This window comes from Flavobacterium segetis, from assembly GCF_900129575.1.
GTDB classification, from domain to species: domain Bacteria; phylum Bacteroidota; class Bacteroidia; order Flavobacteriales; family Flavobacteriaceae; genus Flavobacterium; species Flavobacterium segetis.
Genome location: NZ_FQWE01000009.1, coordinates 57,672 through 115,342, shown reverse-complemented (window position 1 = coordinate 115,342; position 57,671 = coordinate 57,672). Strand labels below are relative to the sequence as shown.

Below are 57,671 nucleotides of genomic sequence, written 5' to 3'. Positions count from 1 at the left end.
AAAAAGATAGAGTAATGTTTCAAGGAAATGACTCTAGGGAATTTTGGGTAAGAGCAGAAGATCGCAACAAGAATACTGCTAAACTATATGATGATCTAGGTCTGGCCGAATATGAAGCAATTGAAGCTTTTAAACGTTTTGAATATTAAATAGGTTTACGAGCTCATAGATTGAATAGGTTGGTCCTTTAAGTATTGGCTAGTAACTGCATTTAACCTCATCAAATTTTGAATTTTAGTAGGTTAATCATTTATTCAATAATCGCTTTATTTACATGTTTGGTCTTTACTGTAGTTTACCCTCAAAAATTGTAATAAATCTGCACTATTTTTTATGTTTACTAACCACAAATTGATAGAATACATTTCGATAAAAGAGGGGGTAATTTTAATTATCCTATTATAATTTATGTAATTGATTTTAATTGATATAGAGAGTTATAAAATATTTATTTTTCCATAAAAAATCCCCGAAACTATAGTGTTTACGGGGATTTATTTTTTTACAATAGGAGATTTTGTAATACGTAGTATTTCCTGTCCGAATAATTTATTATTGCTAGATCTTTAACTATTCAAAATTGCAAAATATTCTTGAAACCAATCTATAGTATTTTATTTAATTTTTATTGGATTGACAATCCTTCTATCCTTTTATACATTTAACCCGTTGGGTGTAAGTATTCAAAACGTCAGTTCGAGTATTTTTTGTGGAGTAAAACGGAATAAAAAATGTATCGTGAACCGTTTTTAATAAAATTTTTCTTGTTCTCGATACATTTTTCTATTGAAAAATACTCGAACTGACGAAAAATCACCTTCAAAAACTAACTACACTTAACGGGTACATTTATTTTTATTTTACGATCTTTTGTTTTGTTTTCAATGATATGTGATAAAAGAAACGGAGTTACATAGTTTCGATCAGCGATAATGCAATTAATCTTTTTTAAACTAAATTCATTGTTTTGAAAATAGGTTTGTTTATCTGCCAATTCTACTTTTGAAATGTAGATTAACCAAATCAATACTCATAAAAAGCATTGCTACTATTGCTGTCCATACTGATCCCGTTATAATGATCTTTGTGACTGCAAAACTTTATATTTTTTTTGTTTGACGTAGTTTCAAATTCTTAAAATTTTAACCCACTTTTTGTAAATAAAGATGTTTCTGAAATTCTATAAAGAGCGAACTTATATTTGAAACTTCACCCAGTACTGCTTTTGCGTCCTCTAAAGATTGATATTTATTTGTGAGTAAGAACGGCAACTTGTCTTGATCCAGTTCTTCTACACCTGTCTCAATGTATTTACTTAGCACAAAAGCAATAAACTCTTTTTGTTGGTCGTTTAGAATAGCAAAAATAGTGGCTTGTGCCGCAGCTACTCGTTCTTCTCTAGTCATTGGCTTTATGTCGCTATTAAAAACGTATTCTAGTACATCAAACAAGTCACTTTTCTCTGCATCAATAAGTTTTTGAAGTGTGCTCAATTCCTCTTTTCCAAAACCTGCTTCATCCAGTTTTTCTAAAAGTACTTTTCTAGTGGTTGGATTACTCCAAATCGTTCTCAATTCTTCTTCGCTTGTGAAAAGTTTTGGTAACTCACCAAAAAGATTATTCAAGAAATCTTCTGCTGAAATTGGTTTTCCATCTGCACTCCAAAAAGAAGTAGCAATCATGTGCTGAATTTCTCTTTCCTTGCCATCACGCAGTTTAATTTTAATTTTTTTGCGCTTTTCTTTAGGTTCGCCGCCTTCTTCATCCTCTTTAGGTTCTTTATCAGGATAAGGTGGTCGTGGTTCTCTAACAGAAGGTTCTTCTAGCTCCAATGGTTCACCATCCCATTCTGGATCAGCAAAGTGATGATACGCATCGACAAAATCGTAAATAGTAAAAAAGTCTTTTCCATCAAATAGTCGTGTTCCTCGTCCTACAATTTGCTTAAATTCTATCATGGAATTCACAGGACGCATTAGCACAATGTTCCTAATGTTTCTTGCATCTACTCCTGTTGAAAGCTTTTGTGAAGTGGTTAGTACAGTAGGTAATGTCTTTTCGTTGTCTTGAAATTCCCTCAAAAACTGTTCTCCTATTTCTCTATCGTTAGCGGTTACTCTAACGCAGTAATTCGTGTCTTTGTTCTTTTTATTTTGGTTCACTAAATCTCTAACCGCCGCTGCATGATCTTGTGTAGCGCAGAAAATAATTGCTTTTTCACTCTGATTAGCTTCATCCATGTAGATTTGGACTCTTTTTGCTTCTCTAGATTTTATTTCAATGATTTTGTTAAAATCAGGTTCCGTGTATAATTTACCTTCTTCTATTTCGCCTTCTACAATTTGGTCGTCACTTGTGTAGATGTAATCGTCTAAGGTGGTTTTTATTCTTTTTACTTTAAATGGTGTTAAAAAGCCATCGTTTATGCCTTCCTTGAGTGAATAGATGTAAACTGGTTCTCCAAAGTACTTGTAGGTGTCCACATTGTCTTTTCGCTTCGGCGTAGCAGTTAAACCTAATTGTACCGCAGGTGCAAAATAATCTAAAATTCCTCTCCAGTTTCCTTCGTCGTTTGCACCACCACGATGACACTCATCAATAATTATGAAATCAAAATAGTCAGGAGGATAAGCACCAAAATTAGGCGCAGGATTGCCATAAGCATCCGTACCACTCATAAAGGTTTGAAAGATGGTAAAGAAAATGCTTCCATTGGTGGGAACGATGCCTTTCTTTTTTATTTCACTTGGTTTAATACGTACCAGCGCATCTTCTGGAAAGGATGAAAAGGAGTTAAAAGCTTGATCTGCTAGAATGTTTCTATCAGCAAGAAACAATATTCTTGGTCTGCGTTTCCCATCTCGTTTTAAGTTCCAACGTGTTTGAAATAATTTCCAAGCGATTTGAAAAGCAATGGCGGTTTTTCCTGTTCCTGTAGCAAGGGTTAATAAAATCCGTTCTTTATTGTTGGCTAATGCTTCTAAAGTTCTGTTGACTGCAATTTCTTGATAGTATCTCAATTGCCATGAACCACTTTTATCTTCAAAAGGAATAGAAGCAAACTCTTCTCTCCAGTAGTTTTGAACTGCAAAAGTTTTTTCCCAAAGTTCTTCAGGAGAAAGGTAATTCTCTACTAAACCTTCTGCGCCTGTTTTCATACAGATGCTGTAAATTTCAATTCCATTAGTGGAATACGTAGTGTCTAACTTTAGTTTTTCAGCATATTGTTTGGCTTGAGCTACACCTTCGCCTACACCTAGATCATTACTTTTTGCTTCTACTACAGCGAGTTTGATTCCTTTATAAACTAAGACATAATCAGCAATTATTTTCTTGCCTCTTATGCCCCCAGTTTGGATTTTACCAGCAGTAATATTGTATTCACGAAGGATTTTAGAACCTTCAACAACTCCCCAACCACAAGCCTTAAGCTTGGGATCTATTAATTCGGCTCTAGTTTCCGCTTCGTTCATTGTATTAGATTATAAAATTAACTTACTCTTCATCTTCTTCATCTTCTTCATCTTCTTCATCTTCCTCAAAATCTTGTTCTAAAAAATTAGTGATATTTTGATTTTGATAGTATTCTGCCTCTAACAAAACTTCTGTTTTTATTTCTTCTACTATATCTTCCAAAAAATAGTTTTGATCATCTTCATCACCATCAATATTACCTACGTAAAGAATTAGATCAATAACTTCCTTTGGTTGCCTTGTAAGACTTGTGTTGATACAATTCTCTATTGTGCTTTCATAAGCATCGCAATGAAATGAATAATCATCCTGTACTTGCACACAAATTTCCTCCCAAACATTTTGTAAGCCCGAATCTTCTCCTGCCAACAGCATATTCTTGTCATCAAGACTTATTATATTTTCAATGACTTCTTTGACAATCGCTTTACGGTGAATATAACAGAGACCTAAAAGCATTTGAAATTCTGTTTTCTTCATATTATTTAGTTTTCAGCTCCCCAGCAAACGCCTTTTGCAACACACTCTTCTTAAACTCTTCTAAATCGTGTATTTTTTGTTGATAGATCGTTTCTAGTTTAGCAGTTTCAGCATTTAAGGCGTCTAATTTTTTCACGATGGATTGTTGTTCTTGTAGAGAAGGACAAGGAACAGCTAAATTTTTTAAGTCATGAATTGAAAGATTTGGTTGCATTAAAGTATTAACGTGAGCCAAAACATATTTAGCAACTCCATCTGTTGTTAGGAAATTATACAAATATCTTTGGTTAATAATTTTTTCATTTGGAACTAATGCGGCAACACGTTGATTGACTAATGCTCCATCATAACTTTCTGGAACAACAGCAACTTTTAAACCTCCTGAAATAATTGTTCTCGTTAAAGCTATTACAATATTTCCGTCCTTTACTTGAACTTCTTTTAAAGTATCTTTGAATTTTTCAGGCAAATAATTATCTACACTCTCGACAAACTTTTTTACTCCAACATTTGTGATTTTTATTGATTTGATAGTGTTTGTTGATTTGAAATCCTTGCTAGCAAAAGCATAACCATTGATAACTTTTGTTACTTCTTGAATTGTTTTTGTTTCCCAGTTCCCAGTCTCAAACACCCCTTGCAAATAACTCTCAAAAAGCTCCTTTGCGTTTTTATGGTTCTGTTGAGCATTGGCTTTTGCTTGGTCAATGGCAGTAAAGGCTTCGTCTAATTATTGCTACTATGCGTTGTTGTTCTTGGAGTGGAGGTAACGGGACTTCAATATCATCAAGCATATATCTTGTTACTTGATTAATCATTGTGTTTTCCCCTCCACTAATTTGCTTCTTAAATTCGTCTGTTTTAAAAAACCACAACAATAGAGGGTTGAATTCACTTCTGATTATCATCATAAAAGTGCCAAAAGTCATTGGCTCACGTAAATTCAAAATTGGCGCTGTTTTCCCAACAAGTCGTTGACTTCCATTCCGACTACACATTAAAATATCACCTTCTAATACAAATAATTTTTCTTTCACATTCGCGTTCACACGAACTATATCTGAAAAATCCAACTCATCATTTTGCACGTTAGAGGACCGTAATACGATTGTACCCTTATCAGTAACATTCTTTGGCGAATATGTCAAGCCATTAAAATATTCAGCAATTTCCTTTAATTTTTTTATTTCCCAACCTTGTTTCATATCAGTTCAAAAATTGAATTTAAAATATCAGCAGTTTCTTCATCCAACGCTTTCATTGCGGTTAAAATTTCCTTTGGTTTACGCAAGGCAGCTTCTTCTTTTTTATTTGGATTTTTAGCACTTAGGTCAAAAGTGTTTTGGTCAATGTCTTTCACCGCAAGGCTCCAAGAGTTTTCACTTTCGGCAAAGGTTTTTTGTAAGTTTACAAAATCGGCTAAATCTTTTTCATTCAGCGGGTTGGTTTTTCCTAAATTTCTATCTAAGTTGAGTTGGTAGAACCATACGTTTTGCGTTGGCTTTCCTTTTTCAAAAAACAACACTACTGTCTTCACTCCTGCTCCTGTAAAGGTTCCTCCTGGTAAATCTAATACGGTGTGCAGGTTGCAGTTCTCTAACAAGAGCTTACGTAAGGCAATACTAGCGTTATCTGTATTACTCAAGAAAGTGTTCTTGATCACTACACCTGCTTTACCTCCTGCTTTTAATATCTTCACAAAGTGCTGCATGAACAGTGAAGCAGTTTCACTTGTTTTAATAGGGAAGTTTTGTTGTACTTCGGCACGTTCTTTACCTCCAAAAGGAGGATTGGCCAGTACTACGTCATAACGGTCTTTTTCTTGTATGTCGGCTAAATTTTCGGCAAGTGTGTTGGTATGAATGATGTTAGGAGTTTCAACACCATGAAAAATCATGTTCATAATCCCTATGATGTATGCCAAGGATTTTTTCTCTTTCCCGTAAAAGGTTTTTTTCTGGAGTATTTCTGTTTCCTTAGTAGTAAGTGATTTACTGTTTTTAAGATAGTCAAATGCCTCACACAGGAATCCTGCAGAACCCACTGCGCCATCATACACTGTTTCGCCTATTTTTGGGTTCACCACTTTAATGATTGTTGTAATCAAAGGTCGTGGTGTGTAGTATTCTCCACCATTACGACCCGCGTTCCCCATATTTTTAATCTTCCCTTCATAAAGGTGACTCATTTCGTGCTTCTCAGCATGGGTTCTAAAACGTAACTCATCAATGCGGTTAATTACTTCTCGTAAATTATAACCAGATTGAATGCGGTTTTTCAGTTCACTAAAAATCTCGCCTATTTTATATTCAATAGTATCTGCATTTTCGGCCTCTTTTTTGAACTTCTTTAGGTAAGGGAAAAGTTCCACATTTACGAAATCAGCAAGATCATCGCCAGTTAAGGCAGTATGATGGTCTAATTTACCTTCGCTATCTTTCGGGGATGCCCAAACACTCCACTGAAATTCTGGTGCTATAATATTAGTATAAGCCTTGCCTGTAAGTTCTGCAGCTGTAGCTTTGTCTTTCTCTAAATCATCTAAGTACTTCAGGAACAACACCCATGAGGTTTGTTCTACATAATCTAATTCACTCCCACAACCTGCGTCTTTGTGCAGGATATCATCTATATTCTTAAAAGTCTGTTCGAACATTGTATTGTATAAAATTTAATTTTTAAAGATAACAGTTTTTGATTGGTAAGCAAATAATCAAAATGAAATTTGGTGCATATTCTTACTTAGCAATGGTACCACTACATTATTAAAATTGTTTACGGAAAACCACATTTAAAAAAAAAGAATCAAAAACTTAGGCTAGATAATACGATCAATTTATCGCTAACAAACTTTTGGAATTCAATTTATTCTCCTCAGTGGCCAACAGTTTACAATATTTCATTATTAACCTTCGAATTATATAGAAAATTTTATGAATTGTATAAGTGCCAAATAATTAATATTAATTACCTTCACGTGTTGAATTGAATGACGAAATAGATTTACATTACAAATAGCTTTAGAGCTACAATTTTAAATTAAAGTTTTGTAAATATGGAATTATTCACAATTATTACGAATTAGAATTTTGATTTAAAAAAAATCATTTAATAATTATGAGCTTATTTTAGAAGTAAATTAGTTAGTAAGATAAAGTTTTGCTTTGATAAAGAATTTTATTTTAAAACATAATATATTTCAAAGACAAAAAGCAAAGCAAAAAGCAGAAAATAGACTATAAATTATGATATAAATTCAAAGATCTCAATCAAAGCATAAGAATTCAATGGGTGATGTATCTTGCAAATTTGTTCGTCCATTTGATAGATATAATGAGTATTTTTTTACAAAAAGCAGAATTGTTTTTTTAACTGATGTTAAAGATCTAAAATGACAATAATAAATAGTTAGTCAAAAACTGAAGTAACAAAATATTTAACATATATTTACTTGCGACCAAGAAATTATAAATAGGAGAATTAATAAAATTATTATCAGAAAAATAAAAGATATGGGAATTGTAGAAGAGGCAGAATTATTTGAAAATGCCAAAATGAGTAATATGAGTAATAGTGACAGAGTAATAGCTTCAAGAGAAGCAAAACGACTTGTACTGGAACTCAACAAAATTTATGCGGAGACAAAAGACGCTACCATAATGGACTTAATGAAAAGATTAACCGTTAAGAAAAAAAGAATTGATATTCGATTAAAAGGACGACCTAGTTCATAGTTACAGCATTAATTCTTGCTAAATAAAAATAATGAAAAATCATATAGTAAAGATAATTTCAGTTGAAGTAGTAACTCACGATGTAAAACGTTTTACAATTGAGAAACCAGATGGTTTCAAGTTTATAGCTGGACAGGCAACTGATGTTTCTATAAACACCGCAAAACTAAAAGATGAAAAACGACCTTTTACGTTTACCAGTTTAAATGATGATAAAAATCTGGAGTTTACAATTAAAATTTATGATAGTCACAACGGGGTTACAAAAGAACTTGGAAAGTTAAAACAAGATGATGAATTAATTATTCGTGATGTTTGGGGTGCAATTGAATATAAAGGGGAAGGCGTGTTTATTGCTGGAGGTGCTGGTATTACACCTTTTATTGCCATATTGAGAAAGTTGCAAGCTGACAACAAAATTGCTAATAACAAACTAATTTTTACCAATAAAACCGAAGCCGATATAATTCTTGATGAAGAATTGAGAAATATGCTTGGTGATAATTTTATCAACACACTTACTGATGAAAATAAAGAAGGGTATGAAGAAGGAAGAATTGACTATGCTTTTCTCAAAGAAAAAATAGACAATTTTAAACAGCATTTTTACGTATGTGGCCCACCGAAATTCGTAACTGCCATTTCAGAGGCACTAACCAAATTAGGAGCCAAAACCGATGCGGTGGTTTTTGAGAGTTAATGAGTAAAATTCATCAGAAACAACACACCTTTTTGTTTTACTTTCTTTATCTACTATAAACTTTAAAAAAACTTCTTGATAAAATCATCTGTCGGATACGAATCTTCTTTTACCAAATTAGTTTTAAAAAAAGAAAAAGTAATAACTTTCATTAAAAGAAAATATTCCTTCTCAAAAGGTCAATTCTTTTGCTATTTCGATAATAAGTTTTAACATCTCCAAAGAAAATATATATTTAGTAATCTAAATTACGATGGTGCACAAAATTTCAGGTTTTGTCTGCTTCTTTGATCTTTTGGAGATTTCGACTGTAATTTATTTAGTAATTATCAACACATATTATGAAAAAAAATCAACTTGTTGAAATGAATTATTACAGGTTTAGATAAAAAAGTATAAAGCTGTCTTACAAGATTTTTATAAAAAGCAGCTAAATAATTATACTTTGTTGAAAATTATTATTTAAAATTAATAGCACTCACGCTATACCAAAATTAAAAATTAAAATAAATTGATATGAAAGCGCTACAAATAGTAAAATATGGTGAAATCAAAGACAGCTTGTCTATTAATGAGATTGCAAGACCTTCTTTAAAAGCAAATGATATCTTAGTTGAAGTAAAAGCAGCTTCATTAAATCCTATTGATTATAAAATGGTGGAGGGTAAATTGAAAGATATGATTTCTTTAAACTTACCTAGTACAATTGGTTTTGATTTAAGTGGTATCGTGGTTGATAAAGGTTCAGATGTAAACAATTTCACAATCGGTGATGAAGTATATGCAAGAGTACCACAAGAACAAATGGGCACCCTAGCAGAATTTGTTAGCGTTACAAGCGATTTAGTAGCGATAAAACCAAAAAATAGTACTTTTGAAGAAGCGGCAGGACTTCCATTAACAGGACTGACAGCAATTCAAGCTCTGGAAAATATTGGAATTAAAAAAAATGACAGAATTCTTATTCATGCTGGATCCGGAGGTGTAGGATCCTTTGCAATACAGTATGCGAAGGTTAAAGGAGCTATCGTATACACGACTACTAGCAGCAAAAATGTAGACTGGGTCAAAGCATTAGGTGCTGACCGAGTAATCGATTATAAAACTGAAGATTACAAAAAGGTCGCAAATAATTTAGATATTGTTTTTGACACTTTAGGAGGTGATTATACCTTTGATGCTTTTGAAATCATCAAAGATGGTGGAAAAGTGACAACAATTTCTGGCCCACCTGATGAAGATACAGCTAAACATATGGGTATAAAAGATTATAATTTACCTGAAAACTTATCAAAACTAATCGATAAAAAGTCTGCGATTTATAAACTAACATGGATGCAGCCTGATGTTGAGCAACTGAATATGATTAGTAGAATGGTTGAAGATGGAGCTATTAAACCAACAATCGATTTAATTTATCCTTTCGAAGATGGTATTGAAGCTTATTTATATTTAGCAACAGGAAGAGCCAAAGGGAAGGTGATTGTTAAAATGTCAAAAAAAAATTAATATGAAAATAAATTTATTATTGTAAAAGATAAGATAAAATAACAAATAAATTTCAAAATGTATTAGTTGCAATGGTGAGGACGCAAGAACAAAAGAAACAATTTGAAAAAAAAATATTACAGTGATTCTAGCTGATTTAGAACAAGATTTAAATCATACTGTTATAAATGCACACAAAATGACTTTTGCAGCAGTGTCAAAAGGTAAAATTATATTTGAAGGCAATTAAGAAGGAGCAAAAAGACTGATTGATGCTTGTAAAAAAACTCGAGTAAAAAAATATGTCATGCGTATTTCAATGGGAGCTGACAATCCCTATGCAAGTGACGCACTTGAAGACTATTTGAAAGCAAAAAAAAATGCTAATAATTATTTAAAAAGCTGTGGCCTAAACTTTACTATAGTAAGACTTGGCTCATTTAATGACGAAGAAGGAACAGGTAAAATTCAATTAAAAGAAAGAAAAAATAAATAATTAAGGAAGTATTTTAAGAACAGATGTTGCCCAAACCTTAGTTGAGGTTTTAAATGATGTTGTAAAACAAAATCAAGTTTTCAAAATTCTAGCTGGTGAGACGGCTATTGAAAAAGCGCTTAGTCAGTAATAAATAAAATATATGCCATTTTACATCTTACAATAATAAAAATAATATACACAACAAAAATAACAACAAGTGGTTGTGGTAATCCTAATAAAAAAAATAATGTTTTAACTTTATAAGTAAGTTGGTCAAAAGTATAGGTGGGATTAATTGATCGATATGCCACTTCTAAAGCACTTTTTACAATAGATTTTTCAGCTTGTTGTGATAGTAAATTAAACGTACTTATTGAGTGGAAAAAAAGGAGAAAAAAGTGTAAATAAAAAATAAGCATCGAACAAATTTAAAACGGTGGTTTTAGTTTAGCGATAGGAGTAGCAATACATAGTAAAGAAATGAGTTGAGCAACAGCACAAGAATTAGCAAAAATTAGGCATCACATCGCTCTTTATTTGACATACACCTAGCAATATTTAAGTAAAATAATACATAAACGATACTATATATTTAAAAATTTACGTTATTCAACAGTACTCGATCAATGCCACAGAATTTAATGATAAGGTATTTATATGATGAATATATATTTACATTTCATAAATACTTATTCTATAAAAAAGAATATACATCAATCTTTCTTTAAAAGTAGATGTCTGAAATACTTAATTTAAAGCAAAGCGTTCCTTTAATTTTAAAAACGATAAAAATTATTTTTTTACAAATCTGAAACTAAAAAATTCGAGTTTAGAAAGATGTAAATGTAAGCGTTAGCTCCAGTCGAAGAAAATTTTACAGAGTTACTTAAAAATAATTAGACAGCTATTTAGATTTGCTAACAGAATGAATTACAACGCTAAATAGTATAGATAGCAAATTAGATCAATTATTTTCGATTATAAATTTGTAGAAAGCACTTGGTAGTAAATGGAGATAAAATAAATGGAGACAAATAGTAAAGTATAGTTAAAATATTTTTTACAAAGTTTGGGTAACCAGAAAAGTAGAATGTTTATTTAGACGCTTAGCCAGCATGCTTGTGATTTCTAAAAAGTAAATTATACATTTTTATACTAAAAAAATGATATAATGCCATCAAGTGTAACAATATAATTACATGAATAGTGATAGAACACAATAAAGATTACTGTAAATAATGGTATTTAATCTATTTTGAGCTTCCTTTTACTATAGGCCCTAGGACGTATCAAAATCATTGATATCTAGCATTAACTTTTTAAAATGAAAAAGTAACATAATAAATAAACTATGAACACAACAAAAACAATTAATTTAAAAAACAGACCTACAGGAATTCCTGAGCTGACAGATTTTGAGTTTACCTCTTCTGTCATTGCTGATTTACAAGAAGGAGAAGTTTTATTAAGTTCCAAATATATTTCTGTGGATCCTTATTTAAGGGGAAGAATGAGTGATACGAAGTCATATATCAAGCCATTTGAGCTCAATAAACCAATACTATCTGGCGCTGTTGCTGAAGTTTTAGCATCCAAGAACACAAAATATAGCGTAGGCGATCACGTTGCTGGTATGTTGGAATGGAAAGAAACTCAAATAATAAAAACCGATCAACTTTTAATAGTAGATCCAGATAAAGCAGCTCTCTCAGCGTATCTCGGCGTTTTAGGAATGACAGGACTCACTGCATATTTGGGATTAACTGAAATTGGAAAACCTAAAAAAGGTGAAACACTACTAGTATCAGGTGCAGCAGGAGCGGTGGGAAGCGTTGTAGGTCAAATTGGCAAAATACTTGGTTTAAAAGTAGTGGGAATTGCCGGAACGGATGAAAAGGTGGACATGCTAAAATCTCAATTCGGCTTTGATGAAGCCATCAATTATAATACGACAAAGAACATGAACGAAGCAATTGCTAAATCTTGTCCTGAAGGGGTGGATATTTATTTTGATAATGTGGGAGGAGAAATCTCTGAAGCTGTACTTTTTAATATCAACAAGTTCTCAAGAACAGTAAACTGCGGTGCTATTTCTGTTTACAATAGCACAGAACTTACAAGAAGTATTAGTGTACAACCATTCTTAATCAAAACAAGTTCTTCTATGCAAGGTTTCGTAATTTCCAATTATGCAGACAAACACCCCGAGGCAATTATGCAATTAACAGAGTGGTTACAGCAAGGCAAACTCCACTATATAGAAACTATTATAGAGGGTTTTGATAAAATACCTACTGCTTTTATAGATTTATTTAGAGGAAAAAACAAAGGAAAAATGATCGTCAAAATATAATCTAGAATAAGGTTTTCCCGTTTGATTATAAAAAGTGCAATATAAAAGTGCAGCTGATTATTTTTTTTATCGATTAAAAAAACTCAAAATTTTAAAAAAGTATGAGATTAATGAGATAAAATATTTATGATAAGTAGCTTACATCATATTTGATACTTCTTGAGCTTATAAGCACTGCAAACCACAAGTAAAACCAATAAGTGAATATTTATAGAATAATAAGGACCACGACTTGAGCTAATTCACTCATTTTAGTACTGATTTCATCTTGCAGCACTCAAATTCATTATTAAATTGTAATGCGATAAATCTTTTAAACAATTATTGATGCATAAAGATATCCAAGTAGAACTAGTCGTGTTTTTAGACTACACTAAGAAAATTGCTCGAAATGGTCGCCACATTCTAAATAATGTAGTCAAACATTATGGCGATACGATTAATATGAAATTTCAATATTTTTCTAACGATGTAAACAACGCTGAGTTCAAGCTAACCACAAGGGCAGTTTTGACTGCCAAATCATTTGGTAAACTTAATGAAATGGATTTATTGCTATTAGATCATCAAGGAGAATATACGCCAGACATTGTTGATAGTATGGCTAAAAATCTAGGTATTGATTTTCAAAAATTTAAAGAAAAATATAATTCGTTAGAAATAACTAAAGAATTAAAAAATAATATCATTCTTGCTGAAAAGGATGAAGTAAAGTTAGTGCCAGCTGTTACTGTAAACGGTGTTTTATATGATGGTGCTTGGGATGAAAATGCGCTTATAGAATATATTGAACGCATTAAAAATAGACCTGTTGCGCAAGCCATGGAGAGTTTTGTAAAATGGGGAGCATCGGCTGCGTTGGTACTGTTAGTTGCTGCTATAGTCGCCCTGATTTTTGCAAATATAGGTTTTAGTGAAGAATACGAATTTTTGCGCGATTTTAAATTAGGCTTTTCTGCCGGTGAATACAACTTTCTTTTGCCTTTAGAAACCTGGATTAACGATGGATTGATGGCAATTTTCTTTTTGTTAATAGGATTAGAGATAAAAAGAGAAATAATTTTTGGAGAATTATCGAATATAAAAAAGGCCACTATGCCTGTTATAGGAGCACTTGGCGGTATGATAATTCCAGCGTTATTGTATGCATTAATCAACTACAATGAGGAGAGTGCTCACGGCTGGGGAGTTCCAATGGCTACTGATATCGCCTTCACATTAGGATTTATGTCGATGCTAGGAAGCAAGGTACCCATGGCGTTAAAGACTTTTATCTCTGCATTAGCTATTTCTGATGACTTAGGTGCTATTATTGTCATCGCATTATTTTATGGAGACGGCTTTCATATTAATGCATTTACTGTGGCACTAGTTATTGTAATAATAATGGGAATTCTTAACTATTACAAAGTGTATTCTAACGCAATTTACATCGTTTTAGGCGTTTTTCTTTGGTTTTTTATTTATCAAAGCGGACTGCATGCAACCCTTGCTGGGGTTATAACTGCAATAGCAATTCCATCTAGAAGAAAAGGAAATTTAATAGGTATTGCAGCTCAGGCCAGCGTGATATTTAAACAAGAAATAGTTAATGTTAAAGAATTAGACAATCGTCAAGAAAATATTAGGCGTAGTTCCATACAATCGATAAATAAAGCTATTAACAGATTAACTGGTCCTGGAGAAGATTTAGAGCATTCATTAGAAAAAGGAGTTAATTATCTAATACTACCTTTATTTGCTTTCTTTAACACTGGAATAGTATTAGTTGGAGTACAATACAATATAATTACCCCTGTTAATTTCGGCATAATAGTGGGATTATGTATTGGAAAACCTCTGGGTATAGTGGGATTTTGTTGGATGGCATCCAAATTTAATCTGGCTTCTTTATCCAAAGAAATTACTTGGCTTCAACTAATTGGGGCAGCATGCTTAGCTGGCGTCGGTTTTACCATGTCAATTGTTGTTGCAAGCGCAGCTTTTGATGGTTCGATTTTGAATGGTGCAAAATTAAGCGTACTAATAGCCTCTGCGCTATCTGCTATATTTGGTCTGTTAATATTGAAAAGAGCTATTAATATTCCGATATCTAAGTAGTCATTACATATAATTAGAATAAAAGGAGTTTTGAACAAGCAATAGCTAAATAATGGTTTATTTTATTTACACTAAGAGATTAAAACTTTTTTTTTAAAATCATTATCAGAGAATTTAAAAAAGCGAATTTCCTAAATCTTATTAGAATTGATTAAAGTATTAGTTTGAATACTGAATTGAAAATTATAATATATTCAATAAAATTTAAACAGAGCACCGTTAACTCTTATTTCAAGCGGCAGTGATGAGTATAAAAATCAATGAGAAATTTATTATAAAACTTATAAATTATATATGAAAATTTATGAATTGTGTAAGTTCTAAACAAATTATAATATATAAATTCGCAAATTATTCTAAATAAAGCTTAAAGTTTTATTAAAGAATTGTTTATTTTCATTTAAATCTTTCAATAAAATTCATAAGACGATGATATTAAATAATTTGGGTTACTAATTATAATACCACTTTAAAAATTGCTTAATTTAAATTAATTACCTATCTATAATTAAAATTTACCTTTATGATTCAAAAAATACTCGCGATTACTCTTTTAACTTTTTTACTAAACTCTCAATTAATTTACGGACAAAACAAACAAATCTCTGGAACAGTTACTTTGTCCTATAATAATAAGATCGCAGAAGGCGTAACAATAAATGTAGAAGGAAGCACAATAAATACTTTAACAGATGCGTCAGGAAAATACACTTTAAATATACCACAATCTGCTACAACCTTAATTTTTTCATTCATTGGAACAAAAACAGTTAGACAAAATATTAATGGTCGGTCGATTATTAATATCTCACTAGTTGACGACATTAATGAACTTGATAATGTGGTAATAACTGCTTTAGGAGTTAAAGGAGAAAGGGATAAGTTTGCCTCATCAGTAACTTCACTAAAGGGGAACACTATTGCAAAATCAGGAGAAACAGGAGTATTGAATGGTTTAAGCGGAAAGGTTTCTGGGGTTATAGTTTCAAGAAATGGCGGTGATCCTGGAGCAGGATCATATATTCAAATTAGAGGACAAAACACAATTAGTGGAAATGCACAACCTCTTTTTATTATTGATGGAATACCTGTAAGTAACTCTAGTGATAATATAGGAGCTGCAAAAAGCAATGGAATTATTCAACAATCCCGAATTAATGATATAAATCCTGATGATATTGAGAGAGTTGAAGTTTTGAAAGGTGCATCTGCTGCTGCGGTTTGGGGATCTAGAGCTGCAAATGGAGTAATAGTTATCACAACTAAAAAAGGTAAAAATACAGGCGGGAAAATAGATATTTCTTTTAAATCTACGGTTTCGTTTGACCAGGTAAATAAATCTCATAAACTACAAACACGTTATGGGCAAGGTTCAGACGGTATTTATAATCAAAGTAATCGTGCTAGTTTTGGAGATATTATTTCTGATCGATTAGGCGGTGAAGATCAATATATAACAAATCCAACTGCTGCAGGATACCAAGGTTACGTAACTCTTGCTGATGGATCTTTAAGATATACAATTGCCGCAGGAAATTCAGCAAATCCTCATGGCGGGAAGAGAGATACTTCAACCTTCGATCATACAAAGGATGCTTTTCAAACAGGCTATTTTGTTGACAATTCTTTTAACATTAGTGGTGGGAATGAAAAATCAACTTTTGCTTTAAGTTTTGGAAATCTAAATCAAGATGGAGTGGTAAGAAGTGCAAGTGATTACGAGCGAAAAACAGTTCGACTTAATGTCACCAATAAACTTACTAATTGGTTTACAGCTACCGCTAATATTGGTTACACTAAAATAAATTCTAACAGAGTGCAAGAAGGTGATAATGCAGATGGAATTTTACTAAGTAGTTTGAGAACACCTGCTGATTTCAACAATAATTTTTACAATGGTACTTATACTGATCCAAGCGGTCAATTATTTCCTAATGCTCATGTTTCGTACCGAAATCCGCTAGGAAAAGATTTGAATACAATTTACGCTAATCCTAACTGGAATATCACAAACAATTACAATTCGAGTGAAGTTGACAGGATCGTCGGTAGTCTACAGCTAGATCTAACTCCTGTCGATTGGTTAACTACAACGGCTAGAGTTGGCATTGATAATTATAACGACAATAGGTTAGAACGTTTTGCACGAAATTCAGCTAATTTTCCAAGAGGTTTACTTTCCAAAAATTGGGTTACGGAAAAACAATTTAACACTGATCTATTTGTAATTGCAAAAAAAACGATCAGTGCTGATTTTAATGGTTCCTTATTATTAGGTTTTAATTATAACAGTAGACGACGAGAAAGTTTAACAGGTAGTATTACCAATTTTATTATTCCAACAGCACCTGATATTTTAACTAATGCGATTAGCACTAATTTATCTGCCAGTAATTTCAATTCATTAAATGTTACTTACGGATTTTATGCACAAGCTGATTTTGAAGCCTATGATATGTTGTTTTTAACTTTAACCGGTAGAAATGAAGCTGCGTCGACATTTGGTAATAAAACTAAAAATAATTTCTTCTTTCCATCTGCAGCCTTGGCATGGCAATTTAGCAAATTAGAACTTTTTAATGACCAGTCTCTTTTTAATTTTGGAAAACTAAGATTGACTTGGGGACAAGTTGGTATTCAACCACAACCTTATCAGAATTTTAATAATTTTAATGCTGCGAATTATATCGATGGCTTCTCTAGTGGATTGTCAGGTATTAGTGCAATTTACAACGGTGGATATGTTCAAAGTACAATAGCTGGAAATGATTCATTAAGACCAGAAATAAAGACGGAAACAGAGGTTGGTGTTGATTTTCGATTTTTTAAGAACCGTGTGAGTTTTGCAGCAACTGCCTATTTTAACAAGACTAAAGATGTGATTCTACCCATTAGTTTACCTGCTTCTACAGGTTTTACAACATATAATAGCAACGCTGCCGAATTAGAAAATAAGGGAATTGAATTAGAAATGGACTTAGATGTCATAAAGATTAATGATTTTAAATGGAATATTTCAGCTAATTTTTCTACAAACAAAAATAAAGTAATCTCTCTAGCAGGTGCAAATTCTTATTCGTTGCCAGACAGTTTTATAGCAAATGCCTCATTAGTTGTTGGACAACCTTTTGGCGTATTCTTATCTACTGATTTCTTAAAAAACGATAGCGGTTCCTATGTTCTAGACACTAATGGTTTTCCTCAAGCGGGTACAGGTGTAGAAGTAATAGGAAATCCCAATCCAGAATGGCGAGCAGGAATTGGAAGCACATTTTCATATAAAGACTTCGCACTGTTTATGCTGTTTGACACGGTTCAAGGAAATGATATTTTTAACGGAACTAGAGGTTCATTATATGCTTTTGGAACGCACGCTGATGTTGGAAATACTGCTACAGCACCTACTGGTGGAATTAAAGATGTTAGTGGAAAAACAATTGCTGCAGGAACTACTTTCCAAGGTGAAATTACAGATTTTGGCGCTGGACCCGTAGCATTAAATCAAGCTTGGTATCAAGGGAGGGGCTCTGCTTCGAATACAGCATCTTACAAACAATTTATTGAAGATGGAAGTGCTTCTAGACTTAGAGAAGTTACTTTATCTTATTCTTTAAAAAATGTCAAATTTTTTAAAAGCAATCAATTATCCAAAATTAATTTTTCGCTTACAGGAAGGAATTTAATCCTTTGGACTAAATACAGTGGCACTGATCCTGAATCAAATGTAACTGGTGCAGGACTTGCAAGAGGTCAAGATTGGTTTACAAATCCTAGTACCAAATCTTTATTATTTACCGTTCTTGTCAAATATTAATTTTAGAAAATTAAAAATGAAAAACTTTCGTATATTTTTCCCTATTGTTACTCTTTTTATGCTTTATACATTTAATAGTTGCTCTGATTCATTTGATGATAAAGACATTAAAAGTAATCCTAATGCAGTAACAGATGTTGATGTTAAAACATTATTATCAGGAACAATCCTTGGGGTAGCTTTTGTTCACGAAGACACCGATGTAAGAATTGCCTCGATGTGGGCTGGTGAATTGACTGGTTTATCTAGAGCACATTTAGGTTTTGGTCAGTATATTGTTTCTTCCCAAACTTTTAATTGGAACAATCTGTATCCCATAGGAAACCAAGCGCGACTGATCCAAATTAAAGCAGATGTTCTTGGAGATAAATGGACAAAAGGTGTTGGGCAAGTATTAGAAGCGTTAGTTATAACCAAAGCGACATCCTTATACGGAGACGTACCTTACAGCCAAGCTTTCGACCGAGATAAATTCCCCACTCCTATTTTTGATAAGCAAATCGACGTTTATAATGCATTGCAAATTACTCTGGATAAGGCGATCGTAAATTTATCGGAACCTTCTGGATTAGCGTTTGGAGCAAATGATTTCATTTATCAAGGAAATGTAAATAAATGGAAAGCTTTAGCCAATACCTTAAAAGCTAGGTTGTATTTGCACACAAAGAACTATCCGCAGGCAATAGCGAGTGCCAATTTTGGAATTCAAAATTCAGCTGCTGATGGATTAATTCCGCATGGAACTAGCCAAGGTCAAAACACGAATCAGAACTATGATTTTTTTAGAGTTAGCCGCGCGGGAGATACTGGTTTTGAAAATAGCTTTTTAAAGACATTAATGCAGAGCCGAATCAATTCATTTAATTCCAAAACAAATGAAACCGCATTATACAATCATTACATCAAGGTAGGTATTACAGCGCCTAATAATTTAGATCCAAACACAGCCGATGGAGCTTTTACAGCTGACGCACCTCATCCAATAATTACATTTTATGAAAATCAATTAATCGCTGCTGAATCACAAGCTAGACTTGGAAATCTTGATGATGCGTTGACTGCCTTAAATAAGGTTAGAGCTACTTTAGCAACAGGATATTTAAATGGAAAAACTTTTTCAACGATAAATAGAAAATATGATGCTTACGTTTTAGAAGATTTTAATTTTTCTGGTTTAGCAAATCCTACTAATTTACCAACAGAACAGAAAGCATTACTATATGAAATTATTAGCCAACGTTATATAATTTTCTTAATGCAATATGAAGCTTTTAACGATTACCGCCGATTAGCCTCCGCCTTGCCTGTAGTTCAATTACCTATAAACTTAGCAACTGGAACAGTAAAACCACAACGTTTTATATATCCACAGCAGGAAATTAATACTAATCCAAATGTACCGAAACCTATTCCAACTCAATTTTCTGAAGTTTCAATTTTTCCAAAGCTCTAATTACCATTTAAAATTCATTTTTGATACATTTTATGCCTAAAATAGATAATTTACCTACACTCTCGGAGAGTGCGTTCTTAAGATATTTCAATTTTTCAGCTTTATATTTTGCCGAGGGTCTTGCACAAGGAATGCTATTTGTAGGCATACCCGCTTGGATGGCAATGCAAGGTAAATCTCCTAGCGAAATAGGAAGCTTTGCAGTGGCTTGCTCTTTACCTTGGACATTCAAATTTATTATTGCACCCTTAATGGATAGATACACCTATCTACCAATGGGAAGAAAAAGACCTTGGGTTTTACTCAGTCATTTGGGTCTAATGTTAAGTATAATTGGATTTGCCTTTGTACCCGATCCTTTGAATAATCTAAATACATTTATGATTGCCGCTTTTTTAGTATCAACATTTGGGGCCATGCAAGATGCTGCGGGAGACGCAATGGCTGTTGATGTCGTACCTCCTGAGCAACAAGCAAGAGCCAATGGCTATATGCAAGGTTCAAGGATGGTAGGAAGTTCATTATCATTGGTACTATGCAGTTGGATTTTGAATGAATATAGTTTTGAAGCATCAATGTTAACTTTGTTTGCATTAGTGGCAGTTATTACAATTGTTCCAATAGTACTGAGAGAACAAAAAGGAGAAAAAATATTTCCGTTTACAGCTGGTAAAGCCTCTGAAATTTCAAAAGATTTACAAATATCAGATTGGAAAGTAATTCTTACAGCATTGTACAAAGTATTTAGATTGCGAAATTCATTGTTAGTGGTTATTCTATTATTTATAACTCAAGGAGCTTACAACTTTTTTGAACATTTACTTCCCATTTTTGCGGTAAAAATTACTGGGTGGACTAATTTACACTACTCGCAAACATTTGCCACAGCTGATTTAATTGGTGGAATTATGGGAATGTTAGCAGGTGGTTATTTGATAGAAAAATTTGGAAAGAAACTTATGATCAATATTTATTTTTTTCTGATTATAATGCTTGTGGTAGCATTACATTATGGAACTAAATACTGGCAGGATAGCGAGATGCTTAATGGTTTTATTATTGTGTACAGGCTGATTAACGCCTTTGCAAAAATTGGTGTATTTGCGATAGCAATGCAATGCTGTTCTAAAAACATATCTGCAAGTCAATTTACAATATTTATGACTATGGGTGCTGTAGGATCTATTGCCGGAGCATTTTTAATTGGTCCAATAAAAGACAATTTTGATTGGAATAACACTTTCATATTCTTTGGCGCATTTATCGCTTTAGCTTGGGCTGTGCTCCAATTTATAAATATTTCACAACAAGTAGAAAAAATATCAGAGATTGAACAAGAAATTTAAATATGATAGAAAAGTAAACTGTGACATTTAAAAAAATTATAGATGATGATATTTGCTATTTATTAAAAGTTTTTTATTCTAAATTTAATAAAAATCCGTTGCCAGTAATTATTGTAGATAAGCACCAGTAACGGATTAGATTTAGTATTATAACAAAATCTAAAAATGTAAATAAGCGATGCGCAATATATACTACAGAAAATACAGCAAAATAATTTTATAAAAAACGCTAATTTAAGTCAGTATTTAAAAAAAATTTGAACTCTATTATAAAACCATTTCTTCTAATAATCTTTGAGCCGTTTTTTCTAAGTCGTCACACATTCCAGGGTGAGGTCTTGAAGTTTGAATTGTTGAACTTCGGAGCGCTGTTAACCACCTGAAACGCGACGAAATATCGAACTGCGCAATTGGGCCTGCTGACTTTTCTCCATGAGCCACTTTTTCAAAAGCCAGCAAATTTGATTGCAATTGTTCACAATCGAGATCGGCTGCAAAAAGCTGGATTTTAGCTTCGTTAATAAAACAAATAACTTTTATAAACTTCGCTTGTTTGCAAAAAATGATAATACCTACATTGAGGAATTCTTCGCGTTCTACCTTAGGTACAACACGGATTACCGCATACTCATATAAGTGTTTTCCTTGCATTTTGAGCTTCATTTATAAAAATTTCAGAATAATTTAGTCTTGTGGATAAAAATTGTAGATAGACATTTCTAATAACTTCGGGAGTGTCTTCACTATCTTCCCAAATAAGCCATTGTTCCGGAATTAAATTAACAATTGATTGCAATACTTCCAGCGACAAAATAGCTTTGAACTCCGCGTCAACCTCTTCTAAAAGCGAAGCTTGAGGCAACAAAACATGATCTTTTATTAACGCAAAAGGACTTTGAGCGTGTTTTTCCCAATTGTTCCATGAATGATGAAAATATAAACAAGCTCCATGATCTATAAGCCATAATTCCTTATGCCACATTAACATATTTGTATTTCTAAAAGTTCGATCTACGTTAGTTATGTACGCATCTAACCAAACAATTTGTGAAGCTAATTTTGCATCTACAACAGTTACCACGGGATCATAATTAATAGCTCCAGATAAATAATGTAAAGCTAAATTAAGCCCTTGACTGCCTTGCAGCAAATCTTGAATTTCCTCATCCGCTTCAGTGCGTCCAAAAGCTTCGTCGAGATTTGCAAAAACAAGTTCGGGCATTTTCAACTTTATGACTCGCGCAATTTCTCCACCAATTAATTCAGCTATCAACGCTTTAACACCGTGACCGGCTCCTTTAAATTTTAAAACATATTTAAAATCATCGTCGGCTTCTGCCAAAGCTGGAAGTGAACCACCTTCGCGCAATGGAATGATATATCGAGTAACATTTACAGTTCTTAGATGGGGTTTGTTTTCCATATTGTAAATTTAAATAAGCCTTTTTAGCCCTTACAAAATTACAAATAACTACAACTACTTTGCATGATGTTGTGTTATTTGCTGTTTCTTTCTAATGTCAAGTATGCTTTTCCTATGTTTTTGATAATATCAGATGCAATAAAAGACTGATAACCCGTCTTTGGCAACGCAATATCAGCGGTCAGCCCATGAAGATAAACTCCAATAATTGCCGCATCAATGGCATTATAAGATTGCGCTAATAAACTCGATATCATTCCCGTTAAAACATCGCCACTTCCTGCTGTTGCAAGTGCTGGATTTCCGGTACTATTTTTATACACCGTATCACTATCTACAATGTATGTTGGCGCACCTTTCATTACGATAATCAAATGATATTGTTTAGAAAAGACACGTGTCTTTTCAAATTTTTCTTCCTCAGTTTTCCATTTACCTATTAATCTTTCCAGTTCTTTTAGGTGCGGCGTTAAAATTGTTTTAGGTTGTAATAACTCAAGCCATGATTTATTAATTGATAAAATGTTTAACGCATCTGCATCAATAACAAGTGGTTTATTATTAGATTTTAGAAATTGATGAAAAGCATTTTGCGTAAAAATCTCCTGCCCTAACCCTGGTCCTATTCCAATGGCATTTGGCTCGATATCAAAATTGATTTCAGTAATATATTTATCTTCAGCATCGCATAAAACCATCACTTCAGGAATGGTGGCTTGTAGAATTTCATAACCGCATTTTGGTATGAAAGTAGTTACTAGTCCACAACCTGTTCTTAAAGCAGCTTTAGATGACAAACATACAGATCCTATTTTTCCATAACTTCCGCCAATGAATAATGCATGTCCTTGAATACCTTTGTGCGTATGCTCATCAATCGTTTTATAGCGCTTTACTATTTCTTTTTGATCAATTATTGTTGACTCCATAACTATGATAGTTTTTTTTAAAAATACATTTTTTAAATGAATTCTATTTCTTGTTTAAAGTAAAAGATAAATAAGATTACCTAAAATGGACATTTTAAATTAAAAAATTTTCAATAATTATTTATAAAATAGAGCGGTAATTCGTTTACAAAAAAAAATGTAGCATTAAAATCCAAATTCAAATTACACGAATATATTTAAACTTGCTCAGGCTCTGTGTAAAAAATGATCTTAAACGGTCTCACCTTTAGACTAACGATAAAATTAAAAAATTTATGTTGTTTAAGAAATAACTTTGTAAACCTATCAAATAGATGATAAATTTATTAATTCTAAATACGTTTCCGTCTTTTTTTGTTATTAGTTGAAAAAACAATACTTTAGTATCGCTAATAACTATCCATTTAAAAATTGATTAATGAAAAAATTTCTATGTCTTTTACTGCTAACTGTAGCGGTGACAACTGTCCAAGCTCAAGAGGATAAAAATTCCAAAACTGATACAAAGGAAACTGATTCTGCTTCTAACCTATTATTTAATCCTGATCAAAGTATAATTACTGAACATACCACTACGATTAAAGGTCAAAAAATTGCTTATAAAGCAACAACTGGGACAATGCCTGTTTGGGACGAAGATGGAAAAGCTATTGCGGGGTTATTTTACACGTATTACGAGCGATCCAATATTAAAGATCGAGCGGCAAGACCTCTAGTAATTTCATTTAATGGTGGACCAGGATCAGCTTCGGTTTGGATGCAAATTGCATATACAGGACCTAGTTTAATAAACATAGATGATGAAGGATATCCTTTGCAACCATATAGCATCAAAGAAAATCCTTATTCTATATTAGATGTTGCAGATGTTGTTTTTGTAAATCCTGTTAATACAGCGTACTCAAGAGCAACAAGCAAAGATGTGCCTAAAACAAAGTTTTTTGGAACAAATGCCGATATAAAATATTTAGCAGATTGGATTGGCAGTTTTGTAACTCGAACCAATCGCTGGGCATCTCCAAAATATTTAATTGGTGAAAGCTATGGTACAACGCGAGTATCTGGTCTTGCTTTACAATTACAAAACAATCAGTGGATGTATTTAAATGGCGTAATTTTAGTTTCGCCCACTGATTTAGGAATAACTCGTGGAGTTGCTGCTGAAGCAGCCTTAAAACTTCCGTATTTTGCGGCTACTGCTTGGTATCATAAAATGTTGAGTCCCGATTTACAAAATAAAGACTTAACCGAAATGCTTCCCGAAGTAGAAAATTTCACAATGAATGAATTGCTGCCATCATTGAGCAAAGGCAGTTCACTTGACGAACAAAAAAGAAAAGAAATTGCTGCAAAAATTGCACGATACTCTGGTATTTCTGAAAAAGTGGTGTTGCAAAATAATCTAGATATTCCTTTAAATTATTTCTGGAAGGAATTATTGCGTGATCAAGGTTTTACAGTCGGACGCTTGGATTCGCGTTACAAAGGAATTGATAAAAAGGATGCTGGGGATCGACCTGATTTTAATGCTGAATTGACCTCATGGCTGCATTCGTTTACACCTGCGATTAACTTGTACATGCGCAATAATCTAAATTATAAAACTGATTTTAAATACAATATGTTTGGTCCTGTAAATCCATGGGATAGATCAAATGATTCTACCGGTGAAAATTTACGTCAAGCAATGGCTCAAAATCCATTTTTGAATGTTATGGTGCAATCCGGTTATTATGATGGTGCTTGTGATTATTTTAATTCAAAATATAACATGTGGCAAATGGATCCAAGCGGTAAATTAAAAGATAGAATGAGTTGGAAAGGCTATAGAAGCGGACACATGATGTATTTGAGAAAGCAAGATTTAGAAACCGCAAATGAAGACATTAGAGAGTTTATAAAAAATTCACTACCAAAAGAAGGAGTTTCAGCTAAGTATTAAATTAGAGTGAGAAGAATTACAGAAAAATTATAATCTCAAAAATTTTAAAATAATTATCATAAAAGGCAGATCAAATTTATTTTGATTTGCCTTTTTTTATGCAAAAAGATCAATACTTCCTTCGCTGCATACAAAGAAAAATAAATATTAATTTTAGGGTACTATAAAGGAAAATAAATATTAATAAAAAAATTAATATACTCAATAGCAAATAGTTACGTAAAATATATTAGCTTTGATTTTCAGTAAATTTTATAAATCATAAAATGAATTCTATAATTAATTAATAAGCTTTCATCTTAAATTTGATAAAGAGGGTTTAATTCTAAAAGTGCTAGACAATCAACAGTAAGAAAGCATTTCACTATTACGTAAAAATCGTATGATTTACACGAGATGTTTAGCAATTACAAGAGAAGTAGTTGCGAAATATACGCGTGTGAAATTGAATATTTAAGATCTTATTTTACACCTGAAATTCAAAATATAATTAAGTTACTAACATAAAAATTAAAAATAATTAATATGAAGACTGTAGCAACTAAATCAAAAATTGTTTTCTTGTCCACATATCCGCCTACGCAGTGCGGCATTGCTACTTTTACGCAGGATACTATTAATGCAATTAATAAAATATATGGTAAAAGCATTACTTGTGAAATTTGTGAAATCACTTTTAATGAGTTGGGGAACCTTGACTCTGCTTATCACCTTCAATCAAAGGATAAAGATGCTTATAAAAAAGTTGCCGCATTAATTAATGAAGACGATGATGTAAAACTTGTTCATATCCAACACGAATTTGGTTTATATGGTGGTCATTATGGAGATTATCTCATAAATTTTTTAAATGAAATAAAAAAACCGATCGCTTTTACATTTCACAGCGTGATTCCCAATCCTGATCAAGAGATGAAAGCCTTAGTTCAATTGCTTTGTACATTTTCAAAAGCAATTTTTGTAATGACTAAAAAATCAAAAAAGATATTATTACAAGATTATAACATAGATGAAAGCAATATTGCTTTTGTACCGCACGGAACTCACCTTGTTGATTATGAAACCTCAGAGAATGCAAAAACAAAACTGGATTTACAAGACCGTTTAATATTATCGACTTTTGGACTTTTAGGCCAGGGAAAAAGTGTAGAAACTGGATTAAAAGCACTTCCTAAAATTGTGGAAAAATTTCCTAATGTTTTGTATTTAATACTAGGAAAAACTCACCCAAATACTATTATTGATGATGTAGATGTGTATCGAAATTCCTTAATAGAAATTGTTGAGGAATTAAATTTGCAAAATAATGTTCGATTTGTGAATGAGTACATAGAAGTAAATCAATTATTAGACTATTTAAAAGCTACAGACGTTTACTTATTCACTTCAAAAGATCCTAATCAAGCCGTTAGCGGAACATTTTCTTACGCAATGAGTTGCTCTTGTCCTATTGTAGCCAGTAAGATCCCGCATACTTTAGAAAGTTTAACTTCAGATATTGGAATATTAGCCGATATCCAAAATGTAGATCAATTTGCAACAGCAACATTAAAATTACTTTCTAATCCTGAGCTGAGAACCTCAATGGCACTGAATGCTTACGCAAAAACTACTAAGACCTCTTGGGAAAACACAGCGATAAAGCATATTAATGCATATCAAAAAATTGCTGTAGATTTAGATCTTATTAGTATGAATTATCCTGAAATAAAAATGGATCATCAAAAAGCCATGACCACTAATATCGGAATGATTCAATTTTCAAAAATATCTGAGCCTGATTTAGATTCTGGCTACACTCTAGATGACAATGCGAGGGCTTTAATTTCAATTTGCAAACATTATCAACTTACCGAAGATGCATCAGATATCGAGTATATGAAAACCTACTTAAATTTCATGATTCGATGCCAATTACCTGATGGTAATTTTATCAATTATGTCGATCAATTTAACGTTGTTGAACCACGTAATAATGATGAAAATCTTGAAGACTCTAATGGTAGAGCGATTTGGGCTCTTGGATATTTATTAACTTTAAATCAATATGCACTTCCCTATTCACTAATATATAAAGCTAATTTATGTATTAATAAGTCGATAGATACTTTAAAAAATTTGAGTTCGCCCAGAGCAATTTGTTTCTCGATAAAAGGTCTTTGCTATTTACACAGCTATATGCCAACAATAACGTTGAAAGATATTATCGATGAACTTTCAGAAAAAGTTAAACGTCTATACAAAGTAACAAGTACACCAAACTGGAATTGGTTTGAAAATAAATTAACATATGCTAACAGTGTATTACCAGAAGCTTTACTTGCTTCCTATCTTGTAACTGGAAAAGAAAGCACAAAAACTATTGCGATAGCATCTATGGATTTCTTAATTTCGAAAATGTTTGTAGATGATACATTCAAAATCATTAGCAATAAAGGTTGGCATCAAAAAGGTGCTATTCCGCATCAATATGGCGAACAACCTATAGAAGCTTGTTATATGATGAATGCACTAGATTTATTTTACAAATCTTTTGGCGATACCTTTTATAAAAGTTATTTGCAGTTAGCTTTTGATTGGTACTTAGGAAAAAATCATCTGAACCATATTATGTACAATCCTATTACAGGCGGTTGTTATGATGGTTTAGAAAAAGAAAACGTTAATTTAAATCAAGGCGCAGAATCTACAGTTTGTTATTTATCAGCTCGACTATTAGCAGAAACTTATGTTGAAAAGAAGAAAAACAATTACGTTTCAAGATTAAAAAGTTTTCAAAGTAGTAAAAAGATAGCTTCTTTTGTTCCTATAACGATTTAAAGATATATTAAAAATAGCGATAAACTTGCTTGCTAAAAACACATAGCGTACCTGCTATTGGATTTATTACATATTAAAAAAGTGTGAAAAGATAATTGAAATTTTCTTTTCACACTTTTATTTTACGATTAAACTCCAGAAGAAACTATTTTATAAGGTATAAATTAATTTACAGTTACTTCCACTAAATAAGTGCAAAAAACCGCACTATTTTATAATAATGCGATTTTACTTTTAAAATATAACTTCACTAATCGAATAAGTCATTTAACCAATGTTTTTTCCTTTGATCCTTATAGTAACCTTGTTGTGGCTGATTGCCAAATAAAGGTTGTTGAGGTGTTGGAACATTAGCTTGAGGCTCATTAGCAGATCTTTCGATTATTTTATCTAACTCTCCACGATCTAACCAAATTCCGCGACATTGCGGACAATAATCAATTTCTATTCCTTGTCTGTCTGACATAACAAGGGGAACTTTACAAGTAGGACAATTCATAATATTTAATTTAGTTAATTAATGTATCTTTTTTAGGAAACAATACTGAAGTTAATATGGATAGAACAAGAATGCTAGCGATTACTATTAGTGAGTAATGAATAGGAATTTTATAAAAATCTACAATTGTCATTTTTACACCTACAAAAACTAAAATTGCCGATAAACCGTATTTCAAATAATAGAAATATTTAGTTATTCCAGCTAATGCAAAATACAAAGCTCTTAAACCTAATATCGCAAAAACATTAGAGGTAAAAATGATGAATGTATCATTTGTAATGGCTAGAATTGCAGGTATAGAATCAACTGCAAAAATCAAATCGGTAAATTCTACCATTAAAAGAACTACAAACAGAGGCGTTGCAAATGTGCGGCCGTTTAATTTAATAAAAAACTTACCATCCTGATCTTGATCGGTAACAGGAAAAAATTTCTTAAATAATCGGACTAAAGGGTTCTTATCAGGATCAATTTTCTCATCTTTATGAAAGAGCATTTTTATACCTGTAAAAACTAGCAAGGCACCAAAAATATAAATAATCCAATGAAACTTATTTATTAACGCGACACCGGCAAAAATAAAAATAGCACGCATCACCAAGGCTCCTAAAATTCCCCAAAATAACACCTTATGCTGATATTTCGATTCAACGTTGAAATAGGTAAATAGCATTATAAAAACAAATAAATTATCAATACTAAGCGATTTTTCTATCACATAACCGGTTAAAAACTCCACCGCTTTTTCTTTGCCCATAAATACGTAAATACCGTAATTAAAACATAAAGCTAGTGCAATCCAAACAGCGCTCCATATAAGAGCCTCTTTAATTTTAATTTCATGCGATTTACGGTGAAAAACACCCAAATCTAATGCTAACATCAACAATACAAAGCCAATGAAACCGGCCCAAACATAACCATCTACTACCATAATTTCTAAATTACATATTTAATTAAAACAAAACCACCTATTAAAACTACTGTTGCTACTAAAGCTAAAAGATTAAAATATTTTTCGATAAACAATTTAATACTCGCCCCATACTTCCATATTAACCACGCAATTATAAAAAATCGAGCTCCTCGACTAACAATCGATGCAAGTGCAAACATTGCTAAATTAATATTAAAAGCACCAGCAGTTATTGTAAATACTTTATAAGGAATAGGTGTAAAACCAGCTGTGAAAATCACCCAAAAATCCCATTCTACAAATAAATTCTTTATGCCGTCATACAATGCAACAGAAAATCCCGGAATGGTATCAAAAAAGAAATTAGCGAAGGCAGAAAATTCACCGCTGGAATTTAGCCATGCATAATTACCAATTCCGTAACATATAAATGCCCCCGAAACTGAACCTAGAGTACATATTAATGCGTATTTGAAAGCCTTTGATGATGCTCCTAAAGCTAAAGCTATTAATAAAATATCAGGAGGTATAGGAAAAAATATAGACTCGGTAAAAGCCAGAATAAAAAGAACGCTTGCACCATATTTTGTTTGTGCCCAACTTAAAACCCAATCATATAAATTTCGAATCCAATTCATTCTTTTAAAAAATTTGAAAAATAATTAATGCATAAAGTACAAATCGTACATATCTAAATAACGCCCATAATAAATAGTGTTTAAAATTATATTTAATCAGTCCACATGCTAAACTGACAATAGAATGTGGCAGTGGTAACATAGCACCGATAAACACAAATAAGCCGCCCCACTTTTTTAAATTATTAATATGGATCGCTATTTTATTTTCTATATGGTTTTTTACAGCAGGGATTAAAAACAATCTATTACCTATGAAATACGCAATTATACCACCCAAATAAGACATACTTGCTAAAATAAATAGAAATAACCAAGGCGTTGCTGATTTTGAAGCCCATGCAATAAATATTTCTGGCGGAACTAAACCCAAAATGGTCTCTGATAAAAGAAAAAATAAAATTATTACTTTAGGTGAATAAGTGGCAACAAGACTTTTTAAAAGAGTATTAAAATCTAGAAAAAAGTACTCCAAAAACAGCAAAATTGTACCAAAAACAAGAATTGCAATTCCTCCTTTCACAGCAGTATTTTTCAGAAAGGAGTAAAACTGAGTTATTTTGTAATATCTATTGAGCAACAGTAACCTTTTCATCTTTTGTTTTTTATTAGCAATTCATTATTTTGCGCCATTCCAAAGATTATTTAAAAATTTTATTACTTCATCAGCAATTCCAGCAACTCCATTTTGCGATATATAATTAAAAATGGTATCAATTAATGGTATCACAATCGCAAGTAATCCAACTATTATGGCTATGACAATAATAAGAATGAACAGTAAAACGACCTTGAGTTTCCTATTGTTCCTTAAGCTTGCCAGCAACGCTAATGGATCAAAACGGGGCCGGCTACCTTGATATTGATCTTTCTGATAAACATCATTTTGATAATAGCGTTGCATTGCTTGTTTCTTTTGATATTTATTCTTTTTCTTATAAAAATCCGATAAATCCATCATAAGTATTTTAGATAATTGACATATTTTTTTAAATCACAAATTAGTGACATTGATATAATGATTCATTGCTGAACCATATAAAAAATAGTAACATTAGCTAAGTTTTGGCGGTTGCCAAACGGATAGAAAGGGTTGTTGTGCAGGAAGGCAAACGTGGAAGTGGCTGACGTTTGTAATTATTTTTACTAATGAATGAAATTGAAATAAATAACCAATTTTTTCATCTTCATTAAAATCTAATTCTGCACTTGGAATATCAGAAACTCTATCGTTATCTGAATTTATTTCCATTTTAGATGAAACATCAATAGAGTCAAAATAAGAGTCATAAAACAAGACCATACCCATTAAGAGTACAATACCGCCGACTATATTTTTAATACTAAGTTTCATGCTGCAAACATACTTAAAAAGATTTTTAATAGTATTACTATTGAAAATATTTTTGCATTAATTTAACATCGTGAATTTTACGGAATAGGAACGTATGCAAGTATGAACGATCGTGTCGTATTATTTCTTAACATAACAATCAGAATTACAATTATTTAGATTATTTGTAAATTAAAAAAATAGCGCTCCTCAATAATAATAGTATCAAAAATAGACTAACTATATCCTAAGACACAACTAATCTATTACTGTTAGTAAAATAAATTGACAATACTATTTCACTATAATTAGAAATCATTTTATTTATCCTCTCGTTCCACCATGCCCTCCGGCAACAACTAATAAAACTTTTAATGATAGATAAATTAGTTTAAAAAACTGAATCACGGGATTCATCATTACAAAGCGCTGGTATTTTGTTATTTGATTTGTCATTATGTAAGTTTTAAAGTTTGCAGTTTAAATTGTTCCATTGTTATTCCGGAATAAGCCACCAGAAAGGTTTCATTTTTGCTTTGTAAATAAATGCGTAATGCAGCAATAATTTTAACCAATGTCCGGCTAAACCAATCTCTCCAAAAGTTTTTCCCAGTTGACGACCTTGTGAATCAGGATATTTTTCGTAATCTGGAACAATAGGATAAGTGGTTATACTTATTCCACTCCCTGTGGTTAAACCAAAGCCCGCCGATGCAATACATGCAGCACCCATATTTCCCATGGATCCTTTATGATTTAGTGAAACTCCATTTAATTTTATAGAGTCAATAATGTTATCAGCAACAATTTTTGCAGTAATTCCTGACGGCATTCCTGTTCGCGGTGGAGCAGGCGTAATGTCAGTTCCATTTTTACTTTTTCGTGGCTTAGAGATAGCATGCGGAGGTGCAAAAGCAATTCCTGGCGCAAAAATATTGGGATAAGAGGGATTTTGATACGTTTCAGGCCAGTCTTTAACGGACCAATTTTCATAAGGTTTAACTGTATAATCAGCATCTACGAGCATGAAACCTTTAAATAATTTTTCAGTAATTTCATTTTGGTTCTTATCAAATGCTTTAAATTCATGTCCTGCAAATGAAGGAATCAACATCGCAAAATCATAATTTTCAAATTTATATTCGCCCTCTAAGTTTTCATAATGTGCAATTCCATCCTCAATTTTAGTAACTGCAGCGCCTAAAATCCACTTTATTCCTCTATCTCTGAAAACCATTTCCACCATCTCAAATGACGGCATGGTTTTATTTTCATAGCTTAGCAGCATTCCATCCATCCCAAAATCACCCAACTTATATTCATTAGAAATCCAAGTTATTTCAGCCATTTCTCGAACTTTATGTCTTCTGAGTTCTTGTTCTACATTTAAAATGTATTCAAATGCAGCGCCCTGACAGGTAGCCTTAGCATGACCTGTTCCAATTAAAATTTTAGCTTTTTTACCATTTTTCATTTCGTTGATTAGCACCTCTAATCCTTGCCAAGCATGTTCTGCATGGCTGTAAGTACAGACAGAGTAAGCCTTATTTGTACCTGGTTCTAAACCTTCGGTAAGATCAAAAGCTAACTTTGGACCGGTACTATTGATTAAATAATCATAGTTTACTTTTTCTTTTTTATACTTTACTTCACCATCCACATATTCAACCAATACATAAGGTTTAGATTCTGTTGCATCACCTTCAGGATGGAAGGAGACTACTTTAGCCTGTTTAAAACCAATATCTTTTTTCTTATACAAAGGAGTCAACGGAAATAATAACTCCTTGGATTTCATTCTACCCACTCCTACCCAAATATTGGAAGGAATCCATTGATAATTGCTATTAGGTGAGACCACTAGTACTTCGTGTTCTTTGCCCAATTTTCTTCTCAAGTGTGAGGCAGCAACATGTCCTGATATTCCAGCTCCTAAAATGACAATTTTTGACATAATATTGATTTTTATAATTTAAAAGTACTTTGTCTCAACGATATGAAAAGTGATAATTGTCACATAACATATTAATTTTCAATTACTTTCTAGCACTTAAGATTAATATTAATTTGTAAGTACACCTTTTTCACAGTATAGATTAGCATTTCTTATTGCTATGATTAATGCTTTAAAAGAAAAGTGCTCCTTGTAACTAGAAGTTCTTTAGATTGAAATAATTAAAGAAAATGTGTCACTGTAAACTACTTTCTTTAGCGGATTTAAAGGTAGAAAAACATAAAAAAGTAACTTTTTAAAAACCTTAATAATACTGCGTGTTTTTAAGAAATGAAATATTCATTTTATTACCTTTACCAACTTAAAATACCAATTATGTCTGTCGCAAAAAAAGATTACAAAAGAGTAACTACAAAGTCGCTGATCGAAATGAAAGCTAATGGCGAAAAAATCGCAATGCTTACCGCCTATGATTATACTATGGCTAAAATTGTTGATTCAGCCGGAATAGATGTGATTCTTGTAGGTGATTCAGCTTCTAATGTAATGGCTGGGCATGAAACTACGTTACCTATCACTTTAGACCAAATGATTTATCATGCATCATCAGTTGTTAGAGCAATTGAAAGAGCGCTTGTTGTTGTAGATTTACCATTTGGAAGTTATCAATCTGATCCAAAAGAAGCCTTACGTTCCTCTATCAGAATTATGAAAGAAAGTGGCGGACATGCAGTAAAACTAGAGGGTGGAAAAGAAATAAAAGATTCTATAAAGAAAATATTAAATGCAGGAATTCCAGTGATGGGACATTTAGGTTTGACTCCACAAAGCATTTATAAATTTGGAACTTATACCGTTCGTGCCAAAGAGGATGAGGAAGCTGATAAATTAATGGACGATGCTAAATTGCTTGAAAGTTTAGGATGTTTTGCATTAGTATTAGAAAAAATTCCAGCTCATCTAGCAGAGAAAGTGGCTAAAAGTATTTCAATCCCTGTTATAGGAATTGGTGCTGGTGGCGGAGTTGATGGACAAGTGCTTGTAATTCACGATATGCTGGGAATGAATAATGAATTTAGTCCTCGTTTTCTTAGACGTTACATGGATCTATATGATGGAATGAAAACGGCAATTGGTCAGTATGTTACTGATGTGAAATCAGCTGATTTTCCTAATGCGCATGAGCAGTATTAATAATCAAATCCCAGCTAAAGGAATTATAATGAAAATAGTTTCAACAAAATCTAATCTGCAAATTCTGCATGAAGACAACCATCTTATCATAGTAAATAAGCGCGTTGGTGATATTGTACAAGGTGATAAAACGGGTGATAAACCATTGTCTGATGTGGTTAAGGAATACATTAAGGATAAGTATAACAAGCCCGGAGAAGTTTTTCTTGGTGTAGTACATCGATTAGATCGTCCTACAACAGGAATTGTAGTTTTTGCACGCACCAGTAAAGCGTTGACAAGAATGAATGAACTTTTTAGTAATAGAGAAACTCAAAAAACGTATTGGTGTATTGTTAAAAATAAACCTTTGAAACCAGAAGATAAGTTAATACACTATTTAAAAAGAAACGAAAAAAATAATAGTTCTAAAGCGCATTTAAAAGAAGTTCCAGATAGTAAACTAGCGAGTTTAGATTATAAAATAATTAAAGAACTCAATAATTATTTTGCATTAGAAATCAATTTGCACACGGGCAGACACCACCAAATTAGAGCACAACTTTCGGCAATTGGATCACCCATAAAAGGAGATTTAAAATATGGATTTGATCGTAGCAATCCTGATGGCGGAATTCATCTTCATGCACGAAAATTAGTATTTATACATCCAGTAACGAAAGAAAATTTAAGTGTAAATGCCTCCACTCCAGATGATGCGATTTGGAATGCTGTTTAGTATCTAGTACTCTTTTTTAGTTTATAAATAAGGTAAATAGAAAGACTTGAAATAGTGAAATTTCCCGTTTTGTTGTTTTGTATCTAAATGAAAGTTTTTTTTAAAATAATAATATGTATTTTTAGAATTAAAATTATCCAATGAATCATAAAACTAATATTAAATACCGCAAAGAATCTCTAATAAAATTATTGCACGCAATTACAAAACACGAGGATGCAATCATTAAAGCTTTATACGATGATTTTAGAAAACCTGCTTTTGAAGCCGTTTTAACAGAAACTAATTATGTAATTAGCGATCTAAAAGAAACAATAAAAAATATAAATTCTTGGGCTAAGCCAAAAAAAGTATGGCCATCTATTATTAATTTTCCCTCCTCAGATTATATTTATAGCGAACCTTATGGAAATGTATTAATACTTTCTCCATGGAATTATCCATTTCAATTGGCTTTGTGTCCCCTTGTTGCCGCAGTTGCAGCTGGGAATAAAGTTACTTTAAAACCTTCTGAACTCACACCAAATACTTCTAAAATAATCGCCAAAATAATCAGTGAAGTTTTCCCTGCAAAAGAGGTTGTAGTTGTGACTGGAGATGCAACAATTGCCGCCGAATTATTAAAAAAACGATGGGATTATATATTTTTCACTGGAAGTGTTCCCGTAGGCAAAATAGTTGCAAGAGCAGCAGCTGAAAATCTAACTCCCGTTACGCTTGAACTTGGTGGGAAAAGTCCCTGCATAGTTGACGAAACTGCCAATTTAGAACTTAGTGCTAAACGAATTATTTGGGGGAAAATAATTAATGCAGGACAAACCTGTGTGGCTCCTGATTATATTTTAGTAAGCCACAAAGTGAAAGATTCTTTTGTTAAATTATTAATTCAAGAGATTAAAAATGCTTTAGGAACAAATCCGGCTGACTCGCCTGATTATGCCAGAATAATTAATTTAAAAAATTGGCAAAGGCAATTAAGTTTATTAGAAAATCAGCATATAATTTATGGAGGTCAATCAAATATAGACACTTTATTTTTAGCGCCTACTCTACTAGATGAACCAAAAATGGATTCCAAAGTTATGCAAGAAGAAATTTTTGGACCAATATTACCTATTATTTCATACGAAACCATAAATGAAGTCGAAAAAATTATTAGCAGTTTTGATAAGCCTTTATCGCTCTATTTATTCTCAGAAAACAAAACCTTTGTTGATGATGTACTGCTGAAATATTCTTTTGGTGGAGGTTGTATAAACGACACAGTAGTACATTTAGTAAATAATAGACTACCTTTTGGTGGCGTTGGTACGTCAGGAATGGGCGCTTATCATGGCAAACTAAGCTTTGACATATTTTCTCATAAGAAATCAGTTGTAAAAAGAGGAACTTGGTTAGATTTACCTTTACGTTATGCACCATACAAAGACAAATTAAAAACCATACGAAAAGTGCTAAACTGGCTGTAGAATCGTCAGCAAAAGTGCTACTCTTTAAATGATTTTTCTAAAAAGTTACTATTTTAGTCGAAATTATTACATTTGCGAAGAACAGCGAGTATAAGAAAATTATAAAACTTATTTCAACAAAATTATAAAATTTAATAACCAATCAAAACTTAAACCAAATGAATAGCACAGAAGACAGAATAGAGGTAATAAAAAAAGAAGGATACAACTTAGATTTTTCAATTGTTTTTGAGCACGCATTTGAAAATTATAAAAAAATTGCGTTGTATGGCGGATTAATTATTTTTGTTTTTTTCTTTCTTTTATCCATAGTTGTTTTTGGACTTTTAGTAGCTTTTTTGGGCGGTACGGCACTTTTAGAGTTGTTTAAACCTGAAAATTTACAAGTTGAAACTTTTGGTTTTACCACACTAATAGTCATATCCGCCATAACTATTTTGCTAGGATCGTTATTAAGTCCACTTACAGCAGGTTTAATAAAAATGGCCTATTGTGCTGAAAATGATGAAGAGTTCCATGTTGCTACAATGTTTGAATATTACAAGTTGCCCATTTTTAAAGAACTTTTTATTGCAACATTTTTACTATCTTTAGTTAGTTCAGTATTATCATTACTATTAAATTATATTGAAATCCCTGCATTTAATTACCTAGTTAACATAGTGATTTCATTGTTTACAATTTTGACTATTCCACTTATTATTTTTGGAAAATTAAATGGCGTTGATGCGCTTAAAGCTAGTATTACAATTGTATCAAAACAACCCTTAATTATATTAGGATTATTTGTAGTAAGCTACTTAGGAACTTTAGTGGGATTTATTGGTTGTTGCGTAGGTATCTTTTTTACGCTTCCATTTATGTATTCTTTATATTACGCACTATACAGCAGTATTATTGGATTTCCAGACAAGAGCGAAGTTGCAAACAAACAATTATAAATATTTTTAAACAACTAAATTATATCCTTTTTGACAATTTAGTAAAAATAATTCCCTAAGTTTATTCTTAAAATCAAATTGCTCCGTTTGATTTTCTTAAACCTAAGACCACTAATTTATGGCATTACATTTTTTTCAAGTAAATAGTACTGCCATGGAGCAATTTATTACTCTAAATTCACATTCAGCAGTGAGTGACATACTTTATAGCATATTAGTTCCAGTACTACTTTTCTTTTTAGTTTACAAAATCTTCGAAATTAAGAAAGGTTTAAAAAGTAATTTGTTAGATAAAAGTTCCGGTCCATTTACAAAGAAGAAGGAATATCAAATTTATGCGCTTTTATTAGGAATTACTTTACCAGTTTTGGAGCTTGTGCTTGAACATTTTAAAATAAGACCAAAAAGTCTACTTCTTATCAACTGTACCATAGGATTTTCACTGTTGATAGTATATTATTTAAGTACTAAGCTCAGAATAGTTTTTAAGAATATAAACTATATTTTTATTATTGGTTTCTTAATTTTTTACGCATCAATTTGTAGGAATTTAATTAATTCACCGAACGATCTCATTCCCGTCACTGCATTTGTAGTTTCATTTTATTTTTCTTATTCTCTATTTAAATCAGCTGTATTATATTGGTCTTTTGTGGCATTTATATTTTCCTTTATATGTATAACTTATCTTTTTGATCTGATACCATTAAGAACAATTTTACTGCTTTTAATTAATTGCATAATCATTACAATAATCAATTATGTAAATTATGTTATGTGGCTTAATAACAGAAACGAAACTAGATTCAATAATAAAATTATAAATGAGGGAAATTCTCTAATATTAGCTACAAACAAAAAAGACGAAATTGTATTTTGCAGCGAAAACGTAGAAATAATATTAGGTTACAACGTAAATGAGATAATGGATGTAGGCTACTGGAAACTTACTGACAGCGGAAACTTTTACAGCGATTTAAACAAAAGTAATTTTAGTGAGGAAAAAATTTGCGTTCATAAAGTAAAATGTAAGAACGGTGAATTTAAATACATACAATGGGATAACAAACGATTTTCCGAAAATTTATTAGTAGTTAATGGTCAAGATATTACAAATGAAATTCAAATTCGAAATCAATATAAAGATTTAATAGAAAATGCAGTTGATCTCATTTTTGAAGTTGATATTGAAGGTAATTTTACGTTTGTAAATGATTTTACCGCGAAGTCTTTTGGTTATAAAAACAGCGAAATAATAAATAAAAATTACGCAGCATTTATAAAATTAGATTTTGCAGCAAGTATTATTGAATACTATCAAAATCCAATCGAAAATGAAGACTTTTTTCCAGTTAAAGAATTTCCGTTAATAAAGAAGAACGGAGAGGAATTATGGGTCTCCCAAAAGGTGATCATTCGTCGCAATACTTTAGGAACTATTATTGGATATTCAGGTATTGCAAGAGACGTAACTAAATTCAAAGAAATTGAACGAGAAAATATAATTCAACAGAAAAAAAGAGAGAGTTATAATGAGGTCCTAAAACATATATCTTCTACTGATTATAGCGATTATGGAAATCTTGATATTAGTTTGATGCAAATAATTGAATCAGCTGCTAAAATAACACAATGCAGTAGAGTTAGTTATTGGAGTTATAGCCAAAATAAGATCACTTGCGAAATTCTTTATAATTTAGAAATTAATACCTACAGTCAAGGTCTTGCATTAGAAAGAAATAAATACCCTATTTATTTTGAATCATTACTAAATAACACACTAATTTGCGCAACAGATGTGTTTAGTAAACACGAATTTTCTGAATTTACAAAAGACTATTTTTTGCAGCATGATATAAAATCGCAGCTAGATATACCTATTTTTAACAATGGAACTTTATCAGGAGTGTTAAGTTTTGAAAACGTTACTAGTCAGAAATTTTGGGACAACGATGACATAATTTTTGCAAGATCAATTGCTGATTCGATTGCAATAACGGTCATTTCTCAAAGTCGTTACAAAGTAGAAAAAAATCTAAAGTATAAAAGTGAACTATTGACTGCAATGGCCATTTGTACAGAAAAATTTTTAAATAGCAAAGATATTGATGCCATTTTTTCAGATGTTCTTATCATCATGGGTAAAGCAACGAAATCGCATAGAGCATATTATTATAAAAATGATGCAGCGACAAAAACAATTTGTCAAAAATACAGGTGGATTATACACAACGATGTTTTAACAGAAATTAATCCTAAACTTCAAAAAATCCCTTATGAATATTTTGAAGAGTTGCTCAATCCACTTCTAGAAAATAAAATTTTAGAGTCAACTATTAGTGAAATTGAAAGTTCAACTCTGAAGAAAAAATTAGAGAATTTAGAAGTAGTTTCTCTTATACTTTTTCCAATTTTTATCAATAAAAAATTTGATGGCTTTTTAGGATTTGATGATACACAAAATGTAAAAAAATGGTCAGAAGATGAAGTAACTATTTTACAAACTCTTGCACGTAATGTTTCTTCTTCAATTGAAAGAATTACAAATGAAAATGCAATTCACGAGAGTGAAGAAAAGTTTAGATTACTGGCTAATAACATTCCAGGAACCGTTTATTTATCAAATTATGATGAAAATAACACTAAAATTTACATCAATGATAATATTGAAAAATTAACAGGTTATCCAAAAGTTAGTTTCTTTAATAATGAAATATCATTTATTAATTTAATTCATCCTCAAGATAAAATAAAAACTATAGCTGCTCAAAAAAGAGCAATTGACCAGAAAATTCCAATTCACTTAACCTATCGAATTATTAATAAAAGCAATGAAATTGTTTGGGTCGAGGAATTTGGAGATACCATTTATAAAGATGGAAATATAGCTTTTATAGAGGGTATATTTATTGATATTACCGAACGTAAAAAAGCAGAAACCTTTATTAAAGAAAAAGAATTAGCAGAAGCTGCTAATAAATCGAAGTCGGAATTTTTAGCCAATATGAGTCATGAAATTCGAACGCCATTAAATGGAATAATTGGGTTTACTGATTTATTGATGAACACCGATCTTGGTCCAATACAAGAAAAGTATATGACAACAATTAATCAATCAGCACATTCGCTTCTTGATATAATTAATGACATATTAGATTTTTCAAAAATAGAGGCAGGTAAACTAGATCTCTACATAGAAAAAAATGATATTAATATTCTTTTAAAACAAGTTATAGATTTAATATTATTTGAATCAAACCAGAAAAAACTAAATTTAGAACTTTTTATTGGAGAAAATATTCCAAAATATTTTTGGTTGGATAGTGTTCGATTAAAACAAATATTGATAAATCTGTTATCAAATGCAGTAAAGTTTACTGAAAAAGGTACAATTACAGTTGATCTATCTTTAATAGAATCCAGAAATGAAACCAGAAAAGTAATTCGATTTGCAGTTATTGATACAGGAATTGGAATTCTTGAAGAAAATAAAAAGAAAATATTTAAAGCATTTTCTCAGGAGGATAGCTCTACAACCAGAAAGTTTGGTGGTACAGGATTAGGACTCACTATTTCAAATCAATTGCTAGGATTGATGAGCAGTCATTTACAATTAGAAAGCGCAATTGAAATAGGAAGCACATTTTACTTTGATTTAGAATTGGAGACAAGTAACGAACAAGGTGAAGAACTAGAAAAAAATCAATTAAGTAGTGAAAAGAACAATAAAGAAAATAATAGAAGTATTGATGTAGGAAAAAATGTAAAGGTGTTACTTGTTGAAGACAATCGTGTAAATATGCTACTACTCAAAACTATTATTAAAAATTTATCTTTGAAAACTACTGTTTTTGAAGCCGTAAATGGAGAGCAAGCGGTAATTCAATTTGAATCTGTAATTCCAGATATTATTTTTATGGATATTCAAATGCCAATAATGAATGGTTATGAAGCTACAGAAATTATTAGAAAATTGAAGTTAGGGAAAGAAGTCCCAATCATAGCTATTACTGCTGGAACTGAAAAAGAGGAACGAAATAAATGTATAGCCTCAGGAATGGATGATTATATTCCTAAACCCATTTTGAAAGGAATTATTGAAAAAACTTTTTTAAAATGGATACCTGAAAATTGACAATTAAAAACTGAAGTATTTTAACATAAAAAATATGAAATATGAAATGGAGTGGCAGACGTAGTAGTGAAAATTTTGAAGATAAGAGAGGAATGTCCTCAGGTGGAAAGACCATTATAGGAGGTGGAATTATAGGAATAGTGATTTTATTACTTAATGTTTTTGGTGGTGAAAACGGTCAAATGATAGGCAATATATTACAGCAAACGCAAGGTTCTCAAAATGAACCTACTGAACAACGAGAATTAAGCGCCACAGAAAAAAAAGAAGGTAAAATTATCGAAGCAATATTAGTTGATACTGAAGATGTATGGAAAAAAATATTTCAAGAAAATAATTTGCAGTATGAAAGACCAAATCTGGTTTTATTTACGGATTCCTATGAAACGGGATGTGGAACTGCTACCTCAGCTTCTGGTCCTTTTTATTGTCCTGCTGATCAAAAAGTGTATATGGATTTAGCTTTTTTTGAAGAGCTAGAAACTAAGTTTGGCGCGCAAGGTGGTGATTTTACGAAGGCGTATGTAATAGCGCATGAGATTGGGCATCACGTGCAAACTTTATTAGGAACAGCAATTAACATGCGAAAGCTTCAACAGGGAAAAAGTCAGGCTGAAGCTAATAAGTTATCTGTGGCTTTAGAACTTCAAGCTGATTTTTACGCAGGAGTTTGGACGCATTATAACCAAAAAATGAATAATTTTTTAGAAGAAGGTGACATTGATCAAGCGCTAAGTGCGGCTCACGCCGTAGGAGATGATGCAATACAATCTAAAATACAAGGACGCATTGTTCCAGAATCTTTTACTCATGGGACTTCGGCTCAACGTAAAGCTTGGTTTATGAAAGGTTATAAAACAGGTGACATAAATCAAGGTGATACTTTTGCTGAAATTAGATAAGTCAAACTTTCATGAAATTAGTTTAAATCGGGTATTTCTACCCGGTTTTTTTGTTATAAATCAAAGCTATTTTCTTTTGTAATTTTAATTTGCGATCAAAACTAGATTTTTAAAATTTCAATTAATAATCTTAATTTAATTTGTGTTAGATATCAATAAATTTAATATTACCCGTTGGGTTTAAACATTCAAAACGTCAGTTCGCGTGTTTTTTGTGGCATAAAACGGAGCAAAAATGTATCGAGAACCACTTTTAATGAAATTTTTCTTGTTCTCGATACATTTTTCTATCGAAAAATACTCGAAAAGACGAAAAATCACCGTCAAAAACTAATTACACCTAACGGGTGTAATATTGTAAAGACCTTTAAAAAAATTATTTAGAGCTGCTCTTAATTTAAATAATTAAGATGAAAAATAAATAGAATACCACGATATAAATTTACAGTCGGGTTTTAACATTCTTAGTTTTAAAATTACTTTCAACAAACTAAATTTAACAATTACAAACGCTTCGAAAAAAATAGAAGTATCTTTGCAGCAAATTAAGGAAGTAAAAGAAATAGTTATCTTACTTCATAAACACTATTTATGTCATTTAGCTCATTAGGATTATCTGATGCTTTATTGAAAGCCATTAGCAAAAAAGGATACACTACTCCGTCTCCAATACAACAAAAAGCAATTCCACCTATTTTAGAAGGAAAAGACGTTTTAGCATCCGCACAAACAGGAACTGGAAAAACTGCAGGTTTTACATTACCAATTTTACAAATACTATCTCAAGGACAACAATTGCGACAACGTCCCATTCGTGCATTAATATTAACACCGACGAGAGAATTAGCAGCCCAAATTTTTGAAAACATCAAAGAATACAGTACATTTTTAGATATTCGAAGCACGGTGATTTTTGGAGGAGTAAATCAAAATCCACAAGCAGCTCAACTTAAAAATGGGATTGATATTTTAGTTGCAACTCCTGGCCGACTCATTGATTTACAAAATCAAGGCCTAGTGTCTCTTGCAAAAGTAGAAATTTTAGTTTTAGACGAAGCTGATAGAATGCTTGACATGGGATTTTTAAGAGATATCGAACGCATCTTAAAAGTACTACCCATAAAAAGACAAAACTTGTTGTTTTCAGCAACATTTTCCCAAGATATTAAGAAATTAGCAATGGGAATACTCCACAATCCCGTGCAAGTAGAGGCAACACCCGAAAATATTACCGTAGAAGCAATTGCTCAAAAAATATACCCTGTTGCCAAAGAGAAAAAAACGGATCTAATCATTAAGCTTGTCACTGAGGGAAACTGGAAGCAGATTCTTGTTTTTACCCGAACTAAGCAAGGCGCTAATAAATTGTGTGAAAGCATGAATAATGCTGGAATTATAGCCGCAGCTATTCATGGAAACAAAGGTCAAGGTGCACGTACAAAAGCGTTAGCAGGTTTTAAAAACGGAAGTGTTACAGCATTAGTTGCTACAGATATTGCAGCGCGAGGATTAGATATTCCATTATTACCGCACGTTGTTAATTTTGAATTACCAAATATTCCAGAAGATTATGTGCACCGTATAGGAAGAACTGGAAGAGCTGGAGCAAGTGGAGAAGCTATTTCTTTATTCAGTCCAGACGAAACGATATTTTTAAGAGATATTGAAAAATTAATTGGCTTAAAATTAGAAAAAGAACAAATTGCAGGATTCGAACCAGATCCTAATGCATCGAAAGAGCCTATCAAGCAAGGACAAGGAAGACAACAAAGGAATTCAGCTCCAAGAACTCCGAAGTCTTCAAATACTCCAAAAACTGAGAATACCACGAGAAGTAATAATAGTTTTGGACCAAGACGTCCAAGTCAAAATAATGAAAGACGATTTACTAAATAATATATGTGAAAGCGCTTTTACAACATTTCAGCCCACGGTGTAATCCGTGGGCTTTTTTTGTTATTGTTTAGTATTCTTTTTGATATAATGCGCGGTGAAGTTTTTCATTTTATAAAGGTATAACTTAGTTTTTACCTAACATATAATAATGAGTTGATTAAAATAATACAACTACTTTTAATTTAATGACTTTTTACGGCATAATAATGACATATCGCTCGTAATACTCACAAACTTTTCAGCACAAAAGCATGCTAGAGGCAATCTAAATAAATTAATGTTATCCCAACCAACCATCTCGATCTAAACTTCGATACTGAATTGCTTCTGCAATATGAGAAGAAATAACAGTTGGAGCACCATCAAGATCAGCTATAGTTCTTGCTACTTTCAAAATCCTATCGTAAGCACGAGCTGAAAGATTTAAACGCTCCATTGCCGTTTTTAATAACTGTTTTGACACATCATCGAGTGCACAATATTCTCTTATATGCTTTGTATTCATTTGAGCATTATAATGAATATTTTCCATTTGCTCAAAGCGCAGTGTTTGTAGTTCTCGTGCAGATGTTACTCTCTTTCTAATTTCAACACTACTTTCTGCTTTTTGGTCATCTGATAATTTATCAAAAGGAACTGGTGTTACTTCTATATGTATATCAATTCGATCTAATAGAGGTCCAGAAATTTTACTTAAATATCTTTGCATTTCATGAGGTGAAGATGTTTGCGGCGAATCAGGATCATTAAAAAAACCACTCGGACTCGGATTCATACTCGCCACTAACATAAATGAGGATGGATAGGTAACCGTAAACTTAGCTCTAGAAATGGTTACTTCTCTATCCTCCAAGGGTTGCCGCATCACTTCTAAAACATCTCTCTTAAATTCTGGTAGTTCGTCCAGAAATAAAACACCATTATGAGCCATAGAAATTTCTCCTGGCTGCGGATAGCTACCGCCACCAACTAATGCTACATTTGAAATCGTGTGATGTGGACTCCGAAATGGACGCTGGTTCATCAAACCAACTTCTTTAAGTTTACCGGCCACACTATGAATCTTTGTAGTTTCTAATGCTTCGCGCAAAGTCATGGGTGGTAAAATACTTGGTAAACGTTTGGCAAGCATTGTTTTTCCAGCTCCAGGCGGACCAATCAAAATAATATTGTGACCACCAGCAGCGGCAATCTCCATACAACGTTTTATACTCTCTTGTCCTTTTACATCAGAGAAATCAAACTCTGGAAAATCTAAAGTTTTGTAAAATTCTGCTCGTGTATCAATTGTTGTTGGTTCGAGCGTACCTTTACCTTCAAGAAAATCAATAACTTCCTGAACATTTTCAATTCCGTAAACATCTAATCCTGCAACAATAGCCGCTTCTTTTACATTTTGCTTTGGCAAAAAGAAACCTTTAAAACCCTCTTCTTTAGCTTTTATCGCAATTGGCAACGCACCACGAATAGGTTGTAAACTTCCATCGAGAGATAGTTCCCCCATTATTACATATTTATCAATATCATCCGCCTTAATTTGTCCAGAAGCGACAAGAATACCTATCGTTAAAGTTAAATCATAAGCTGAACCTTCTTTGCGTAAATCAGCTGGTGCCATATTGATTGTAATTTTTTTACCAGGCATTAGATACCCATTATTTTTTAAAGCAGCAGCGATTCTGTAACTACTTTCTTTAATAGCATTATCTGGTAAGCCAACTAAATGATAACCAATACCTTTGTCAATATTTACCTCTACAGTAATTGTTGTGGCTTCCACGCCAAATACGGCACTTCCAAAAACTTTAATTAGCATGTTTAGTTATTTTGATTCTAAAATTAGATAAACATTTTTAATTATTAGTACTAATCATTCAATAATTAAAATAATAGTGTAAATCAACTTTTTAGAAATTATAAAGAACAACTAATTAGGAAAATACACGAGGAATTAGTGCAAATAATTAAATAATCGATACTAGTAGCTAAAATTTAAAACTAAATCTAAAATAAAATTGGTAAAACATTATCATTTTAATATATTTAGCCACTAATTACAAACCTATATTATGAAAAAAACAGTTCTGCTAATCGTTCTCAGTTTTTTATTAACAAAAACGTACGCGCAGGAATACTTTCCTAACAATGAAAGCATTCCCAACAAAACCATGAATTTTACCGCTTTTACAAATGCGAGAATTTATGTAACACCCACTCAGGTCATTGAAAAAGGGACTTTACTAATTCAAAACGGTAAAGTAATTGCCGCTGGAACTACTGTTGAAATTCCTAAAAATTGTACAACAATAAATCTGGACGGAAAATCAATTTATCCCTCGTTTATTGATCTATATACTAGTTTTGGTGTTGAAAAACCGAAAAGAAATATGGAGAGAAATCCAATGTATGACACAAAACGAACTGGTTACTACTGGAATGAAAGTATCCGTTCAGAGGTGAATGCATTTGAAAATTTCGCTTACGATCAAGCAAAAGCTGAGGAATTATTAAAAGCTGGGTTTGGTGTGGTTGGTACCCACGTTCAAGACGGAATAGCCCGGGGATCGGGTACTTTAATAGCATTAAACAACTTTGATGCTAGCAAGCAATTGCTATCTGACAGGGTGTCCAATCATTTTGGTTTTACAAAAAGTGCTACTACAAACCAGGCGTATCCTAGCTCGCTAATGGGAATGATGGCATTATTACGCCAGATGTATTTTGACTTAGACTGGTATAAAAAAGGAAATTCGGCTACTAAAGATTTATCGTTAGAAGCATTAACTAATAATGAAAAACTAGTTCAAATATTTGCAACCGAAGACAAATTGAATAGTTTAAGAGCGGCAAAAATTGCTAAGGAATTTGGTTTAAATTATGTACTAAAAGGGAGTGGAAATGAATTTGAAAGATTAGACGAAATAAAAAAAACAAATTCTAGATTTATTATTCCAATCAATTTCCCAGTAGCTTATGATGTCTCTGATCCCAACCAGGCGGATCAGATGGAATTGAAAGATTTGCGCTTTTGGAACCAAGCTCCTACTAACTTAAAAGTCTTATCGGATAACGGAATTATATTCGCTTTGACTACTGACAAGTTAAAGAAAATAGAAGATTTTAGAACTAATCTATTGAAAGCGATTAAATATGGTTTTGATAAAACGAAAGCTTTAGAGGCATTAACAACAATTCCCGCAGCTATTTTAGGAAAAAGTGACCAAATGGGTACACTTAAAATTGGAAGTTTGGCAAATTTTGTCGTAACATCAGGAGAAATTTTCGACGAGAAAACAACGTTATATGAAAACTGGGTTCAAGGAAATAAATATGTTGTAAATGACATTACTTCAAAGGATGTTCGGGGAACTTATGATTTGACTATCAATAATGAAAAATTTATTTGGAAAATTGATGGAGAAGTTGCAGCACCTAAATCCGATATATCAACAAAAGATTCAAAAAAAGTAAAATCTAAACTTACTATTTCTGACAATTGGCTTTCGACAGTAATAAAATCGAACGATACTACGAAAACGACCTTTACTAGACTTATTGGTTATATTGACAACACAGAAAACCTATTAGGAAAAGCAATTTTACCAGACGGAACTGAGACAAAATGGTCTGCTGTAAAAACTAGTCCTTTTGTAAAAACAGTTGAAGCTATAAAAACTGAGGATCAATTTAAAATAATGCCTACGACATTTCCAAATGTTGCTTACGGCAATACTAAAAAATTAGAGGCGCAAACAATGCTTTTTAAAAATGCAACTGTTTGGACAAATGAAAAAGAAGGAATTTTACAAGAAACTGATGTCCTTATTAAAAATGGAAAAATAGCAGCGATAGGAAAAAATATCTCTGATGCTTCTGCAACTATCGTTGACGCAAAAGGAAAACATTTAACTAGTGGAATTATTGACGAACATTCACATATCGCAATTTCTAATGGAGTTAATGAAGGTGGCCATAACTCAAGTGCAGAAGTTACTATCCAAGATGTAGTCAATTCTGAAGACATTAATATTTACAGAGATCTTGCTGGTGGCGTAACTATTTCTCAACTGTTACATGGATCTGCAAACCCTATTGGTGGTCGCTCCGCAATTGTAAAATGGAAATGGGGTGCTTCACCAGAAGAAATGCTTTATAAAGATCAGCCAGGTTTCATTAAGTTTGCTCTTGGAGAAAATGTAAAACAAGCCAACTGGGGAATTACAAATCCAACACGTTTTCCTCAAACTAGGATGGGTGTAGAACAAGTGTTTATAGATTATTTTCAACGTGCGAAGGAATATGATCTTGCCTGGAAAAAATATAATACTAGCGGAAAGAAAGGAAAAGCGCCACGAGTAGATCTAGATTTGCAAACAATTGCAGAAATTTTGAATAGCGAAAGATTTATTTCTTGCCACTCTTATGTGCAATCTGAAATTTTGATGCTGATGAATGTAGCTGATAAATTTAATTTTAAAGTAAATACTTTCACTCATATCCTGGAAGGTTATAAAGTAGCTGACAAAATGAAAGCACATGGAGTGGGAGCTTCTACTTTCTCTGACTGGTGGGCGTATAAGTTTGAGGTAAATGATGCAATACCGTTTAATGGACCAATTATGCATAACGCAGGACTTGTTGTAGCTTACAACTCTGATGATGCAGAAATGTCAAGAAGATTAAATCAAGAAGCAGCTAAAGCAGTGAAATATGGAGATGTGTCTGAAGAAGAGGCGTGGAAGTTTGTCACTTTAAACCCAGCTAAATTATTGCGTATCGATAATAAAGTAGGTAGTATTAAAGTGGGTAAAGATGGGGATGTCGTACTGTGGAACAACAATCCTTTGTCCATCTACGCAAAAGCAGAGAAAACAGTAATTGAAGGTGTTGTATATTATGACAGTAAAAAAGATGAAGAAAATAGAGTTACTATTGCTAAAGAACGAAATGATTTAATTAGCCAATTATTGCAAGAAAAGAACAAAGGAATGATCACGCAAGAACCTAAAAAAACAGAAAAGGTAGAATACCATTGTGATACTATGGAAGAATAAAATAAATTGTAAAATCATTATTGTGGCGCATACAGGATCTATCCAGATTTTAAAACCATAGTATGTCAAAACAATAAATTTAAATTTCAAGATAATGAATTCTAAAAAGCGAAGCAACTTTAAAATAAAAACAACAATGAACAAGAAAATATATCTTTTACTATTGATATTCTGTATATCGATACATATAAAAGCACAGCAAACACCTGCTGCAAAACAAAGTCAGTCAGTCCTTATACTCAATGCAACTGCACATTTAGGAAATGGAAAAATCATAGAAAACAGCGCTATTGGATTTGTAAATGGCAAAATCAGCTTAGTTGCTGACGCTACCCTTATTAGGTTAGCTAAAGATGCATACGATATCACAATTGATGCAAGTGGAAAACACGTTTATCCCGGTTTTATTGCGCCAAATTCTACACTTGGTTTAGTTGAAATTGACGCTATAAAATCATCCGATGATGAGGGAGAAATTGGGGTTATGAAGCCACATATTAGAAGTATTATTGCTTACACCGCAGATTCAAAGGTGATTGAAACCGTAAGACCAAACGGTATTTTAATGGCTCAAATAACGCCTCGTGAAGGAAGAATTGCGGGTACATCCTCTATTGTTCAGCTCGATGCGTGGAATTGGGAAGATGCAGTAATCAAAGAAAATGATGGAATTCACGTTAATTTTCCATCAACTTTTAAAAGGAGCGGTTCTTGGTTTGAGCCAGGAGGAATTGAAGCTAATAAGGACTATAAAAAACAAGTTTCTGAATTAAATGCTTTTCTCTCTGATGCAAAAGCGTATTTAGGAACTGCTTCAAAAGATAGAAATTTAGTATTAGAAGCTACAAAAGGTCTGTTTGATGGAACACAAACCCTATTTATTAATGCTAATGAAGAAAAGCAAATCATGGATGCAGTACAATTTGCTAAAGATAATGGGATAAAAAAAATGGTAATTGTAGGTGGTTATGAAGCGTACAAAACCGCAGAATTACTTCAAAAAAACAACATAAGTGTTTTATTACGAAGAGTACATGAAATGCCGTTAAAAGAAGATGATGATATTGATTTACCATTTAAATCAGCAAAATTATTATCAGACAAAGGCGTTTTAGTAGGTTTAGAAAACAGTGGTAGTATGGAAAGAATGAATACTAGAAATTTACCATTTTTAGCAGGAACCTGTGTCGCTTATGGAATGCAAAAAGAGGAGGCGTTAAAATTAATTACTTCTAATACTGCAAAAATACTAGGGATCGATGCGCAGTGTGGCACATTAGAACAAGGTAAGGATGCGACACTATTTATTTCAGAAGGTGATGCTCTAGACATGAGAACAAACAAATTGACAAATGCCTTTATTCAAGGCAGATCAATAAGTTTAGAAACACACCAAACAAAACTGAACGACAGATATAAATCAAAATACAATCAAAAATAGAAATCATGGGACTATTTAATGCCATTTTAGGCAATGCTTCCGAAGTTAATATTCAAAATGTAGCGACCGAATTTGAACCACTTTTAATAGATGGAGAAACAATCGAAAAAGCCTATAAACTCATTCGAGATATGTTTATTTTTACTAATAAAAGATTAATTTTAGCTGAAAAGCAATTAGTGGGAACTAAAGTAGAATATATGTCTATTCCGTATTATAGTATTAAAAAATTCTCAAAAGAAAGTGCTGGAATTTTAGACATGGATGCCGAACTAAAGATCTGGCTGAACAATGACAATGCTCCAATTGTAAAACAATTTGGCAAAGGCGGAAACAATATTAATGAAGTATATAAAATATTAAGTCAGCACACTTTGAAATAATAAGTTTACAAAATATAATCTAATCGATGCACCAATTGAACTATTCAGTTGGTGCATTTTTTTTAAAATAGTATGTAGATTTTCGACTTAAAGCTGTTCTAAATTCAATTGTTTGAAATAATAATTACTCAATTTATTTGAATTTTATATTTCACAGTTTTAACAATTCATAAAATTTTAATTTTATTTTAGATACACCCATAAAAATATAGGGTCAAATAACAATAATTTGCAAAAATAACTTAGTAAACTTATATTTTTATAGGGTGTATATATGATTTTTATATTTTTATAGAAAATTTAAATCTAAAATACGATGCGGAAAGTTATTCTAACTATACTATTAATTATCATTTTAGTACTAACCCTTTTTTCGAATTATTTACTTGTTGATAATTCTGCACCAGCAAAAACTTTATATTTTGATACCGGTGATACTGCGTGGATGATAGTTGCAACAGCACTTGTACTGATCATGACACCTGGCTTAGGTTTCTTTTATGGAGGAATGGTGGGAAAGAAAAACATCATCAGCACCATGTTACAGAGCTATATGGCGATGATAATCGTCACAGTGTTATGGATTATTATTGCTTTCGGACTTTGCTTTGGTCCATCAATAGGAGGCATAATAGGAAATCCTATTCCGAATTTATTTTTTAGAGGTGTTGGCACCACTGCGGCTTGGCCTCTCGCTCCCACAATTCCTTTTATGTTATTTGCTTTATTTCAAGCAAAATTTGCAATTATTACACCAGCATTGATAACTGGAGCTTTTGCAGAGAGAATTCGGTTTTGGGCCTACTTACTATTTATGGTTTTATTCATATTACTTGTTTATGCACCACTAGCACACATGACTTGGCATCCAGATGGTATTTTCTTCAAAATGGGAGTATTGGATTTCGCTGGAGGAACTGTTGTTCACATGAGTGCGGGCTGGGCTGCATTAGCCGGAGCTATTTTTTTAGGCAAAAGAAAGGCAGAAAAACCGAATCCAGCTCGAATCACTTATGTTTTACTAGGCACTGGTTTATTGTGGTTTGGGTGGTTTGGCTTTAACTCAGGATCTGCTTTAGGCGCTAATGAAATCGCGGTGCAAGCACTTGGCACTACTACTATTGCCGCTGCCGCTGCCGGAATGGCTTGGGTGTTTATTGATAAAATTTTAGGACATAAATTATCAGCTATGGGAGCTTGTATTGGCGTTGTAGTGGGATTAGTTTCGATAACACCTTCTGCTGGTTTTGTGAGCATCCCACACGCAATGTTTATTGGTGTTTTTGCCAGTATTGTGAGTAATAGGATGGTTCGATGTTTTCATAAAAGCAAAATTGACGATGCTTTAGATGTTTTTGCCTGTCACGGCGTAGGCGGAATGGTTGGTATGTTACTGACTGGAGTATTTGCCTCAAACACCATTAATCCGGCTGTTGGAGAAAACCAAGGACTAATATTTGGAGATGCAACTTTATTTTTAACTCAATTAAGTGCTTTGATAATTGTTTCAATATTTGCATTTTCTGCTTCTTATTTTCTTTATTATATCGTTAACAAAATAACTCCACTTCGCGTAAGTGAAGAGAAAGAAATTTTAGGTCTAGATCTTTCTCAACATGGTGAGTTTTTATAAATAACCTTTAAAATACAAAAGGGTTCTAAAATCAATTAGAACCCTTTTTTTTAACTTTTCAGTGAAGCTATAACACTTATTTTAAAACAGTAAACTGAATTTTGGAATCATTGTAAATTCTATGTGTCTGCTTTTTGAAATCTTCTGGTTTTGCATAAAATATATTTTCTACAAATGTCTGCGGATTCAAATCAATTAAAGGGAACCATGTGCTTTGAACTTGTATCTGAATTTTGTGTCCTTTTTTGAAGGTATGGAACACATCCTGAAGCTTTATATTCACTTCAGTTTTTTCATTAGCTAAAAAAGGCTCGGGCTTTGAAAAACTATTTCTAAAACGACCTCTCATTACTTCGCTTCTCACCATCATATGATAATTACTCATTTTTAAATAAGGTGCTACTTCTTTAGTTTCCGGCTCATCATTTGGGAAAACATCAATAACTTTTACAATCCAATCAGCATCTGTTCCAGTTGTAGAAACTTGCAGTTTAGCCAAAATTTCTCCAGCAAGAGTTGTATTATTATCTAAAACTTCAGTTTCAAATACGATTACATCTGGACGTCTTGCAGCAAAACGCTGATCGTCAGTCATGTATTTTCTTGGCGTCATTCCTTGTTGTTTTATATCTTCTGAATAAGGAACGGGTTTTTTAGGATCGCTAACAAATTCTTCAAAAGCAATATTTCTTTTAGCCATTTTAGTTAAGTGATTTCCTTGTAAAAAGAAATCCTGCTTTTCAGTATTATTTGGTGGCCAAGCATCGTACGTTTTCCACTCCTTAGATCCCGAATCAAAAACGTAAGCTTCTGGCAACTTATTTTCGCCTTTGCCGTTATTCTTTAAAAAATGACGAAAGAAATTAGCTTCGATATTTTTTTGATAGAAACTAGAAATACTATCTCCAAAATTTATGTTGCCAATTACTTGTTTCGCTGAATTTCGAGCCCAGTCGCCGTGACTCCAAGGTCCCATAACAAGTGTGTTATAATTTTTACTAGTTTTTTCAATTGTTGAATACGTATTTAAAGGCCCATACAAGTCTTCGGCATCAAACCACCCTCCTACTGTCATTACAGCGGGTTTAATGTCTTTTAAATGTTGAAGAATACCACGTTTTTGCCAAAAATCATCATAACTAGAATGATCTTTTAGCTGTTGCCAAAACTCATTGTCTTTTCCATAAAATTTATCTAAATTAGATAAAGGACCTGCATCTAAGAAAAACTGATAGTCGTCATTTGTACCTATTTCTGGAAATTTAAACCAAGAATCTGTAGTACGTTTCGTTTTTTGAGGTCCGAATAATGGAGTCACTTTCCAATAACTTAATAAATAAGCGCCATTATGATGAAAATCGTCAAAAAAGAAATCAGCAATACAAGCTTGTGGAGAGACAGCCTTCAAAGCTGGGTGATTACTTAATAATGAATAAGTGGCATAAAAACCAGGATAGGAAATACCCCAAGTTCCAACGTTTCCATTATTATTAACAACATTTTTGACAAGCCAATCGATAGTGTCATAAGTATCAGAGGCTTCATCCACAATGGTTTTTCCTTTTTTATTTGGAATAAAACTACGCATGTTATCATACAATCCGTCGCTCATATACCTACCTCTAACGTCTTGATAAACTACAATATAGCCTTCCTTCATCATAGTTTCACTTGGTGAAATACTGCGCTTTAATTTACCGTCTCCATAAGGTCCGGAATTATAAGGTGTCCTTTGCATTATAATAGGATATGTTTTCGAAACATCCTTAGGACTGTATATTGCAGTGAAAAGTTCAGCGCCATCACGCATCTTGATATGAACTTCTTTTTTTGTGTAATTATCAGCCACATAATTTGTTGCCTGATCTTGTGCAAAAAGAATCACACTAACAAATAAAAGATAGATACTTAGTAGTTTTTTCATGAATTTTTTAAATTAAAAATAATTTTAAAGATAAAAAAACTCCGTTAATATCATCTTCACATTTAAGATTTTTTTTAAAAGAATCCAAATTCTGATTTATACCGTTTTTTATTTGTGAGCAAAGGTATTTTTTTGACTACGTTACACTATGCTCTTTAAACAATTAGGTTTAATATAAAGTACTTTGAGTTTTACCACGTTTGTTTTTAAATATTTAAAAAAAGGATAAAAACTACTCTTTTTATTTAAATTCTTGTGATTTATAAAATTCTTGAGCAAAAGTTACTTTAAAAAAAATAATATAGAGATACCACACACAATCAGATGATTTTCATTAACTTAAAAAATATATAGCACTAAATTTGTATTATTTTTAAGTTAATAATACCAGTAAATAAGTCTGAATTAATTCTAAAAATCACTTTTTGTGTTATTTTTGTGTATTTATGATCTATCTTTGTAAGATACCATATTATGTTTGAGGGTTAACTTATGCTTTTATTTTCAAGCATTTAATCCAAAATTTAGAGTTTGTAATTTATATTGTTTTTTAAATGCAACTCCCTTTTTTTGCAGTTTTCTGCATCTTTTGCCTCTGGAAAAATTCCATTTACAGGCTAATAAATAATCGAAAATTGATAAAATGCACATAATAGATTATGTAATCTTTGTTGTATATATGCTGGCTATGCTTGGAGTTGGTGTATATTTTTTTAATAAAAATAAAACTGCCGAAGATTTTTATGTTAGCGGTAGAAATATGAGCAGTTGGCATATTGGATTATCAGTTGTAGCTACTGATGTTGGTGGAGGATTTTCAATTGGACTAGGCGGACTTGGTTTTACAATGGGAATTTCTGGTTCTTGGATGTTGTTTACAGGCTTACTTGGTGCTTGGCTTAGTGCTGTTTTTCTGATTCCAAAGGTGAGCGCGTTAGGACATAAATACAAGTTTTTTACTTTTCCTCAGATCTTTGGTCACTTTTATAATGCTAAAGTTGCTTTACTTGCTGGAATAATTTCTGCTATTGGATATGTTGGATTTACTAGTTCTCAAGTTTTGGCTGGAGCCAAATTAGCGTCAGCGACAATCGATGGACTTGACATACAGACTGCGCTAATTGTTATGGGACTTATAGCGGTTGTTTACACCTCAATTGGCGGACTAAAAGCAGTCATTTATACCGATACTATCCAATGGTTAGTACTTATTTGCGGATTAGTTTTTATAGGAATTCCCATTGCTTACAACGCTGTAGGAGGTTATGAGGCAATCAAAGAAACATTAGCACCTGAATATTTGTCATTGACTAATGTGAGTTGGTATCAGCTATTAAACTGGTCAGTTACAATCATACCTATTTGGTTTGTTGGAATGACATTATACCAGAGAATTTATGCCAGTAAAGGTGAAAAAGAAGCTAAAAAAGCATGGTTAATTGCTGGTGTTTTCGAATGGCCTATAATGGCATTTATGGGTGTAATCTTGGGAATGCTTGCAAAAGTTGCGGCAACTAAAGGAATGTTTGTAGGAATAACTGATGCGGCATCAATGGATAGCGAGATGGGATTACCTATTTTATTAGCCACTATTTTACCTGTAGGATTAATGGGTTTAATGCTCTCCTCTTACTTTTCAGCAATTCTATCAACAGCTGATAGTTGTTTAATGGCTGCGTCTGGAAATATTGTAACTGATATTATAGCCAAATTTTCCAAAAAAGAGCTTACCCATAAAAAGGAACTCCAACTTTCACAAATAGTTACACTATTAGTTGGTTTTTTTGCAATCCTCTTAGCTTCGCAAATGCAAAACGTACTAGAATTAATGCTTTACTCTTATGCATTCATGGTTTCAGGATTATTTGTTCCAGTCATAGGAGCTTTATTTTGGGAAAAAAGTCATCCTATTGCTGCATTTTGGAGTATGCTTTGTGGCGGCGCAACCACTATAATTCTAATAATTGCTGATAAAAAGCTACCTTTAGGTATTAAACTACCCGAGAATCTGGATGCAAACATTTATGGAATTAGTGTTTCGCTGATTTTATTTGTCACAATATCTCTTTACTATTATAACAAAAAAGAAAAACAAAATGGAATT

General features: G+C 32.2%; 43 protein-coding genes (3 of these 43 running past the window's edge). 25 read left to right on the top strand and 18 right to left on the bottom strand.

All coding sequences use genetic code 11. From position 1 onward, the window contains the following. Positions 1-149, top strand: the final stretch of a protein-coding gene (nagB, locus tag BUA99_RS12755; protein ID WP_072993001.1) for a glucosamine-6-phosphate deaminase. Its footprint begins 1,789 nt before the window's first position; the window shows 149 of its 1,938 coding nt (coding positions 1,790-1,938); the start codon falls outside the window, past its left edge; the stop codon is at positions 147-149. A gap of 993 nt (positions 150-1,142) precedes the next feature. Here the strand turns inward: nagB and hsdR are convergent. The 5 genes from hsdR to BUA99_RS12730 form a co-directional block, all read right to left on the bottom strand. Further along, positions 1,143-3,473 (bottom strand): EcoAI/FtnUII family type I restriction enzme subunit R, encoded by a 2,331-nt coding sequence (gene hsdR, locus BUA99_RS12750; RefSeq protein ID WP_072992998.1) that lies wholly within the window; start codon positions 3,471-3,473, stop codon positions 1,143-1,145. Positions 3,474-3,495: 22 nt separating this feature from the next. Next, positions 3,496-3,954 (bottom strand): hypothetical protein, encoded by a 459-nt coding sequence (locus BUA99_RS12745; protein WP_072992995.1) that lies wholly within the window; start codon positions 3,952-3,954, stop codon positions 3,496-3,498. A 1-nt stretch (position 3,955) separates the two neighbouring features. Then, positions 3,956-4,588, bottom strand: coding sequence for a restriction endonuclease subunit S (locus tag BUA99_RS12740; RefSeq protein WP_072992993.1), 633 nt, complete (start codon positions 4,586-4,588; stop codon positions 3,956-3,958). A 70-nt stretch (positions 4,589-4,658) separates the two neighbouring features. Further along, positions 4,659-5,159 (bottom strand): restriction endonuclease subunit S, encoded by a 501-nt coding sequence (locus tag BUA99_RS12735; RefSeq protein ID WP_072992991.1) that lies wholly within the window; start codon positions 5,157-5,159, stop codon positions 4,659-4,661. Next, positions 5,156-6,610, bottom strand: coding sequence for a class I SAM-dependent DNA methyltransferase (locus tag BUA99_RS12730; RefSeq protein ID WP_072992988.1), 1,455 nt, complete (start codon positions 6,608-6,610; stop codon positions 5,156-5,158). Before BUA99_RS12730 ends, BUA99_RS12735 begins: the two co-directional genes overlap by 4 nt. A gap of 856 nt (positions 6,611-7,466) precedes the next feature. On the opposite strand from BUA99_RS12730, the gene BUA99_RS12725 reads away from it, so the two are divergent. The 9 genes from BUA99_RS12725 to BUA99_RS12680 all read left to right on the top strand — a co-directional run bounded on the left by BUA99_RS12725 (position 7,467) and on the right by BUA99_RS12680 (position 21,420). Beyond that, on the top strand, positions 7,467-7,688 hold the full coding sequence (locus BUA99_RS12725; RefSeq protein ID WP_072992985.1) for a hypothetical protein: 222 nt from the start codon (positions 7,467-7,469) through the stop codon (positions 7,686-7,688). Positions 7,689-7,719: 31 nt separating this feature from the next. Further along, positions 7,720-8,388, top strand: coding sequence for an FAD-binding oxidoreductase (locus BUA99_RS12720; protein WP_072992982.1), 669 nt, complete (start codon positions 7,720-7,722; stop codon positions 8,386-8,388). A gap of 516 nt (positions 8,389-8,904) precedes the next feature. Beyond that, complete coding sequence (locus tag BUA99_RS12715; RefSeq protein WP_072992979.1) at positions 8,905-9,897, top strand: NADP-dependent oxidoreductase; 993 nt, start codon at positions 8,905-8,907, stop codon at positions 9,895-9,897. 286 nt (positions 9,898-10,183) lie between these two features. Then, positions 10,184-10,372 carry an NAD(P)H-binding protein gene (locus BUA99_RS12710; RefSeq protein ID WP_072992976.1) on the top strand — a complete coding sequence of 63 codons (189 nt, stop codon included), beginning with the start codon at positions 10,184-10,186 and terminating at the stop codon, positions 10,370-10,372. A 1,333-nt stretch (positions 10,373-11,705) separates the two neighbouring features. Next, on the top strand, positions 11,706-12,707 hold the full coding sequence (locus tag BUA99_RS12700) for an NADP-dependent oxidoreductase (protein WP_072992970.1): 1,002 nt from the start codon (positions 11,706-11,708) through the stop codon (positions 12,705-12,707). 327 nt (positions 12,708-13,034) lie between these two features. Then, the gene (nhaA, locus tag BUA99_RS12695; RefSeq protein WP_084673550.1) at positions 13,035-14,807 is read left to right on the top strand and encodes a Na+/H+ antiporter NhaA; all 1,773 of its coding nucleotides are present in this window, start codon (positions 13,035-13,037) and stop codon (positions 14,805-14,807) included. A gap of 523 nt (positions 14,808-15,330) precedes the next feature. Beyond that, positions 15,331-18,621 (top strand): SusC/RagA family TonB-linked outer membrane protein, encoded by a 3,291-nt coding sequence (locus tag BUA99_RS12690; protein ID WP_072992967.1) that lies wholly within the window; start codon positions 15,331-15,333, stop codon positions 18,619-18,621. A gap of 16 nt (positions 18,622-18,637) precedes the next feature. After that, entirely contained in the window at positions 18,638-20,074 is a 1,437-nt protein-coding gene (locus BUA99_RS12685) for a SusD/RagB family nutrient-binding outer membrane lipoprotein (RefSeq protein WP_072993050.1), read from the top strand. 20 nt (positions 20,075-20,094) lie between these two features. Then, on the top strand, positions 20,095-21,420 hold the full coding sequence (locus BUA99_RS12680) for an MFS transporter (RefSeq protein WP_143151768.1): 1,326 nt from the start codon (positions 20,095-20,097) through the stop codon (positions 21,418-21,420). A gap of 267 nt (positions 21,421-21,687) precedes the next feature. On the opposite strand, the gene BUA99_RS12675 is transcribed toward BUA99_RS12680, so the two are convergent. From BUA99_RS12675 to BUA99_RS12665, 3 genes are all read right to left on the bottom strand, one after another. Further along, a complete protein-coding gene (locus BUA99_RS12675) occupies positions 21,688-22,071 on the bottom strand; it encodes a DUF3037 domain-containing protein (protein WP_072992962.1) in 384 nt (127 codons plus the stop codon). Beyond that, positions 22,049-22,843: a HipA family kinase gene (locus BUA99_RS12670; RefSeq protein WP_072992959.1), complete on the bottom strand. Its 795-nt coding sequence runs from the start codon at positions 22,841-22,843 to the stop codon at positions 22,049-22,051. Before BUA99_RS12670 ends, BUA99_RS12675 begins: the two co-directional genes overlap by 23 nt. 74 nt (positions 22,844-22,917) lie before the next feature. After that, a complete protein-coding gene (locus BUA99_RS12665) occupies positions 22,918-23,772 on the bottom strand; it encodes an NAD(P)H-hydrate dehydratase (RefSeq protein ID WP_072992956.1) in 855 nt (284 codons plus the stop codon). 418 nt (positions 23,773-24,190) lie between these two features. Between BUA99_RS12665 and BUA99_RS12660 the strand changes: the two genes are divergently transcribed. Together BUA99_RS12660 and BUA99_RS12655 are read left to right on the top strand one after the other, a co-directional pair. Further along, on the top strand, positions 24,191-25,714 hold the full coding sequence (locus BUA99_RS12660) for a S10 family peptidase (RefSeq protein ID WP_072992953.1): 1,524 nt from the start codon (positions 24,191-24,193) through the stop codon (positions 25,712-25,714). 525 nt (positions 25,715-26,239) lie between these two features. Further along, positions 26,240-28,534 (top strand): glycosyltransferase, encoded by a 2,295-nt coding sequence (locus BUA99_RS12655; protein ID WP_072992951.1) that lies wholly within the window; start codon positions 26,240-26,242, stop codon positions 28,532-28,534. 250 nt (positions 28,535-28,784) lie between these two features. On the opposite strand, the gene BUA99_RS12650 is transcribed toward BUA99_RS12655, so the two are convergent. The 8 genes from BUA99_RS12650 to BUA99_RS12620 all read right to left on the bottom strand — a co-directional run bounded on the left by BUA99_RS12650 (position 28,785) and on the right by BUA99_RS12620 (position 33,877). Further along, on the bottom strand, positions 28,785-29,033 hold the full coding sequence (locus tag BUA99_RS12650) for a TFIIB-type zinc ribbon-containing protein (RefSeq protein WP_072992948.1): 249 nt from the start codon (positions 29,031-29,033) through the stop codon (positions 28,785-28,787). 10 nt (positions 29,034-29,043) lie between these two features. After that, entirely contained in the window at positions 29,044-29,970 is a 927-nt protein-coding gene (locus tag BUA99_RS12645; RefSeq protein ID WP_072992946.1) for a TerC family protein, read from the bottom strand. 5 nt (positions 29,971-29,975) lie between these two features. Beyond that, on the bottom strand, positions 29,976-30,590 hold the full coding sequence (locus tag BUA99_RS12640; RefSeq protein WP_072992943.1) for a YqaA family protein: 615 nt from the start codon (positions 30,588-30,590) through the stop codon (positions 29,976-29,978). 4 nt (positions 30,591-30,594) lie between these two features. Continuing rightward, positions 30,595-31,185: a YqaA family protein gene (locus BUA99_RS12635; protein ID WP_084673549.1), complete on the bottom strand. Its 591-nt coding sequence runs from the start codon at positions 31,183-31,185 to the stop codon at positions 30,595-30,597. Between the two features lie 24 nt (positions 31,186-31,209). Then, positions 31,210-31,551: a hypothetical protein gene (locus BUA99_RS12630; RefSeq protein ID WP_072992936.1), complete on the bottom strand. Its 342-nt coding sequence runs from the start codon at positions 31,549-31,551 to the stop codon at positions 31,210-31,212. 93 nt (positions 31,552-31,644) lie between these two features. Next, positions 31,645-31,944 carry a hypothetical protein gene (locus BUA99_RS12625; protein ID WP_072992933.1) on the bottom strand — a complete coding sequence of 100 codons (300 nt, stop codon included), beginning with the start codon at positions 31,942-31,944 and terminating at the stop codon, positions 31,645-31,647. A gap of 303 nt (positions 31,945-32,247) precedes the next feature. Next, the gene (locus BUA99_RS15485) at positions 32,248-32,379 is read right to left on the bottom strand and encodes a hypothetical protein (protein ID WP_262487709.1); all 132 of its coding nucleotides are present in this window, start codon (positions 32,377-32,379) and stop codon (positions 32,248-32,250) included. 40 nt (positions 32,380-32,419) lie between these two features. After that, a complete protein-coding gene (locus BUA99_RS12620) occupies positions 32,420-33,877 on the bottom strand; it encodes an NAD(P)/FAD-dependent oxidoreductase (protein ID WP_072992930.1) in 1,458 nt (485 codons plus the stop codon). 375 nt (positions 33,878-34,252) lie between these two features. Here BUA99_RS12620 and panB point away from each other — a divergent pair, with 375 nt between their 5' ends. The 7 genes from panB to BUA99_RS12585 all read left to right on the top strand — a co-directional run bounded on the left by panB (position 34,253) and on the right by BUA99_RS12585 (position 45,132). Continuing rightward, entirely contained in the window at positions 34,253-35,071 is an 819-nt protein-coding gene (gene panB, locus BUA99_RS12615) for a 3-methyl-2-oxobutanoate hydroxymethyltransferase (RefSeq protein WP_072992927.1), read from the top strand. 28 nt (positions 35,072-35,099) lie between these two features. Beyond that, positions 35,100-35,789 carry an RluA family pseudouridine synthase gene (locus tag BUA99_RS12610; protein ID WP_072993048.1) on the top strand — a complete coding sequence of 230 codons (690 nt, stop codon included), beginning with the start codon at positions 35,100-35,102 and terminating at the stop codon, positions 35,787-35,789. 140 nt (positions 35,790-35,929) lie between these two features. Next, positions 35,930-37,258, top strand: a complete 1,329-nt coding sequence (locus BUA99_RS12605) for an aldehyde dehydrogenase (RefSeq protein WP_072992924.1) — start codon at positions 35,930-35,932, stop codon at positions 37,256-37,258. 158 nt (positions 37,259-37,416) lie between these two features. Continuing rightward, on the top strand, positions 37,417-38,199 hold the full coding sequence (locus tag BUA99_RS12600; RefSeq protein WP_072992920.1) for a hypothetical protein: 783 nt from the start codon (positions 37,417-37,419) through the stop codon (positions 38,197-38,199). A gap of 118 nt (positions 38,200-38,317) precedes the next feature. After that, the gene (locus tag BUA99_RS12595; RefSeq protein ID WP_072992917.1) at positions 38,318-42,334 is read left to right on the top strand and encodes a PAS domain S-box protein; all 4,017 of its coding nucleotides are present in this window, start codon (positions 38,318-38,320) and stop codon (positions 42,332-42,334) included. Between the two features lie 41 nt (positions 42,335-42,375). Next, entirely contained in the window at positions 42,376-43,236 is an 861-nt protein-coding gene (ypfJ, locus tag BUA99_RS12590) for a KPN_02809 family neutral zinc metallopeptidase (protein ID WP_072992914.1), read from the top strand. 591 nt (positions 43,237-43,827) lie between these two features. Next, on the top strand, positions 43,828-45,132 hold the full coding sequence (locus tag BUA99_RS12585) for a DEAD/DEAH box helicase (RefSeq protein WP_072992911.1): 1,305 nt from the start codon (positions 43,828-43,830) through the stop codon (positions 45,130-45,132). 280 nt (positions 45,133-45,412) lie between these two features. On the opposite strand, the gene BUA99_RS12580 is transcribed toward BUA99_RS12585, so the two are convergent. Further along, positions 45,413-46,948: a YifB family Mg chelatase-like AAA ATPase gene (locus tag BUA99_RS12580; protein ID WP_072992908.1), complete on the bottom strand. Its 1,536-nt coding sequence runs from the start codon at positions 46,946-46,948 to the stop codon at positions 45,413-45,415. 253 nt (positions 46,949-47,201) lie between these two features. On the opposite strand from BUA99_RS12580, the gene BUA99_RS12575 reads away from it, so the two are divergent. From BUA99_RS12575 to BUA99_RS12560, 4 genes are all read left to right on the top strand, one after another. After that, positions 47,202-50,186 carry an amidohydrolase family protein gene (locus BUA99_RS12575; RefSeq protein ID WP_072992904.1) on the top strand — a complete coding sequence of 995 codons (2,985 nt, stop codon included), beginning with the start codon at positions 47,202-47,204 and terminating at the stop codon, positions 50,184-50,186. Between the two features lie 136 nt (positions 50,187-50,322). Continuing rightward, positions 50,323-51,627, top strand: a complete 1,305-nt coding sequence (locus BUA99_RS12570; RefSeq protein WP_072993045.1) for an amidohydrolase family protein — start codon at positions 50,323-50,325, stop codon at positions 51,625-51,627. Between the two features lie 5 nt (positions 51,628-51,632). After that, positions 51,633-52,010 carry a PH domain-containing protein gene (locus BUA99_RS12565; RefSeq protein ID WP_072992902.1) on the top strand — a complete coding sequence of 126 codons (378 nt, stop codon included), beginning with the start codon at positions 51,633-51,635 and terminating at the stop codon, positions 52,008-52,010. 316 nt (positions 52,011-52,326) lie between these two features. Further along, positions 52,327-53,643, top strand: coding sequence for an ammonium transporter (locus BUA99_RS12560; protein WP_072992898.1), 1,317 nt, complete (start codon positions 52,327-52,329; stop codon positions 53,641-53,643). A gap of 76 nt (positions 53,644-53,719) precedes the next feature. Here BUA99_RS12560 and BUA99_RS12555 read toward each other — a convergent pair whose 3' ends face one another. After that, positions 53,720-55,567, bottom strand: a complete 1,848-nt coding sequence (locus tag BUA99_RS12555; protein ID WP_072992895.1) for a CocE/NonD family hydrolase — start codon at positions 55,565-55,567, stop codon at positions 53,720-53,722. Positions 55,568-56,210: 643 nt separating this feature from the next. Between BUA99_RS12555 and BUA99_RS12550 the strand changes: the two genes are divergently transcribed. Further along, positions 56,211-57,671 carry the 5' portion of a sodium:solute symporter family protein gene (locus BUA99_RS12550; protein ID WP_072992892.1) on the top strand. The gene runs 12 nt beyond the window's last position, so only the first 1,461 of its 1,473 coding nucleotides appear in the window; it begins with the start codon at positions 56,211-56,213; the stop codon falls past the right edge of the window. Beyond that, a protein-coding gene (locus tag BUA99_RS12545; protein WP_072992887.1) for a GNAT family N-acetyltransferase crosses the window boundary here: on the top strand, positions 57,664-57,671 show its beginning. 427 nt of this gene lie beyond the right edge of the window; 8 of the gene's 435 nt are visible here — the first part of the coding sequence; its start codon is at positions 57,664-57,666; its stop codon lies off the right edge, out of view. The genes BUA99_RS12550 and BUA99_RS12545 overlap by 20 nt, the downstream gene beginning before the upstream one ends.

Bases quoted from the DNA above. Each gene is read 5' to 3' on its own strand.
- hsdR (WP_072992998.1), bottom strand. From the start codon at position 3,473: ATGAACGAAGCGGAAACTAGAGCCGAATTAATAGATCCCAAGCTTAAG.
- BUA99_RS12745 (WP_072992995.1), bottom strand. From the start codon at position 3,954: ATGAAGAAAACAGAATTTCAAATGCTTTTAGGTCTCTGTTATATTCAC.
- BUA99_RS12735 (WP_072992991.1), bottom strand. From the start codon at position 5,159: ATGAAACAAGGTTGGGAAATAAAAAAATTAAAGGAAATTGCTGAATAT.
- BUA99_RS12730 (WP_072992988.1), bottom strand. From the start codon at position 6,610: ATGTTCGAACAGACTTTTAAGAATATAGATGATATCCTGCACAAAGAC.
- BUA99_RS12725 (WP_072992985.1), top strand. From the start codon at position 7,467: ATGGGAATTGTAGAAGAGGCAGAATTATTTGAAAATGCCAAAATGAGT.
- BUA99_RS12720 (WP_072992982.1), top strand. From the start codon at position 7,720: ATGAAAAATCATATAGTAAAGATAATTTCAGTTGAAGTAGTAACTCAC.
- BUA99_RS12715 (WP_072992979.1), top strand. From the start codon at position 8,905: ATGAAAGCGCTACAAATAGTAAAATATGGTGAAATCAAAGACAGCTTG.
- BUA99_RS12710 (WP_072992976.1), top strand. From the start codon at position 10,184: ATGCGTATTTCAATGGGAGCTGACAATCCCTATGCAAGTGACGCACTT.
- BUA99_RS12700 (WP_072992970.1), top strand. From the start codon at position 11,706: ATGAACACAACAAAAACAATTAATTTAAAAAACAGACCTACAGGAATT.
- nhaA (WP_084673550.1), top strand. From the start codon at position 13,035: ATGCATAAAGATATCCAAGTAGAACTAGTCGTGTTTTTAGACTACACT.
- BUA99_RS12690 (WP_072992967.1), top strand. From the start codon at position 15,331: ATGATTCAAAAAATACTCGCGATTACTCTTTTAACTTTTTTACTAAAC.
- BUA99_RS12685 (WP_072993050.1), top strand. From the start codon at position 18,638: ATGAAAAACTTTCGTATATTTTTCCCTATTGTTACTCTTTTTATGCTT.
- BUA99_RS12675 (WP_072992962.1), bottom strand. From the start codon at position 22,071: ATGCAAGGAAAACACTTATATGAGTATGCGGTAATCCGTGTTGTACCT.
- BUA99_RS12670 (WP_072992959.1), bottom strand. From the start codon at position 22,843: ATGGAAAACAAACCCCATCTAAGAACTGTAAATGTTACTCGATATATC.
- BUA99_RS12665 (WP_072992956.1), bottom strand. From the start codon at position 23,772: ATGGAGTCAACAATAATTGATCAAAAAGAAATAGTAAAGCGCTATAAA.
- BUA99_RS12660 (WP_072992953.1), top strand. From the start codon at position 24,191: ATGAAAAAATTTCTATGTCTTTTACTGCTAACTGTAGCGGTGACAACT.
- BUA99_RS12655 (WP_072992951.1), top strand. From the start codon at position 26,240: ATGAAGACTGTAGCAACTAAATCAAAAATTGTTTTCTTGTCCACATAT.
- BUA99_RS12650 (WP_072992948.1), bottom strand. From the start codon at position 29,033: ATGAATTGTCCTACTTGTAAAGTTCCCCTTGTTATGTCAGACAGACAA.
- BUA99_RS12645 (WP_072992946.1), bottom strand. From the start codon at position 29,970: ATGGTAGTAGATGGTTATGTTTGGGCCGGTTTCATTGGCTTTGTATTG.
- BUA99_RS12640 (WP_072992943.1), bottom strand. From the start codon at position 30,590: ATGAATTGGATTCGAAATTTATATGATTGGGTTTTAAGTTGGGCACAA.
- BUA99_RS12635 (WP_084673549.1), bottom strand. From the start codon at position 31,185: ATGAAAAGGTTACTGTTGCTCAATAGATATTACAAAATAACTCAGTTT.
- BUA99_RS12630 (WP_072992936.1), bottom strand. From the start codon at position 31,551: ATGATGGATTTATCGGATTTTTATAAGAAAAAGAATAAATATCAAAAG.
- BUA99_RS12625 (WP_072992933.1), bottom strand. From the start codon at position 31,944: ATGAAACTTAGTATTAAAAATATAGTCGGCGGTATTGTACTCTTAATG.
- BUA99_RS15485 (WP_262487709.1), bottom strand. From the start codon at position 32,379: ATGACAAATCAAATAACAAAATACCAGCGCTTTGTAATGATGAATCCC.
- BUA99_RS12620 (WP_072992930.1), bottom strand. From the start codon at position 33,877: ATGTCAAAAATTGTCATTTTAGGAGCTGGAATATCAGGACATGTTGCT.
- panB (WP_072992927.1), top strand. From the start codon at position 34,253: ATGTCTGTCGCAAAAAAAGATTACAAAAGAGTAACTACAAAGTCGCTG.
- BUA99_RS12610 (WP_072993048.1), top strand. From the start codon at position 35,100: ATGAAAATAGTTTCAACAAAATCTAATCTGCAAATTCTGCATGAAGAC.
- BUA99_RS12605 (WP_072992924.1), top strand. From the start codon at position 35,930: ATGAATCATAAAACTAATATTAAATACCGCAAAGAATCTCTAATAAAA.
- BUA99_RS12600 (WP_072992920.1), top strand. From the start codon at position 37,417: ATGAATAGCACAGAAGACAGAATAGAGGTAATAAAAAAAGAAGGATAC.
- BUA99_RS12595 (WP_072992917.1), top strand. From the start codon at position 38,318: ATGGCATTACATTTTTTTCAAGTAAATAGTACTGCCATGGAGCAATTT.
- ypfJ (WP_072992914.1), top strand. From the start codon at position 42,376: ATGAAATGGAGTGGCAGACGTAGTAGTGAAAATTTTGAAGATAAGAGA.
- BUA99_RS12585 (WP_072992911.1), top strand. From the start codon at position 43,828: ATGTCATTTAGCTCATTAGGATTATCTGATGCTTTATTGAAAGCCATT.
- BUA99_RS12580 (WP_072992908.1), bottom strand. From the start codon at position 46,948: ATGCTAATTAAAGTTTTTGGAAGTGCCGTATTTGGCGTGGAAGCCACA.
- BUA99_RS12575 (WP_072992904.1), top strand. From the start codon at position 47,202: ATGAAAAAAACAGTTCTGCTAATCGTTCTCAGTTTTTTATTAACAAAA.
- BUA99_RS12570 (WP_072993045.1), top strand. From the start codon at position 50,323: ATGAACAAGAAAATATATCTTTTACTATTGATATTCTGTATATCGATA.
- BUA99_RS12565 (WP_072992902.1), top strand. From the start codon at position 51,633: ATGGGACTATTTAATGCCATTTTAGGCAATGCTTCCGAAGTTAATATT.
- BUA99_RS12560 (WP_072992898.1), top strand. From the start codon at position 52,327: ATGCGGAAAGTTATTCTAACTATACTATTAATTATCATTTTAGTACTA.
- BUA99_RS12555 (WP_072992895.1), bottom strand. From the start codon at position 55,567: ATGAAAAAACTACTAAGTATCTATCTTTTATTTGTTAGTGTGATTCTT.